Below are 57,671 nucleotides of genomic sequence, written 5' to 3' on the forward strand. Positions count from 1 at the left end.
TGATAGGACAAATCCCACCATGCTTTTCGTCGTAACACCTACATGTTACACGATTTATGGAAAAGGAAGCAGTCTTAAGGTAGGTATTCACAATGCATAATTACACTGTGAAAAAAGGCATACTTAATCCACTGACCAATCAGTGATTAAATACCTTATTCAACTAAATTAGTTGATACCTACTCCCGACATAAAACACCACACCTTTTCTTAGATTGGAATTAATATACCATATCAGTAAGAAAGAGTCAATTCATTTTTTTGCCGTCCTTCGAATCCATTCATGTAAAGCAAAAGGGGATATTGGCTTTAACAGCCATAATGCTTCAGTAACTCCCCTTTTCAGTGTCTGAATATTTACTTTAAAATTTGGGTATGTTATCCTTATATTAACATAAACTAAAAACAGCCCCATGCGCTAACATGAGGCTGACAACTAGCAAGAGTGGTTGGTCACAACTAATAACTCTTAATCAGAAGAATCAGAAGAAGAACCATTGCCATCTTGGGAGGATGAGTGGTTCTTTTTCATTTTCTTGGCGAACACAGACAGGATTAGACTGGTTGCTACAGCAACAATTATCTCTTTACCCATATCTGCAATTAAGTTCAATAAGAAATGAATCATGAGGTCACCTCCTTCCCCATCTATAATTAGATGGAAAAGCAAAACTGTGACCTTCCACTCTATCCTCAGTTGTCCCTCTATTTTATCATATCTTTCACATTATGGAAAATATATGTAAACAAATATTAGAGGATGTATTCTCCCCCTTCTACTCTAGAGTAGATTAATTCCCTTTATTTAAAAGTGCAGCTAACATTTGAACAATATCTCCTAAGTAACTAGACATATGATACGTAATGACGAAATGAGTCCGTCCTGTAAGTCATTAAGAATAGGGGATTATCCATTGGATAATCCCCTTTGCAGTTTAAGCTTCATCATTCATTATGAGAGGGACTATTTTCCCTTCATTCACGTTGATCAATCCATGGTCGGTTATTTTCAGGGCTGGGCTGACAGGAAGCGATAAGGTGCTTAATGACATGATGACATTATAATGTTCGTAGCCTAACGATTTAAGTGCATCTGTCAGGTGCTGAACCTGTTCGGATACGATGTCCATTGGCTCTTCGGAAAGGATGCCCCCTACAGGAAGAGGTATCATGGATAGGACCTTGCCATCTTCTACGCAACAGACTCCGCCTTGCTTCTTTATCACTTCGTTAGCGGCAAGCAGCATATCCTGCTTGTTATGGCCAATCACCAAAAGATTATGGTTATCATGCGAATAGGTTGTGGCAACCGCTCCCCGCTTCAAAACATCGCCGGCGATTAACCCGTGCGCCCTGTTGCCGTTTTTCCCGTATCGCTCGAATGTTGCGATTAAACCATAAGGGCTTTCTTCCCAGCATAATTCACCATTCTTCCCATCAATAAAATCATGGGTTTCCGTTGTGAAAGTGGAACCATTCTGCACGTTGATAATCCGGCACTTGCTGTGTCCATGCTTGTCTGAAATTGGGATGTTAAAATCGTTTTCAGTAAGTTCCGCTAGTTTCACACTTTGATAGAAATGCTCAGGAAATTGCCTTTCCTTCACTTCTTGCACATATGGCCGGGAAGATTCATAGACTAGCTCGCCTTTTTTGTATACTTGTTCAATATCAAATGTTTCCAAGTTGGATACAAGTAGAAAATCTGCCGCTTTTCCTGGCGCAATGGCGCCGCGGTCATACATCCTCATCCGCTGTGCAGGTGTATATGTGCATGCATAGATGGCTTTTTCCGGGGACATGCCCATTTGAATGGCTTTCTTCAAAAGGACATTCAGGTGTCCTCTTTTTTGGAAAGAGTCGGTCATGACGTCATCGGTGACAAAGCAGAAATGCTCATCCACCTGCTTTTCCTTCAAGTACTCGATCACTTCTTCAGTCATTGATTTTTCTTGAATCTCAATAAACATTCCGGCTGCGATCCTCGCATCCATCCCTTCCACGGTCTGGTGTGTATGATCTGAATTCACTCCGGCATAAATAATCTTTTGCAAGTCCAAGTCGAGCAGCTTTGGAACGTGCCCCTCTATGATCAGATTTGGATAGCGGGAACGGATATGGGACAAGATCCGGTTCGTCTTGCAATCCGGGTCGGATATGACCTCATAGTAATTCATGATCTCGCCGAGGCATATAATGTCCTCTGTTTGCATCAATTCATCTATGTCGCCTATTTCGATAGAACCGCCTGTCGTTTCCATCGATGTCGCAGGAACAGAACTCGGGATGGCATAAAACATATCCGCTACGCAATCTTTACTCGCTTTGATCATTTCCTTCACACCGGAAATTCCGAAAACATTGGCCATTTCATGCGGTTCCGGCACGATCGTCGTCACGCCGTTTTTAATTAACCCGTAGGAAAACGTGGCCGGCGTGACCATTGTACTTTCAATGTGGAGATGGATATCGATCAGACCTGGAACCATATACTTCCCCTGTCCATCGACGATTCTATCCGGCTCGAAGGCATCCAATTCCCGTTCTCCAATATAATAGAACTTTCCATCCTTGATGGCTGCATTCCCTTTAATGAATCTTTTAAAATAGCTGTTAAACACGTTGATATCTCTTACAAGCATATCCATTCGCATAACTTACCCTCCTAAGCTAGTCAACAAGCACCATCTGGTTTCTCGGAATTTCAAGGATGATTTCCTGACCCGTCCGGTAGGATTCCGTCATTTCCTTGTTCACAGTGAAATCCCCTATTGGCGTTTCAACGACATATTGATAGCTTCTTCCCAGATACGTACTTACCTTAACCCGGCCTGATAAACTATTTTCCAGAACCGCTCCAACATTGTCTTTTTCCCTAATCAACAGATCGTCCGGTCTGATGGCGCCTATTTTTCCAGTCGAATTGGTCATCTGTGCATCCTTGTGCAGCACAAATGAGTAGCCAGACTTATTCAGTTCAATTTTGCCTTCATGATCCGTCCGCTTATCAAACTCAATGAAGTTCTTAAAACCGATGAAGTCTGCGACAAATTTGGTTTCAGGATATTTGTAAATGGTGGCAGGGTCACTAAGCTGCTCGATGATCCCTTTATTCATGATCGCTACCTGATCGGATATCGAAAAGCATTCTTCCTGGTCATGGGAGACATACACAGTCGTAATACCCAGCTCTTGCTGGATACGACGAATCTCGACTCTCATATTCACCCTTAAGTTCGCATCAAGATTACTCAATGGCTCGTCGAATAATAGGATGTCCGGCTCAATCACCAATGCCCTGGCAATCGCAACCCGCTGCTTTTGGCCTCCGGAAAGCTCTTGGGGATATCTCTTTTCAAATCCTTTTAAATTAACGATTTCGAGCACATTCATCACTTTTTTTTCAATTTCACTTTTTGAATTCTTTCTAAGGCGGAGACCGAATGCAATATTATCGAATATCGACAAATGCGGGAATAATGCATAGTTTTGGAACACAAAGCCAAAATTCCGCTTGTTTACGGGCACTTTCGTATAGTCCTTTTCCTTAAATAAAAACTTCCCTTCGTTCGCCTGTAAAAACCCGGCAATTAAACGCAGGGTCGTCGTTTTCCCACAGCCGCTCGGGCCAAGAAGGGATACCAGTTTCCCTTTTTCTATCTCAAGATTGAAATCCTTTAATATATTCTGTTTGTTATAAGCTACAGATATATCTTGTAAAGTGAATAAAGCCATCCATCATTACCTCCTTTATCGTTTTGTGAAATAAGACAAGCCCATGAGCCGTTCTACTATAAACATGAAGAAAGCCGTTATGAACATGAGTAATACGGAAATGGCCGAAATGGTAGGATCGAAGTAGTTCTCTACATACGTCAGCATCTGGATCGGAAACGTACTTACCCCAGGGCCTGTCATATAAACTGAAATGTCTACATTATTGAAGGATTCCAAGAAGGCGATCATGACTGCCGCTAGAATTCCTGATTTTATATTCGGGAGGACGACTGTAAAGAATGTCCCCAATTTACTGGCTCCGAGACTCTCCGCCGCTTCTTCAATGGAAAAGTCAAAGTTTGATAAGCTTGAAGAAATCACACGGATGATGAACGGCAGCATGATAACAGTATGTCCAACAAACAGGGCCGCATATATCGGAAGCTGATAAGTTCCGACAATATAACGTAAAAATGCAAAGCCCAGCACAATTCCCGGAATTAATATTGGCGAAACGAAAAATGCATTAATCACGCTTTTCCCTTTAAAATCATATCGGCTCAATGCATAGGCAGCTGGCACTCCCAGTAACAGTGCCAAAAGATTGCCTCCGAGTGAAACAAGGATGGAAGTTTTAAAAGCGACCAAAAACATTTCCACATTAAAAATATTTTCGTACCACCTTAAAGAAAACTCTTCCGGCGGGAATTTCAAAATATTTCCGCCTTCAAATGACGTAACGGATATGATAAGCAAAGGCCCTAGTAAAAAGAGAAACACCAGGAGAGTAAACAGGGCCAATCCTCGATTTTTTTCCTGCATACACCTCTACCCCTTTGGATTTAATTTTTTTGCCAAACCATTCATGATCGATATGATTAGAACGGTCACGGCAATCATGATGGTGGCGACAATCGATGCCACTTGCCATTCGTTCAATGTAATGGCGTTTTGATAAAGAAATGTCGAAATGACCCGCTGTTTCCCACCTAGTAAAGCAGGCGTCGTATAGGCAGTGAAGCTCCCTACAAAAACAAGGATGCTGCCAATGACCAAACCTGGAACCGAAAGCGGAATGATCACTTTTGAGAATACTGCCAATCTTGACGCACCAAGGCTCTCCGCCGCTTTTAATAAATCCGTCTCGATGTTCTCCATCACTCCCACCAGCGTCACGATGATCAATGGCAGGAATAAATGGACCAATCCGATGATGATTGCAGTAGGTGTGTATAAAATATCAAGCGGCTTTTCAATCAGGCCCATGCCCATAAGCAATTTATTCACCACGCCGTTTTTACCGATAATCACCATCCAGCTGAATGAGCGAACCACAGGGCTTGTCAATAGCGGAAAGATCGTCAGTAAAAGCATGATCGCTTTTTTTCGTTGTTTCAGTTTTGAAATATAATAAGCTGCTGGAAATCCTAATAGAATGCAAATGATGGTCGTGAACAGACTCACCCTAAGTGTCGTGAGCAGTATTTCAATAAAGTATCGATCTTTGAAAAAATCGAGATATCCTTGTATGGAAAAGCCGCTTTCAGTAAAAAATGTCGTGCCAATCGTCAATAGGATTGGAATGATCATGAATATCGTTAAAAATAGAACCCCTGGCAACAGCAACAGGTATAGATAGCGTTTTTTCACCTCGGAACCCCCTGTTCGTATTATTTATGAATTGATTATGCGAATAAACAGGTCGAAAAACGCTTCCGCATTCACGTCAAGACAAACATGCGCATTTGGCGGCTTATTCAGCCTATTTTGAAAGTCGCAAACCATCTGTCCGTCACAAATTTCACTTTTTGTTTCTACATCCACATAATATTCTTCTCTAGTGACAAGATCATTTTGCAAAGCAATGGCTACAGCTAATGGATCATGCATCGCACAAGCCCATATACCGTTACGTTCAAAATACCTTTTCCGATAATCGGATGTACTTTCGCTTATATAGTCAGCAAGTGCATCGTTTTGGATCAATTGGATATGGTCTTCATCCAATAGAACCTTTCTCGTGACATCAAGACCAACTTGCGTGATCGATTCGAATCCCGCCTGTAAGACGATTTTGGCTGCTTCAGGATCGACATACGTGTTATATTCAGAAGTTGGCGTGACATTGCCAACCCCTTGTACAACACCGCCCATGAAAATGACTTCTTTAACAAGCTTGGTGATTTGCGGACATTTTTTCACCGCTAATGCCAAATTCGTAAGAGGTCCCGTCATGACAAGCGTCACTTCATCAGGAAAATTCAAAATGGAATTGATGATGAAATCAGAAGCAAATCCATCATCAGGCTGCTTTTTGACCGGCACATCCTTCAAGGCACCGCCAATCCCGTCTTCGCCATGGATCCGGTGTTCAAAAAAGGGTCTCCTGATAATTGGGCTATCTGCCCCCTTTATGACTGAAATGTCCTGTTCATTCAATAAATCCAATATTTTGCATGTATTCAGTGTGGCCGTATCAAGTGATACATTTCCGTTCACTGTCGTAATCGCCAATATGTCGAATTGACGGCTTTTAACAGCAAGAATGATCCCGATCGCATCATCTATTCCAGTATCCACATCAAGAATCATTTTTTTCTTCATCAAGCACACCTCTTTTTTTTCTTAGTGTGTAAGTTCACGATTCCAACGGTCGATCCATTGTTTAGATTCTTGATTTACAAACTTCATATCTAACACACGCAAGCTGCTAATGACGTCATCCCCATATGTTAAGCCTTTCGCTTCCGTTTTAGAGAGCTTGACTTCGGTATTGACAGGAGAATCCACTTTCGCTTTCGCTGATTTTTCCTGAACTTCCTTGCTTAAGATGTAATTCATGAATTCCCCGGCCAATTCTTTTTGATCACTGGCTTTTACAATATTCACCGTATTCATCACTGCGTAACCGCCTTCTTCAGGTGAAATGAACTTAGCTTGAGGAACAGCTTCCTGTAAATCGCCAAAATACATTTCCATGATCGGGCCTGCAGCAATTTCCCCTTGCGAGAACATGTTTACGAACTCAGAGGTTTGCCCATATTCCTTTACCGCATTCGGCATGATCTTTTTCATTTGATCAAAGGCTTTATCTTCATTAAACTCTTTACTTCCGCTGACTTTTGAAGCGGCATCCAAAAACATCGGTCCAGTTGTTGATGTGATTGACGGGATCGTTATCTTCCCTGCCAAATCCTTGCTCCAAAGATCTTTCCAAGACGTAATTGGCTTATTCACTTCATCGGGATTATAAGCAATGCCAAATTGTGCAATGGTATAGGCTGGTCCAAAGTCCTCTCCATTTGGTGCTTTTGCTTTGTCGTATATATTATCAATATTCGGAATTTTACTGTGGTCAATTTTTTCAAATAAGCCTTCATCGATGCCCTGCTGTGCATAGTAGTCGGATAAATAGATAACATCCACATCACTATTCGCTTGGCGTACCTTGTTCAGTCGATCAGCATTATTTCCTGAATCAACGACAATCTCGACATTATGCTTCTTTTCAAATGGTGCGTAGACTTCCGGCCGGAAGAAATCATCAGCGAATCCCCAAGTGGAAACGACTAATTTGGCTGGTTTTTTCTTGCCATCCTCCTTTGAAGAGCATGCAGCTAAAACAAATGTGAAAAGGGATAACACCATCAATACGCTAATCATTTTTTTCATCATTCAAACCTCCACTTTCATATTGTTTAAAATTTCCTTTTTACTGATATAAATGTAAAAAAAGACAATCTTAAATAGAATTGAAATTCTACCCAAGATTGTCTTTTCTTTGTAAACAAAGATAAAACTTATCATTTGGTTCTATTGTGGCGTTCCCTCCAGATAAATCCGAGTGGAAATCCATTTATATGATTATATTAATTTTCCTTCAATACAATATTGGTGAATGCCAGCTGCGTCGCTGAGTCATAATCCCTCAGGACGGCTTCAATATCCCAATCCGTTTGCGTTTCCAACTTTTGTCTCAGTTTCTTTTTATAAAGCAGTGACATATGGAAGTCAACTTCCTGCTTCAGGCTGGGAACTTCACCCTCTAAAGCTTCAGAGCGCGGGGCACGTCGATGTTTGGCCTGAAATGTAATCACATTCTTCTCAATGGTAACCTTTAGCAAAGTCGTACCAAAGCCGAACAATTCCTTCGATACCTCATTATACATATGAGAAAGCAATTTCTTCGTTTCGTTAGAGTTTATCGGTAAGATGACTATCACCTGCCAAACTATCATTTGAGGTAATTATATATACTTTTTCAAAATTGCACAAGATAATATTCGGATTTCGTACAAAAAAATCTTTTTTTTCATAAAAAACGTACATTTACTTACCAATACACGAATTATAAAAATAAACAAATGAGGATTTCAATATATTCATATAACTTTATATCCAAGCCAGCACTTCTATTAATGAAAACTTTTTCAGAGAAATAAGCGCAAGATTGAAAACCATTGATATAACCTTGCATCGCATTGAAAACGCTATCACAAGGATTTAATATAGCTAGTATAGAGCGATTAAAAATAGAGAGTATCAAAGGGCTCGTTAAATGAGGGAGGAATTAATATGAAGAAAGCTTTTGAGAAAGCGCAACAGTTCGGTAAATCTTTTATGCTCCCGATTGCCGTTTTGCCAGCGGCCGGTTTATTGCTGGGAATTGGCGGTGCTCTTTCTAATCCAAATACAGTTGAGGCCTATCCTTTTTTAGACTTTGCTTGGCTGCAGGCCATTTTCACGATCATGAGTTCTGCAGGAAGCATCGTATTCGGCAACTTGCCGGTTATTTTTGCCGTAGGTGTTGCAGTGGGCTTGGCACGCTCGGATAAAGGGACCGCTGCACTTGCAGCCATGATCGGCTACTTCGTCATGAACAGTACAATAAATGCACTGCTTCTAATAAACGGGGAACTTGCCAAAGAGAATCTGGCAGGTGCCGGACAGGGAATGGCGGTCGGGATCCAAACACTGGAGACTGGTGTGTTTGGCGGTATCGTAGTAGGTATCTCTGCTGCATTTCTGCACAATAAATATAATAAAATTCAGCTTCCGCAAGTTTTAGGGTTTTTCGGTGGTTCCCGTTTCATTCCAATCATCGTTTCCTTCGCGTCCATCTTGGTTGGAGCCGTGCTTTTTATCGTATGGCCTTATTTCCAACTTCTCATTAACCAATTAGGTGCGCTGGTAACGAGCACAGGTACGATCGGGACTTTCTTTTACGGATTCATATTACGGATGCTCGGGCCGTTAGGGTTGCATCATATTTTCTACCTTCCCTTCTGGCAAACAGCTTTAGGCGGGACGATGGAGATTAAAGGGCAGATTGTCAGCGGGACTCAGAATATCTTCTTTGCGCAATTGGCCGATCCAACTACTGTCAAGTACTATGAGGGTGTTTCCCGGTTCATGTCCGGGCGGTTCATCACGATGATGTTTGGTTTACCAGGCGCTGCACTGGCCATTTATCACTGCGCTAAACCTAAAAATAAGAAAGTCGTGGCCGGTTTGCTTCTTTCAGCTGCCTTAACATCTTTCTTAACAGGCATTACCGAACCGCTTGAATTCAGTTTCTTATTTGTCGCCCCAATCCTTTATGTTTTTCATGCCTTGTTTGACGGGCTTGCCTTCATGATGGCAGATATATTCAATATAACAATCGGTCAAACCTTCTCTGGAGGATTTATTGATTTCACTTTATTCGGGATTCTCCAGGGTATCAGTAAAACAAACTGGGTTTATGTACTTCTCGTCGGCATTCCATGGTTTTTCCTATACTACTTCACTTTTAAATTCTTGATCAGGAAGAAGAATTTAAAAGTGGTTGGCCGTGAAGATGATGAACAGGCCGCTGTTACACAAGTAACGGCATCAGAGAGAACCCAGACCATCGTTAATGGATTAGGCGGACAGGAAAATATCGATATAGTCGATTGCTGTGCAACCCGTCTCCGTGTCACGGTAAAGGATGAATCATTGGTGAAAGAGGACGTCATTAAACAAACCGGTTCAAAAGGCGTCGTAAAAAAGGGGAATGGCATTCAAATAGTTTACGGTCCCCAAGTAACGATCATCAAAAATGAAGTGGAAGAATTCTTGGGTCATTAAGAACATAGATAACGATAAGGAAGTGTTAAACATGCAACAGGTGCTGGATCAAATTCACAAAGGCTTAATTGTATCTTGTCAAGCATTGGAGAATGAGCCGCTGCACAGCTCTTTTATTATGGGACGCATGGCTATTGCTGCCAAAGAAGGCGGTGCGAAGTGCATTCGCGCAAACTCCGTAGCTGACATAATGGAAATCAAGAAAAATGTGAACCTTCCTGTCATAGGGATCATTAAACAGGTGTATGGACAGAATGATGTCTTTATCACTCCCACCATGGCCGAAATTGATGCATTGATGGAAACTAAAGCGGAAATCATTGCGACGGATGCTACAGCCCGGGTAAGACCGGACGGTAAAACGTTAAAACAGTTTTATTGCGAAATAAGAGCTAAATATCCGGATGTTTTACTAATGGCTGATGTATCCACCATAGAAGAAGCAGTATACGCCGAACAGTTAGGATTCGATATTGTAGCACCCACTTTATACGGCTATACGAACGAAACATTTGGCCAAAAAATATATCAGGATGATTATGCTGTGCTCAAAGAGATAGTAAAAGCAGTAAAAAAAGCGAAAGTGATCGCTGAAGGAAATGTCATAACACCAGAAATCGCCCGCTCTGTATTGGATATGAATGTCCATGCAGTAGTAGTGGGCGGTGCCATTACCAGACCGCAGCAAATCACTAAAAGATTCGTGGATGCTATCCAAGAATAGAAAATTGCACATAGTAATGAAATGACCCAGACTGGCAATAGTTTGGGTCTCTTTTTTGATTCATATTCCTGTAGCCATCCGTTCCGGTTATTGACGTCCCTAATGGATACATTAAACTATAAAAGGTATACATATAAGTAATTTGAAATGGGTGATCAGATGGAATATCTAGCAGAAAACCTCATATATGGCATTGAGTGCAGTATGGACAAATTCACCAAAACAGAAGAAGAATTGGCCAAATACATTCTGGAACGCCCTGAAGAAGTAAGTCAGTTAACCATTAGTCAAATAGCTAAAAAGCTTCATATTTCTCCTGCAACGATTACGCGTTTCTGCCAAAAATTAGCCTTTTCTGGGTTTAATGAGTTCAGGCATGAGTTAAAAAGGTTCGTGGATCTCCGAAAAACACCGAAAAATATGAAGGACATCAAGCAGGTGGATTATTTCGCTAAACTGTACCAAGATCACTTAGGTATCATAGATAATACCTTTCATATAACCACATATGACGATATCCAGAAAGCGGTATCTTTCCTTACACAGGCAAATAGGATACATGTATATGGAATAGGGAGTTCGGGTTTAGCCGCCCAGGAGTTCAAATCCAAGTTTTTCCGGATTGGCTTATCTGTTGAGGCTATTACAGATCCCCACCAGTCAATGATGGACGCAGCTTTAAGTGACCAGAATAGTGTTGTCATCGGCATTTCCATTTCCGGAACAACAAAAGAAGTGATTCGCGCAGTTAAAATCGCAAAGGCACAAGGCTCGCGCATCTTGGTTTTTACTGGTGATAAAAATTCCGAGCTCTCACAGCTTGGTGATATATCGCTATCGGTCACCAGCAAAAATAGCCTGCATATGGGACAAAACATCTCACCATTGCTTCCACTACTATTACTTTTCGATTTAATATATACAGAGTTGGTTGCTAAAGATTATAAAAACAGGATAAGCATCAGGGAAAAGACTTTAAAGGTATTAACCGAGACCGACTGACTTTCGGCCGATCCGTTAAAACCATACACGAATTATACAAGATCCATTGGGTATTTTTTGAGATTTCAATTACGACTACATACAGCTGCAATACCCAAAATTTGGATTCACCCTTATTATATTCTTATAAAACGACTCCCCCCCAGCGCCCGTACAACTACAGCTTTATGATTGGCAGAAAACGGGGCAAATCCATGGTAGGGCTGAAAGTTATCAGTTTGTTTGATTAGCAGAACCTGACCGAAAGTCATTTTCGTTATTCATCATATAAAAAAACTGCATCTCCAATTAGTTAGATGTTACTAACAATTGGGGTGCAGTTCACTTTAAAAGACATCTTTTTTTTTGTTACTTTTAAACTAAATTCCTTATTACTGGCATGGATTGTTCTTGGAGGCTCTCGGAAAGAAGACTATACGCAACTACTTTATTCTTGAACTGTTTGACCACATCCACGTGGTCGTTGTAAATGTACACAAATAATCTAACATCGTTTTTCCCTCTTCTAGTATCAATTATTATTGGAGTCCCACTGTTCTCTGGATGTAAAAACAATTTCTCGTTCCCTGGGAATATATGATTTTTTTTCAAAAACTTAGCTTCGTTAAAATAATTAATTACTTGAATTTTGTCTTCACCTTCCAAACGTTTTTCATCAAAGGTTACGATTGCATTCGCGTCACTAATTTCTGAATGCATTTTAAATTTACTCATAATCCAATTCACTGCATCGGTTGGAAGACAGGTAACTAATAATTTAAGCAAGCTTAAGATAATTGTCAAAATCAATACAGGCAATGTCATTTTTGATCATCTCCGCGACGTTATAATTTAATTATTAAATGAAAGAGGCGGTCAGTTTTTCTTTGAAGTGACTTCTATTAACGTTTCATTTTTGGTTTCACAAATAGAGTTTGTCTTGTAAATCACTCGTACAAAACATGACCTTTATATACAATTAAGCCTATATTTCTATGCATTTTGATATACTATTATAATAATCATTCACGTGGTATCTTAGGCTAATTTTATTACGAAGTAGATGATGCCCACAGTTAATACTAGGGCAAGACCAATATAAATATAACTAAGGTTCAACAAATTCCCTCTCGTTGCTGCAGAATAATCACTATCACTCTTCCCCGTTAATGAAAGGGTGCCAACCAGAGCAACTAAACTAATGGCTACTACTAATATTACACTTATCGTCATGATTCAACGCCTCCCAATATTATTATCTATTTCCTTGAACCATTTCAAATTATTCCGATTCTCATCGTATATCGTAGTGTAACTACCTAATTTGGATGTCAAAATTATATTGTCCAAGTAGTTCGCGATTCGTGTTTACTGAGTAAATAAATTAGAACAAGCCTACTTCTCTATAATAAAAGAACAGCAAATTTTCGGACCATCCAATCAAGTGAAATTTTCACCATCCACTTGTTGAATTCTTTCGTTCATATACATAGAAAAGTGCAAAGCGCCACTGAAGAAATGGCTAAGATACCACGTATTGCAGGAACTCAGACCTAACTTGCTTCCTCGAAAAAGACAAAAAAAGGGGTTCGGAAAACTAACTTTCATCAAATGATGTTCCTGAACCAACTGACCCAAAACAACACCTTCAACTCCTCGGGTATGGTTACAATTTAGATGTTGATTTCCACTCCAGGCACTCGCTTTCCGCGGGCGGTCCGGGAGCCTCCTCGGCGCAAGCGCCTGCGGGGTCTCCCTTTGACGCGCTTTTCCCGCAGGAGTCTCGTACCTTACGTTCCAATCAACTTTTTTTAAACATATAGATGGAACCTCTTTTGTCGACAACAGGAATGTGCCATGATCGGCACCTTACACACTGTAGATAAACTCGATAATAATGGAGTTGCCTACAGTTTTTTTAATCCGTACTCGGTGCAGCCTGCGGGGTCTCCCTTGGACGTGCTCATCCCGCAGGAGTCTCGTACCTTACGTTCCGATCAACTTTGTTTTAAAATCATGGTTCGTAATGGTCTCATCCTGAACCATGATTTTAAAGAAGACCGGGTTATCCTTCATGTTTTTTTACTTTTTATGGATGAAACCCCATCGCCATCAAGCTAACCTGCCAAGAGTTAATTTGAAAGTGCGTTCTCTTTATTTTGCTACAGTAATACTAAAATTGTGCATGACAAAAAAACCTATTAAATAGGTTTTTTTAAAAAGTATTAGGCAACTTTGAGTTTTTGTGACATCGAATAATCATAGACAACACCTAAGATATCGAAGACCGTTTTCTTGTTATAACGATGACATTTCCGTCCGTTTTTCTCCAAAAGGTAAAACAAGACGGAGAAAAGTCTTTGATAGTTCTTGGGTGTCCTTTTGTAATCCTTGATAAAACAATAAATAATAGTCTTTTATCATATAGATAGATTTATATTCACTTAACTCCTTCTTTTTCATGTCTAAAAGTAACTGACGCATTTTAAACATGGTAGAGGAACAGAGTAAAATGCTAATCAGTTGCCCATACAAGTGACACTCTAAGCGTTCCCTTTTGATCTCTTTGCACTTGTCAATTTGAAAGAAAGATTTCCAGGTCTTAAATAGAATTTCAATCTGCCAACGTAACGAATACAGGTCATGGATATGTTCCGTTGGAACGTCTTCTAAAGAAAGATTTGTAATATATACGTTCATTCCACTTAATCGTTTGCTTCGGTCTTTATAGGTAATGCCCTTCTTCTTTTCTTTTTTTGCTTGTTCTTTCAATCTTTTCTCTGTTTGTGCCTCAGTTAGTCGATGAATAACACTCGGGCGGGTAGTTTTTGATACAGTTCGATGTATGCTTCTGAAATTTCGAGTGTTTGACCAGGTTGTAATTGATTCATAAGCTCTTCCGTGTCTAACTGAATAAAGAGAGTACCTTTCTTCACAGTCCCATTTCGAAAAAACTCTGGTTTATCGTTCTTACGATAGATACGAGAATTTAACTTCAAACGTGAGACATAGTAAGCACCTTCATCATTCATTTTCTGTAAGTCATGTAAGTCGAAATACCCTAAATCCCTTATGTATAAGTCTTTCGGTTGAATGATTTGTAGACTCGTTGAACCGAAGGTTTTATCATTTTCTCTCCCTTCTCCTACATAAACGTGAAGGAACTTCCCACTCAATAAGTCATATTCAAGTTGGATTTTAACACCTGCGGTATGGCTGCTTCCGCCAGAACCTTGATAATGTGAGGCAAACTTATCTGGAAGTTGAAATGTTGTAGAATCTAGGATCCGAATACGATTAAAAGTCGTGGAGTATGGGTGAAGTATTTCTTGTGTTGAATGAATTCTTTGAGTGAGAAGATTAGCTAGAACTTGTTGAAGAAACTGTACGGCTGAACCATTAAATCGTTGATTAAGCCCTTCGGAGCTCATGAGGACACCTGTAGATGCTTCGAGATGGCTACAAAATTGTGTGAGTGGCGTACTCGCAACCTGTTGACTAAGCCATACACATAAAGCAATTAATTCTTGTGCTTGATATTTACTTTTACGTTGAACAAAACCAACTTCTTTAGCTAATTGTTGTAGAGAAGACGGAGATAAGTAGTTTTGAAGTTCTTGAGAAAAGAGATTCATTTCGTCTGAAACAGAAAAACTCATAGAAAACGCCATCCTTCCTGTATATTTCTACAAAAAGAATAGCGTTTTTTTCGTTATGATGATACAAATTCACCTTAGCTTAACGGCCATGCGGTGGGACCCCTAAAATAGTAAAATATCGACTAATGTCTCATTATGGATGATATACTATTATTTTAATAAATTTCCAAATTATGAGGAGGTTATTCAATGAAAAAGGTACGGAATGGAATATGGATGTTTGTTACACTCGTTCTCATGCTATCTTTACTTCCAGAAATGTCTGTTAAGGCGGCAGCCGATCCGATCATTAAGGTTAAATTAAAAGGCTATCTTGGTAATAAATCCGAGATTACCGTCGAACCGGAAGTCACGTACACTACGAATCTAGCAAATGTAAAACTAGAATCGAACAAGAAGTATACGTTGAGGGTCAGCGGTACGGACATTGTTGTTCTGACAGATTCAAAAGAAATAGGCAAAGCTTCTGAGATTGAAGTGAAACCTGAAACAGGGAACGGTCCACTTTCGATTAATGGGCGTACATACTTAGGTAGTTTACGTTTTATTATGGAAGATGGGAAATTCATCCGTCCATATAACTCAATTGGTCTTGAAGATTATTTAAAAGGGGTTGTTCCAGCTGAAATGCCGGCTTTATGGAATCAGGAAGCCTTAAAGGCACAGGCTGTTGCGGCAAGAACCTATGCGATGAGCTACATCAACAGAACGCCCGATGACACAATGAGTTACCAGGTATACGGTGGCTACACTTGGCACGAAAACTCAACAAAAGCTGTTAAAGCAACAGAAGGTCAGGTCATCGGTTATGGTGAAAAACAACATATAGGTTCAGATGCTCTTTTTTCCTCTAGCAATGGAGGGAAAACCGAGTCCAACAATAATGTTTGGATTGGTACAGAGCTACCATATTTAATGGTCAAAGACGATCCATATGATCCGCAAACTGTGTGGAGTTTTAGTGTAAAAAAGCAACAAATAGACCTTGCAAATTTAGATTTGACAAAAGCAGATACATGGTGGGCTAATACCAAGGAAGCTGAACAAACACCAGTAATTTCTAATATAAGAGCATGGCTACAGAAAAATGGATATACCGGCAAAGACATTAAAATAACGGCTGTCCCTCACCTATCCCTTCACGCACTAACAAGTGGCGGCAGGGTGAGTAAAGGAAGTATAAAGATTGAATTTATGGTGAAAGAAAAGGGGAAAGCGCTACAGCAAAGTGTAATATTAGAAGATGTAACGGCTTCGAAAATTAGAGACATTATCGGTCTGGGCATCATGAAAAGCTTTTTAGTAGACAAAGTGGATACTGCAAGGGATGCGATTAACGTTTCAGGCAAGGGATACGGCCATGGTGTCGGACTTAGTCAGTATGGCGCGAAAAAGGCTGGCGAAAAGGGAAATACGTATCGCGAGATTCTTGCTTTCTATTATGAAGGGACAAGCTTAAAACAAGCTTATAAGCCCGAGCCTGAAGAAGTAGAACCAGTCAAGCCAGAACCGGCACCTATCATTCCAACGCCAATTCCAACACCAGCTCCGGATCCCGCACCTAAAGATGAAACAGCACCAATGATTAATAGTTTAAAAGCCCATTACGATTCTAAAACAAACCAAGTCAAAATAACCTTTGATACAAATGAAAAAGCGAATGTGACAGTGGAAGTTAAGGATGAAAAAGAGCAAATCATCGCTTCTCTTGTCAAAGGGGATCAAAAGCCGTCAGGATCGCAATTAGCCATTTGGGATGCATCAGAGGTAAGTAACGGTTCATACACCTTTGAAGTTAAAGCGATTGATAGTAGTAATAATGCAAGTTCAGCATCTGTTCCATTTTCATTAACAAAGCCTGACACAGCGGCTCCAGTTATTAAAAATACAAATACCTCATATGACTCAAAAACAAATAAAGTTTTCCTGAAGTATGAGATCAATGAAAAATCAAAGGTTACCGTTCAAGTAAAAGACGCAAAAGGCAAAATCCAAGCTACTCCGATCAATAATGCAGAGAAAAATGCCGGTGTCCAATGGACATCGTGGAATGTATCGAAGGTTATGAACGGTAAGTACTCATTTGAAATTGCAACGATCGACAGCAATCAAAATAAAAGCTCAGCAACGGTTCCATTTACTTTAACGAAACCCGATATAACGGCACCTTCCATTAATAATATAAAAACCTCATATGATTCAAAAACGAGTAATGTTGCTTTGAAGTATGAGATTAATGAAAAGGCGAAGGTAACCGTTCAAGTAAAAGATGCAAAAGACAAAACCGTGGCGACACTAACCAATAATGCTACAAACAATGCCGGTATCCAAAGTGCATCATGGAATGTATCAAAGGTATCGAACGGAAAGTATACGTTTACCATTACAGCGATTGATCCAAGCCAGAACAAACGTACAACGACGACTTCCTACACTTTAAACAAACCGGCAGCGAAGAATATGACTGGTAAGGTCAATGCTACGAAGTTGAATGTCCGTTCCAAACCAACCACATCTGGGAAAGTTCTTGGCTCTTTGAAGAAAAACCAAATCGTTACCGTAATTAATAAGAGTAGCTCTTGGTACAAAATTCAGTACGGTAAGGGAACAGGTTATGTGCATGCAAAATACCTAACGAACGTCCGATAACGAAATCAATCAGTGAAAAGCCCTAATCAAAATTTGGTGAGCACTGAAAAAGACCATGATTTTTTAATAGTCATGGTCTTTTTCTATATATTTCATTTCCGATAGAAAATTCAGTCTGAAACAGCACCTTATTGGGGTCCCCACCGCATCGCCATCAAGATAAAAAATATAAAACACTCCAAAACGAAAAAAGAGCTACTTTTTCTGTAAAATTAATTAATAGAAAAAGAATTTTTTCGTTATGGGGATACAAATATATCTTAGCTTGATGGGTATGTGGATGAAACCCTCATTAGATTGAAGAAATTTGCGACACTCCTGCCGAATTACTGGCTAGCCGAGACACCACAGGCGCAAGCGCCGAGGAGGCTTGGCAGACAGTCGGCGGAAAGGGAGCGGATTTCTGAAATCAACGGAACTTTTTAATTAAAAAACTGCAGGCAAACCGAACAAGTTTGTCTACAGTCTGGAATCATCATGACTCTCTCTCGTGAATATCAAAGCATATGATTATAAACTTTTTACAGCCTCTGCAAACCTTTTGATGCCTTCGTGAATGGATTCCTCATTTTCCCTTGCAAAAGTAAAGCGTACGTATTCCTTATTTGTACCTAGTGTTGAACCCGGAACGTATATGACTCCTCTTTTGATGGATTCCTCCAGTAACTTTATTTCGTTCAATGGCACTTTCAGCTTACACCACAAATGAATTCCACCATTTGGCGAATTATAATCAACTTTTTTTTGCAGGAATTGTTGAAGACTCGAAACCATTGCATCCCTTCTTTTTTTCAGTTGGCCCCTTAAGTAGGCAATATGGGCAGGAAAATACTCTGAATCCAAAAAATCGTTTGCTATCCATTGAGTGAATGAGCCATGACCGAAGTCAACCTGCTGCTTAGCATCAGATAGTCTCTCTATAACTGGTTTCGGTCCTATAATCCACCCAATTCTTAAACCGGAAGCAACAATTTTTGACAAAGAGCTTATATACAAAACATTTCCGTTGTTGTCCATCGATTTAAGCGTGGAAATTTCTTCCCCAGTAAAGGAAGTTAAACTATAAGGATCGTCTTCTATGACCGGTATTCCATATTCGGATGAAAGTTCAAGAATTCTTTTACGACGGTTGATATGAAGGACAGTTCCTGTAGGGTTTTGAAATACAGGGTTCAAAAAGATCATCCTGATCCGATGTTTTTTATGGAGTTCCAGTAAATCCTCTGGGTTGATTCCATCTTTATCAACTGGTAAAGGAAAAATTCTTAGCCCCGCGGATTGAAAGATGGGAAGGTTGTAACTATATGATGGATCTTCCAATACAACGGCATCTCCTGGCTTTAACAAGCATTGGACCACCAGATGTATGGCTTGCTGTGCACCCGAAGTAATGAGTATAGAAGATGGATGCGTGTCAATTCTCCTATACTGTTTAACATGTTTGGTTATTGTTTCCCTTAAAACCGCATTGCCTTGAGGGTGATCATAACCTAAGCTACCAATGAAGGACCTATTAGAAATGATTTCACGTAAGGATTGGACTGGAAATAAGTCTTCTGAAAGTTCCCCACTAGCTAAGTTAATAAGGTTATGCCCTTCCGTCTCTTTACGAATTCTTTGGGTTACTGGCATATTGGGCAAAAAAGAACCCGCTTCGATATATCTATTCCAACTAGGTATACGTTTTCGGGTAATTCCCCAGATATCCTTGCTGATCATCGTTCCGCTTCCTTTTTTTCGTTCAACTAGCCCATTTGCTTCCAATTCATCATAAGCCGCAACAACTGTGCTTCTGTTAACTCCCAGTTCACTTGCCAAGAAGCGTTCAGACGGTAGCGGCTTATCCAATAAAAATGTTCCATCAGCAATGCCACTCTCGATGTAAGCTGCTATTTGTTTATATAAAGGCTTCTTGGATTTTCTGTCAGTTTTCCATTCCATAAGCTACATCCTTTAAAATGTTTAGTTAAAAGCGTACAAAATTATTAACTTTATATACTTATTCATTCCCAAAAGTAGTAAAATCTTTTATTTCAGTATAATCTTCAGTAGAGATTATTGCACTCTTAGGGATAGAAGCTGCACTACAAAATAAAAACGAAAGCCTCCATTTCTTAAATGAAATGGAGGCTTTCGTTTCATCTTTGTCAACAATGCAGACTCCCCTTCAGCCAAGGACGATTCCGATAGTGGCCGATTGGGACTTGGATAAGGCTCGTTTTTCCTTGAGGACCACCACCGATTTTGTAAAGTTCATCACACATATTCACATCAAAGCCGAGCAGCGGGTGCCCGTTCATTCCGAGGGCTGAGGCCGCTATCAGTAATTTCTGTACGAGCATACCTGCCTCCATTTGCTGGATGCGGTACCCTCTATATCCAAGCTGCTTTTTGGAATGATCTTGATCGCCAACTACATGTATGCAGATCGGCACTTGCTGAAAGTTCATGATATCCAGGGACATTCCGTATTGCAATTGGAGCCGATGATCTCCTGATTGTATCTGTCGTAATGAATGTGTCGTGCTGTCATAATGGTATGCACCATCTTGAATGTCTTCCACATTATACAAACAAACATATAAGGAAACGCGATGTTCGTTGTTCTCGTTTGTTCCATCCAAATCATTTCGATAGGAGAACGAGGCGGTTGCCTCCTGCAGGAGAGCCGCCAGTTGCAGTTGACTGACTTTCCCTAGAGCGAAGTCCATTTCAGGTGAAAACCGCTTTCGGCAAACCGCTGCCAAATCATGGGATAACCTTTTAACGATAGGTAGGGTTACTACATGCCCTTCGCATTCGGCCCCATTCTTTGGATCAATCGGCCGGAATGATTGGGTGGACTCGATCATGGATGCTTCATTCATTTTAGTTAACATCGGAAATTCCCTGATCCTCTTCGACCGAACATAGTGTTCAGGCTGAATCCCCGTCAATTCCCTGCATAATTCCGTCGAAGTGACATGTCCGTCACTGTAGCTTTCATCCGTACACCAAAATGCTGGTTCTGCCGATAAGGGAATCACCGCATACGTGCTCTCCTCCTCTTTCGAAAGCCCGAGCAGATGATTGATGGCCCGGTCAAGGAATTGGAAGCAAACCCCAGATGCGATTCCAAACCGTTTCGCCACTTCGAGTAACTGTCCAATGAGCACGCCCGCATCCAGACCTTGCAGGCGGTATGAAAAATTATTATATTTGTAGAAGTTTTTCCAAAACATCGTCGATATAAAAACCGTCCCAAAACATGAGGTCATATCAAAGGTTTCACCAAGAGCTTTTGTTACATATGAATCAAAATCCCCTTCCCGCAGCAATACCAACCGGTGGTGTGCCGCATCATAGTGGTATACGCCAGCAGGCACTTCCTCCATCTTCAAGTACACGTACAATTCACTTGGGTACAAACCTCCCCCTGATGGCGGAAAACGCCGGAATGACTGCATGAGGTCCTCGGATTCCGAGGATCTCGGTACCTGACTGACTTGGGTCAGGCCATATGCATACCAGAGGAAATGACCGATTCCTTCGAGGTCCAGCTTTGTAGGCCCATTGCCCCCCTCAAGCGTCAGCGGCACCTCCAGTGATAGTGGAAAAACAGGCAAGTCACGGTAAATCTTATACGTTAGCGGTGCATCATCCCAATCCACTTCCCAATCCGCCGGACTTGCCTTTTCGATGTCAAAATGCAAATTGTGCAGAAATGCCTCTAGACTCATCCTCCTACCTCCTAAGTCACCGCTTATGGAAAAGGATGCGGATGCGGATTGATCTGTTCGAATTCAAGCGGCCGTTTTGCATATCCAAGTTCCATCGGAACCCTCAGTATCCTCTCAAGCCCCGTTATGCGGGTAAGATGATGGCCGAATGTCATCGGCAGCATCCCCGGGATCAGCACTTTTACGCAATGTAATCCATTCCGTTCAATCTCCGGTGTCGTCTGATCCACCACGATCACCTCGAGTTTCAATCGGCGGAACTCCTGAAGGATATCCTGCAGATCTTCGGTCAAGTCCGAATGATTCACCTTTTTCCCGAATTCTTCATCGAATGTTCGCATCGGCCGGTCAGCATCCAGCAGAAATTGCAGTCGCTCCTCGGCTTGCGGTAAACCGTACAGCATGCCATGATCATCCATTTTCCGTACCAGTGAGGAATCATGCAGCATTTTCTCAATCTCCTCCTGGTTCTCTTCCAATTTATCGTCAAGGGTCAGCATCATACCTGCCAACTCGAAGACCGCGCTTTTCACCGCCCGGATCGGGTCCAGATGAGCCCCTGCCGCACATATGAGATTCAATCCTTTTTGTTTCCTGTTTTTTGCCAACGCCCATACGCTTGGTATACCGTGTTCCATGGTGGCATTAAACAAATGGATATCATACCCCGCTGCCGCCCTTGCCCTGTCAATCATCAATTCCAGTTCTTTGTCATTTGCAGAATAGGGGTCAAGACGTGCGAGGGGCAACTGCGCGTACCAGGTCAGCAGAAACGAATCACGTTCCACCACTTCCATGATTCCGTAGAAAATGGCCTCCTCCAAACTTCCCCCTAATGCACAGCCATTGGAAGTTTCATAGACGAATCCATCTCCGCAGCCCAAGCTGTAATAGGAAAGCAATTCCGGGACCAAGATCGGCCGCTCTTGCAAAAATGAATGGCCCCACACCCAATCTATCTTGCGGTCAGGATCAAACGGTCGAAAAGGGAAATCCTTCTGGGCATAATGTTCCTTCGAGTGCACCCCTATCTTGATGGGATCGAGCGCATGATCTTTCAGGTTACTGTAGCTGTCATGTATGACTGTCCGTTTGCCGCGGGGCTCCATTCCGCAATACCTTTCCAATCCCTCCAATATGGCAGTCATCTCACTGACGGCGTATGAGAGAGTCCGGCCTGCCGCCCCCTCATCTCCTATGAACAAAGGCAAATTAACACTTACATCGGCAAATGGCGGCACAAGGTCTATCATTTTATTATTCAAGAATCCTGTGCGGTGATCCAAGTAATCTTTGGCCAGAACTTCATTCAGATCATCCATTGAACGGGTCCGGTAACTGTCGGGACTTATTTTCGGACTTGGCTGTAACGAAATCCTTGCACGATCCTTCGAGTCATCAGGTAATTGGCTGCAAACAGGACACAAGGGATCAGGTAAAAACGAGTGCCACGAGCCGTTCAGCGTTTTCAGATTGATTAATGATACACGTCCTTCCGAATTGGCGTGTTCTCCCTTCATCACCTTCCTTACCTCTGCACCAATCAGGTGAGCCATCTGCAAAAGGCCTGTGCGTGATGCCGCCGCATCACGCTGTATCCCCCCATTTTCTTGCAGCTGTTTGCGGATTCCCCACATTTCTTTACGATCACGCCCGGCCATGAAATGTCTTTGGTCTGCACACTGTGAGCAACCTGTAATACCTGGGCGCACCAGCGGACCTACCACTCCCTCTCCAAATGATACGAACCCCCGCAGCCATGGAATGCCAGCTGTTCTTATCACCTCTTCCGCCTTTTGATGGACCGTGGGGTTCCAAGCATCTTGAAGCACAAGGACCAAAGCCGTCGTTTGCGGTATTCCTGCCTCGAAATCGGTTTGGCGATTGACCTGATATTGGCCGGACAGGTCCCCATGAACATGGTCGGCCAACACTCCTTCCCCGACAACCAATACGTCAGTTTTCACCCTGATTCCTCCTTTCGCAAAAATACCCCAAACACACCTGCCAGTTCTTCCTTAAAGAATGGTTCCAGTTCTAATTCGAAAACGAAAATCCGCTTCTTATTCTTCTTCAGGACTTGAATGGCGGACTGTACTATCTCGGAATTCCCTGTTATCTCGCACGAAGGAATCACAAGATTCACCTTTTTTTCCTTAAGAACAGACGATGCCACTAGATCTGGAGCTGTGAGGCAAACGGTCTGGTTCTGAACTTTCATGATTGCCTTTTGCAGCGCGTTCCGTAATGCGATCGTTACATTCAAACCGACAGCGCCAGACCAGCCGTCGCTCGTTCCTGCCCAAACAACTGGGAAACCGGACACTTCCTCACCCAACGCGATGATTGGATCTCCTTGCAGCCGGGTCAACGCTTGTAAATAATACCGGCAGCGTTCATCACCCACATCGGCCAACTGCACCGACACAAGTTTCTCCTGGTTGAACTCCTTATTTCCAAACTCTGTATCTAAACTGCTTTGCAGCCCACGGCAAACACATTCAGCAAATGTTTCCCCTGCTCCGACACCGATCGATTCCTTTATTTCGCCTGCTCCCTCAATCGGAGGAAGAGTCTGAATGAGCTGGATGAGTGTCCGCGATGCATATGCTTCAACCCCTGCCAGACCGCTTTCCCTCCGCGCTTCCTCATGCGTCAAATCTGAACGGATAATATCAGGCAGAAGTCCGGCTGGACCGGACGACAACGGATCAACAACCTGAACGCGGCATTGAGCCAACGGCAGCTGTTTTAAATCGCCCTCTTCCCAAGTATGAAAGATTCCGGATTCCGCCGATGTCAACCGGCTGAAATGCATGAACACTTTTCCCGGCTCACCCCGGCCCGATTTCTGTTCGAGCCGCTGATCAAAATCTTCAATCCATTTAGCAGCCCCTTTTCCCGTCACCCCCGGATGGGGAATGAATGGATGCCACTTTCCCTCCAATGTTTCCATATCCAACAGATAGAATTGATTGGCTTGTTCTGCAGTTGTAATACCTGTAGCCTCTTTGAACCACTCGAATACCATTATATTGGCTAACATCGCTCCGGCTGTGGAGGAAAAAGAAGTCGAAGCCTGATCCTTTTCCAGCACAGTTTGATGTAAACGGTGCCACGCTGACTCCCAACATCCTTTGGAATCCGGATGGACAAGCGGGCCAGCCATACCTATTTGATTGATGATCAATGCAGGAAACAGGACCTTTTTCCCTTGCCTGCAAACCGAATGAAGTTCTCTTAATTCCTTAATATCACCCTCCTGTGACACATATAATATCGAGTCGAATGGCCGCACGATCTCCTGCCATTCAATCCCTGCTCCCTTCTCAAGCACGACCTCCTCTATCGCTGCCTCTTCGTCCGACTTACGCGCATGTGCAACGATTTCCTTCAATCTTTCTCTATTGGTCGGTACCGTGTCCGTAATGAGGATATGGAATGTGGGCAGTCCGGATTCGATCAGCGCGGACACCAATGAAAGGAACAGTGGGCCAGAACCTATTGCCAGAGCCCTTCCCTTTCGATAAGCTTGAAAACGGTATGCCCCGGAATCGCTGTAGCTGTCGAGGAACTCGATTTGGGAAGCATACCTTTCAAGAACCTGATCCCCTAATTGATGGGGACTGTCCTGACTTACATCCCGAACGAACCCATTCGCGTACAAAACCTCGGCAATTTCCATGACACGGTTCCGATACGGGCCAGGCAATCCATCCATCAAATCGCTTAATGTATGGTCCCCGTTGAACATCGGCAATAACTTTTCAATCCATTGGACGATCGTGCTGCCCTCCATTCGGAACGAACTTATGTTATTCCTGAAATAAACACCTCTGTTTGGTTCCGGTAGAAAAAACGTATCCCTTTTCACTTTCAAACGCATAGAAGGGGTCAAATTCACCATTCCGCTCCTCCTAACCCGAAGCATTCTACGTTCTGCTTCAGCACTTCACTTTAATCCTATGTACGACAATTTGTCCCTTATGTCTAATAAAGAAAAGTCCCTGCTGCACCGCAGGGACTTTTCTTTATTAGACCTGAAACCTTAACGGCCGCAACGTCCGCAACGTCCACCGCATCCTCCACAACGTCCGCATCCACCACAACGACCACAACGACCGCCGCATCCTCCACATCCAAAGCAGCCAAAACACAAGAAACAGCCAAAACAACCTAAACCAAATTGACGAGAATCTTCCATGGAATACTGCTGAGGGACTTGTTCCCAAGAAACTGGCTGAGTCACCTGGAAATCATCGACATTCAGGTTTTGCAATTGATTTTGAAATTCATACATTTTATATAACCTCCGTGTATTATTTATAAGGTAGTGCTTGGAATAGATAAAAAAACCGGAACGAAATGGTCAGGGAATTAACACCACGTCAAGTATCCCTCCAACAAAATATGTAAGGGGAGTGGGTATTGCCACTGATTAAAAAGCCTATTTTTACTAAATCCCGTTCACGTCGAATGCCTGATCACCATTAAAAACCCAATGAAAAAGCAGAAAACCGGAAGGATAATATCCTTCCGGTTTTCATGCTCACCTCTTAAATTAAGTCCTTACAAGACACTTCAATGGAGGATCATTTATGTATAGGCCATATCGATCGGTCATCAGGATATGCATGAAAAGTCACCTTAGTTCTGCAGTTGTTCATAGCGATTCCAGTTTACCGATTTTTCCAGCACGATTGATATTAACACACCCATTATGAGCCCATTCGTCAAAAAGGGCTGTAAAAGCGTGGGAACGCCCGCAAATGCATTGGGCAGGATATTCATCAAACTCACTCCGATCAATACTGGTACGGCAAGCCTGAATATCGTGTCTGAAGTGAAATGCTGACCCTTGACGCTGTTGAAAGCCGTTCCAAACAGTTGAAGGTAAGCGACGAACAATACAGCGTTCCCGACTGTTATTGGCATGCTGGCCAGGAAAGAGATAAACGGAGGTATGAGACCAATCATGGTCAACAACATGCCTCCGAATAAGAAGGGCCTCCGCTCATAGATTTGCGTGCTTTGCAAAAATCCGATGGATGAAGTGAAAGGTGTATACGGCACAAGGCCAAGCACCGGAGCGAAAATGGTAAATCCGCCAGTCATGAATAAAGAATTTCGATACTGCTTGTGGTCAGCGTCATCCCCCATTAACTCGGATGCGGCTTGAATGGAAGCGAACGTGTTACACAAATTCAGTAAGCCTGCAAAAAAAGAAATCGCTATTATCCCGAATTCCAGGTTTGGTGTGCCTAATGGGAACAAGGAAAAAGAGGCACCCGTCGATCCCATTTCTCCCCCGTCCTCTGGAAATAGCAGCGAGTAAAAAATCCACCCCACAACAATCCCGATCAAAATGGAGAAATTGCTTATGGTCCTTGGTCCTTTTATTTTTAATATACTTACTAAAAAGACAATCCCCAATGATAGGAAACTGACCGGGATGTTAATTTCCCCATCCTCCGTAATCCCCAGCATCCCCTTAAAAAAGACAAAAATGAGCTGGAACGTCAGAAGGAATAAGTAAACGGTCATGACCATGGGCGTAAAAATCTTCTGGACATAAGAAATCAGGTTGAAGCCAGATATAATGAGGGTCACGACACCGGCTGCAATGAGACCAGTAGCTATTCCCCCTCCTATTTCAGCATAACCGAGCCCTATGGATGGTGCAGATAACCCTAAATTCAGCATCACTCCCCACAATAGACCGGAGTGCCCTTCCATAATGGGATACTTATGTCCCTTCCAACCCTGAATCACGCAAGCGATCCCGGTGAAAATGAGCGAGCTTCTCATGGTCATCTCCGTAACATTGGGAGGAAGATCAAAAGCTGCGCCAATCGATATGGGCACCACTACCGTATTTGCAAAAATAAAAAACAACCATTGAAAAGAAGAAAATAGAGTCACGGAAGATCTCCAACTTTTCATAGATTCCATCTCCTTTGAACATGATACTTTTTTAAGCTCATGGTGAATACATGGTTTAATCGCCCTTCATAGGACAACACCATGCTAATGGACGCGGTCCCCAGATTGCCATTTCTTGAACACATGGCAACACAGGGATCAAAGTCCTCTTACGCTTTGCGGTTCTGCTGCCATCATCATGCCAAAATAAAGATGCAGATTCGATGCAAAAATGACAGCGTTTACCATTAATAGTAACAAAGGCCGCGGCTTCTTGCTAATTTGTTGGCTGGACTCGATTACAAGGCAAATGGACTAGCGGAAGCCAAACCCTTTAATTTGATAGTAGAGATTATTGTTAACCAGCCCTTTTGGAATCGTAGTCCATTTTATCCTGTTTAAATCATATAGGGCAAAAACATAATGACATGGGAAGCAAGTCCTTAACCAATATAGCAAAAAAAATTACAGTAAGTAAAAGTATACGGGAGCGAACATGGCAGACTACCTGCATTCAGAGACTTTCAATCCCCAAAAGAAAAAGGAAATCCGGAAGTATCCAGAGATCCTTGGGTTAGCCCTACAAGTCTATTGACTGCTTTTGTTTATATAGTGAACCGGAAACCAAGTTACCCTTGTAAATGACCGCTTTACGTTCAGAACGCCTGGCAACTGCTTCTGCAGAACAGCTTGCGTCAATTAACACCAAGCTTGCTGCATCCCCCACTTTCGGCCATACCTGGTTACCCTTTTCGTCCAATGGGGTTTTTCCGCCCGTTATATACCCGAGTGTTCGGGAGAGGGAAACTTCATCAATCCATTTGAAGCGTTCTGCCAGCCTGCCGGCTCTCTCTAGAATGTCACCATTCCCTAGAGGTGACCATACATCAAAGATATTATCATTCCCTACTGATACTTCAACCCCTCTTTCATGTAATAAACCAACAGGGGGCATCTGTCTGTTAATAGGGACACTTGTGACGATGGAAATCCCCGCATCCTTAAGGATGTCAGCCAGCTCAAAGGCTTCTTCCCTGGATACGTCCCCTATGCCAAACGCATGGCTTAATGCTACCCTTCCTTCCCAGCCTGCTTGCTTGGTCAGGGCTGCCAAACGTTTCATGGTGAACGTGCCCAAGTGGCCGGGATCATGTAAATGCAGGTCCACATCAGCGTTCGCTTCCACTGCCAAATCCATCAATTGCACGAGCGAAGCTTCAATATTGTTATCGACTGTGGCTGGGTCGACTGCCCCGACGATTCCCGCTCCGTTTCGCAATGCCTCCCTGACAAGCTGGACAGACCCCGACCGCAACAATCCGTGCTGCGCAAATGCGACTATTTCTGAACTGAGTCTATTGGAATAGCCAGCAAGCGCCTCTTGGACTTGCTCTAAGTTCTGCAATCCCACTTCCGGGTAGATATCAACATGGGTCCGTACATGTGTAGAGCCAGAAGCTAAAAGTATTTCCAGTAAAGACTCTGCCCGTTTACATGTGCTTGTTGCAATGGAAGGCAGCACCCTCTTCTCATTTTCAAAGCGTTCAATGACACTTTTAGAAGGCGTGCATGCTCTCCATACATCCCCCATCAGTGTCTTATCAAGATGGACATGCTTTTCAATGAAGGAGGGTAACGCCAGCAATCCTTTTGCATCTTCCGCTGGCAGTTCATTAGGTATGGCCTCCCCATCTTTAACGATCTTCGTGATCCTTCCATCCTCCATCAACAGATGGAATAGACCGGTTATTGTTCCTGTAACTCTATCATTCTCTTTCCGGTAACCACATTCCATACGAACATTCTTTAACCAATAGATTGTATTCATGCCCTTCATTCCCTTCTTGAAATAGACATTCCCTTCACATTCAAGGCGGATTCACAGTCGAGTCCGCCGTAGACCAGATTCCCATTGACCATGACCGCAGAACGCGTGGATCTCCGGGCAACTGCCTCGGCAGCACAAGAGGCATCCACGAATACCATACTTGCTTCATTTCCCACGTTCGGCCATAAACGATTTCCTTCATGGTCCAGTGTCCTGACCCCGCCCGTAATGAATTGGAGCGATTGAGACAATCCATACTCGTCCTTCCAGTTGTACCTCTCTGCCAATCGACCTGCCTTTTCCAGCATATCCCCTGTACCGAATGGGGACCAGGAGTCATAAAAGCCATCACATCCGAGAGCAACGCGGACACCTTTTTCATGCAGTACATCAATTGGGGGAATGACCCGGTTGATCGGAACTGTGGACATGATGGCTATCTCTAGGTTTGATAATTCACTGGCCAATTCATTTGATTCCCCACTGGAAACATCCCCAAGGGCAAAGGCATGACTGACAGCCGCTTTGTTTTTCCAGCCTGCTTCATCGATTAAAGAAGCGAGTTTCTTAATCGTATAAAAACCAAGATGACCGGGATCATGTATATGAATATCAATGTCTGCATCAAATTCAACAGCTAAATCCATCATTTCATAGAGGGAAGCTTCTATATTATTATCCACTCCGCCAGGATCCAGTCCTCCCACCAAAGACGCCCCTTCTTTCATCGCTTGTCTCATCAACCCTTTTGAATTCGTTCTTAGCAGTCCATGCTGCGGGAAAGCCACAATCTCGTATGTCATTTTCCCTTTGAAACTGCTTAACGCCTTCTGAATTTCTTCCAAGTTCTTCATACCGATGTATGGGTCAATGTTAACATGCGTCCTTACATGCGTCGCACCGCCATTCAACAATAATTGAAGCATCCGTTCAGCCCGGAGCCGCCCAGTTTCAGCCAGTTCGGCAAGCTCTTCCGCTTCTAATTTCAAGCGTTCGATTAAACTCGGAACAGGAGTGCATGATTTCCATGGCAGTCCTAAATAGGTCTTGTCCAGATGGTTATGCATCTCTTTAAAAGGCGGAAGTGCAAGCAAGTTTCCCGCATCTTGGACGGGCATTTCCGTTTTCAAAGGCATACTTGAAGCCAATTGCAATTCCTCAATGATCCCGTCTTTTATATACATGTTGTATGAAGCTGTCTTTGTTCGATCGATTCTTTCATTCTCAAAAACAAATCCACTATCAAGTGTAACGTTTGTAAGCCAGTATGCTTCATTCATTGAATCACTCTCTTTAATAGAAGATTAAACACCTGTCGTCTCGAAAGATGAAATAGATCCGCTTACAACATTGCCCCTAAAAATGACAGCGGCACGCTTTGACCTTCTGGCCACCGCTTCCGCGGAACAGCTAGCTTCAAGCAAAACGATATTCGCCTCATCCCCGACATTGGGCCATGCCTTGACCCCGTCTTGGTTTAATGGGGTCTTCCCTCCTGTTATGAACTGCAGGCTTTTAGCTAAAGAAAGTTCCTCAATCATGCGAAACCTCTCAGCAAGGCGACCGGCCTTTTCCAGATTGTCACCGATGCCGAAGGGTGTCCAATGATCAGTGATGCTGTCATTGCCCAGTTCAACTTTCACCCCTTTTTCATGGAGCAGGGGAATGGGGATCGTTCTGAAGATAGGCACTGTGGATGTAATGGATATTCCTGTTTCCGAAAACCTTTCGGCTATACCCGTAGCCTCTGCAACGGAAAGATCTGCCAAACCGCTGGCGTGGCTAACCGTTACCCTTCCTTGCCACCCTGCGTCTTCCGTCATCGAAGCGAGGCGTTGCATGGTAAAGAGTCCAAGGTGATCCGGATCATGTAAATGGACATCAATATCGGAGTTCGATTCAACCGCGATATCCATGATCGTTTCAAGAGACCGCTCTATATTTTCATCAATGGTGGCTGGATCCACGCCTCCTACCAGATTCGCCCCATTTTTCATGGCCTCCCTTACTAGTCCTGCGGAATTGCTGCGTAATAGTCCATGCTGTGGGAATGCGACGATTTCATACGTCAATTTATCCTTATATCCTTCGAGCGCTTGAATGGTAGCCTCTAAATTTTTCAGACCTATAACGGGGTCAATGTTACAATGGGTGCGTATATGGGTAGATCCGAAGCTCAATAATAAATCCAGCATTTTTTCTGCTCTTGCTTTAGCGGTAGGCAATAACTCAGGAAGTAAAGCCTGCTCTTCCTCTATCCGGGTTTTCACGCCATTTATGGCAGGCATGCAGGCCTTCCACGGACCGCCATAGTACGTTTTATCAATGTGAATATGCATTTCCTTAAACGAAGGGACCATCAGGAGACCTTGAACATCATGCTGTGGATCCTGATCTGTTATCGATTCCTCCGCTAATAAAATCGAGGATATTTTTCCATTTTCAATCTTGATGTGGTAATTTCCGGTTTCAGTGCCGGTAACCGTTTCATTTTCATTATAAGTAAAACCATTTTCCAAGCGTACATTCGTCAACCAATATGATCGTGACATTAAACTCACCCTTCCACTCCAGATTGAACATGCATCCATTTCATTATAATTCTAAAGGTCATTTAATAATTTCAGAATTTTTACTCATTTTTATGTTATTTTTACTTATTCTGATTTAACCAAAGAAAAAGGCTCACCCTAAAATGGATGAACCCTTTCAGACTGGAGACAACTCTATGAAAACTAGTTTGCCTGCAGTTTTTTATTTAAAAAGTTCAATTGATTTCAGAGATCCGCTCCCTTTCCGCCGACTGCCTGCCAAGCATCCTCGGCGCAAGCGCCTGTGGGGTCTCGGCTAGCCAGTAATTCGGCAGGAGTGTCGCAAATCTCTTCGATCCAATGAGGATTACAGTAAAAAACCCTGAAGACCGGAGCACTTTATTCGACCCGCTGCACTGTCTTGGGCCGTTGACGCAGTTTATCGACCTAAACCACAAATTATTCGGCCGTTCACGCACAGCATTCGACCTACCCAGCACTTTATTCGACCGTTGAGGAACTATATTCGACCGTCATTTTATCGTTACGTCATTTATATCCAAATAGCCTGAAGGGCTGATCGAAAACCCTTTTACTTCTGTCGCGACTGCAGCAACATTTTCAATGACCCTTACAGGAATATACGGGGTGTCACCCATCTCGATTTCCTGTGCCTCTGCGTATAGTTCTTTGCGTTTCCCTTCTTCCTTTTCTTTTCTGGCAGCATCTATTAAACTGTCAACCTTTGGATTGCTGTAAAAGAATGTATTTCCAGCCGCCCCCTGTGAATCCGTATGAAAAAGATTATATTGATTATAATCAGCATCTCCGGTCGCGTTTCTCCAACTGATGATGAACATTTCCGATTGCCCTTTATTCACTTGTTCCACGAACGAACCGTACTCCATGACCTGTACCTTCAAGTTAATTCCAATCCCTTTTAGTTGGGATTGCAGGACTTCAGCCAAGTTCACTCTTTCCTTACTGTCCATCGTCAGGATGGTCGCATCCAAACCTTTTGAATATCCAGCTTCAGCCATCAGTTTCTTTGCTTCTTTCAGATTGTATTCATAGGCTTCCAGATCTTCGTTGTACCCGAATACTTTAGAGCCCATCAATGAGTTCGCCTTTACTCCCACATTATTGAAGACACCCTTGATGATCGAATCCATTTCTATGGCATGGGCAATGGCTTTTCTGACCCGGACATCATTGAACGGTTCATTATTGACATTGAACCCTAAATATTCGGTGCCATACCCTTCACTGCGGTAAACATCCATTGCCGGTGAAGATTCCACCTGGTCCATGACAGCTACAGGAAGAGGTTCAGCAATCTGCGCTTCACCGGTTTCAATCATCGATATCCTCGTGGAATCTTCAGGGACGACCTTGAAGATGACCTTGTCCAATTTTGGCTTGTCTCCCCAATAGCTTTTGTTTTTCATCAATGTGATTTCTTGCCCTGGGGACCATGAATCAAAAACGAAAGGACCGGTTCCATTCGGTTCCTGGATGATCTTTTTGCCAAACTTTTCAATTGTTTTCGGACTGATGATGCCGCCTTCGTGATTCGCCAATATGGAAAGGAGCGGGGAAAAAGGTTCCTTCAGAATGAATTGCACAGTAAATTCATCAATCGGTTTCACCTCTTTTACCATATCGAATACTACCGCTCTAGGAGAAGCGACCTTTGGATCCAATAGTCGATCAAACGTCTTTTTTACTGCATCTGCATTAAAAGGCGTGCCATCATGAAACGTTACGTCTTCCCTAAGCTTGAATTCCCAGGTCGTGTCATTTATTTGCTTCCATTTTTCTGCTAGCATTGGCTGTATCTCACTATTCTCATCCCGTTGTACAAGACCTTCATAGATTTTATGGTGAGTGACACTAGCGGCGTTAATCGTGGACATGAACTGCTGATCCAAATTCTCAGCGTCGGACAAACGGGCAATGACCAATGTACCCCCTTCGTTTGATGCTTTGCTTTGATCATTTGCCGTTTTGCTTACATCATTGTTAGAAGAACAGCCCGTAATTATGATAACCATGATCATGACTAGAAAAAGCTTTCCTGTTCCACGTTTTAACCCCATCGACTTCGACCTCCCGATTTCATTTAATTGAGAATTTATCTAATTATAGGAAATATTCTGACTATTTATTTTGAAAATCTTTACTATGTTTTTCATTTTCTTTACTTGTTTTCGCAAATGGTTTTCACTTCTGTATCGCTTATCGATTCGACGACCTTAAATGATGGCTTAAACAATTCTTTCTCAGGAAGCTTCTGATAATCTCTTTCCATATATCCTCTTCTCATCTTATCGAAATACTTTTGCCCCTTATATTTGATTTCCATTAAATCAAGATTGGGGATTTTTTGATCCTTCATGACTACTTTTCCATTTATGATGGATAATTTAACGTCTCTTCCTGATCCGCTTACGAACATGGTTCGAATGGGATCATCGATTACACCCATATGATAACTGTCCAAATCAATCGCAATGATATCCGCCTTGGCCCCTGCTGCAATGCGGCCTAGATCGTTCCTGCCAAGAAAAGCCGCCGCATCAAGAGTGGCTGACCGAAAGAAATCGGCAAATGCAGAGCCTTCCGCTTCTCTTTCCACCATCCGTGAGAGCATGCTGCCTGTCCTGACGTTCTGAAACATATCCGGAGGGAAGGTGTCCGTTCCAAGCGCGATATTTATCCCTGCCCTTTTATATTTAGCGAATGATTCCAACGCCTCCCCATGCCTCCCGATAATCAGAGGGCAATGAATCACTGTTGTATTCGTTTCTCTTAGCAGCGCCAAGTCATCCCCCTGTCCATATTTCGCTCCACTGTATCCTGAAACAAAATGGGCATGCGGTATCCCTGTTCTTGGACCCAGAAAGCCAAGGTCGTACAAATATCTGATCGGTGTGACACGATAAGCTTCCCATATGGTATTGAATTCAAAACTTCCTTGTGCAGCATGGAGCTTTATCGGTACATCCAATTTTTCACTGTAATATTTGATCTGTTTTAATTGCTCTGCAGTTTGAGACTCTATACGTTCTGGAGCGAGCATCCCTCTGACCATGCCTCCATGGGCTCCATCGAATTTTTCTACAAACTCCACCGCTTTCCGCAATCCCGCTTCCCCGGCCTTTTCATCCCAATGCAGTTTTATATTTCCGTTAGGCTCGACGACTCTCATTCCTGATTGGAAACTTGGTCCCAGGTAAATCCTTAACCCCAATTCAGCTGCATGTTTTGCCGCAGCTGCCAATTCTTCATAGGTTTCGGCCCAGCTTTTATAAAAAACGGAAGTGATGGGCATGGCCGTCGTCACACCATGAAGAATGAGTTGTGAATAAGCATATAAAGATTTAAAGGATTCTTCTTCCTCGGTCATTAATTCGGGATGTCCGCTTTGTATATGATTCTCTGACCAGAGAAGGTTTTTCTGTCTGTTGGAACCGGCTTCAAAATGTAAAATATCATGGTCAATGTCCCCTAATGCATTTAAATCGATGAACCCGGGACTGATAATGGCGTTACCGGCATCCATTACCTCGTCCACTTCTTCCGGATAATTTTTTCCGACATACAGAATCGTGTCTTTTTCATAAACGATCTCTGCATTTTCCAAAATGACATGATCGCACCCGTCATACCCAATTACATATCTTCCTTTAAGCTTGGTTTTCATCTTATTCCCCTTTCCTCATTGAGGCAGCGCCTTCTCGTTCGTCATATCTTTTTTCATCTACATATGCCCTGGCATGTCCCCAGAAATATTTCGTCGGCTGCATATACTTTTCGAGCCCGGCACGCTTTATCGTTGAAAAGGCCTCTTCATTCGCTTCGTTCAGCACTGTACTTTCATGAACCGTCCGTACATTCCTCCCTTCCATGATCAATTTCCCATCCACGATGACATGCTCCACATCATTCGCCACTGCTTGGAAAACAAGCCGGTGAACATGCATGAATTCAGGGGTCAGATGAGGCTGATGCATGTTCACCGTAATGACATCCGCTTTTTTCCCGATCTCCAGGGAGCCTATTTCATCATCCCAGCCAATGCATTTCGCAGCATCTATCGTGATCATTTCCAACAGTTTACCTGGGGGTAAATAATAGTAGTCCCTAAGGGCTGCCTGGTGAACGAACTGCGTTTTCCTCATTGCCTGAAACATATCGAAACTTGTGGAAGGGGAAGTCCCATCCGTGGAGATCGCCACAGTTGCACCCATCTCCAATAATTCAGTTATCGGGGTGCGTGCATGAACCTGTCCAAATCCAGGTGATGCACTGACGTTGGTACCTGTTTCTGCCAGTATTCTTGCTTCATCGAAGGAAATGCCCCGACAATGCTGTAAATGGACATCCGGACCCAATAGGGCATTTTCCTTATCCTGTATCGCTAAATGAATCATCCCGCCAAAGGCATCGGAGTGTATCCTTGTGTTATATTTCCTGGCAATCTCCCTTATTTTCTTCGCTTGATAAAGATCATGATCATTCAGCCCATAAAGCCTGTCAGGTGATGTGGGATTGGAAGGATCAACGGATGTCACAATGACAAATGGTGTAATGAAGGCTCTCGTGCGGTCTTCATTCGCATGGTTCAGTGCCTCGATCACCGCTTCCGCCCCCTTCAATACTTCTTCATAGGAAACTTCCTTCACCACTCTCTTTCCGTCAATCCACCGGCTGAATGAATGGGGCCATGGAGGGTTGCAAGGACCCGTACAAACCACTTCCCTGATTCCCACTTCGGCGTATGCTTTTGCATGATTGATGGCGAAAATCGGTTCATCGGATCGTGGCATGGATCCTAAAACGCTCACCCCGGTTGTCACTCCCGCCTTTAATCTCTCAAGGGAGGACAGCTTTCCTTCGTAATACCAAAAGTCATCCGTAACAAAATGCTTGTACGTATTTGTCATGATGGGCATCCAAAAATCAATATTCTCCATTGCAATCGTTTTGAACATGGAATGTCCACCATGACCATGAACATCTATTAATCCGGGCAATATACACTGATGGCTGCAATCAATGACTTTTACAGCCTCATACTTCAATTTCAGTTTTTCGGTTGAATCAACGGCTAAAATCCTTCCTTGATTAATGGCGATGGCGCCATCCTGCAGAATTCTCCTGTTTTGATCCATGGTTATCACGGTTCCATGGATTAGCAGTAAATCTATCATATTTCTCCTCCTAATTGAGAAGACAGCATAACATCCTTATGCTGCCTCCCTTTTTTGATGATTTCCCTACTTCACGGTTACGTCATCAAGCATTAAATAATTTGCCGGATTCAGCCAAAGCCCTTTAACCGTCCCACCATATACCGCCAAATGTTCATAGTTACGGATAGGAACATATGGAACTTCTTCCCTCTCAATTTCCTGTGCCTTCGAATATAGTTCCTTACGTTTATCTCCATCCGATTCTTTACGTGCACTTTCAATCAATTTGTCCACTTCCGGGTTGCTATAGAATGAACTGTTTCCAGCAGCACCTTGGGATTTGCTATCAAAAAGATTGAATTGGTTATAATCTCCATCCCCGGTAGCATTGCCCCAGCCGCCTATCGATACCTGGTGCTCGCCTTTAGCGGTCGCATCAATGTAAGCCCCATACTCAAGGACTTGAATCTTGACCTTGATTCCAATTCCTTTTAACTGGGATTGAATCACCTCGGCCATATTAATCCTTTCCTTACGGTCACTCGTCGTCAATGTAAACTCCAAGCCATCCTTGACCCCTGCCTCAGTCAAGAGCTTCTTCGATTCATTAATATCATAGTCGTAGCCTTTTATATCCGGATCATAGCCAAACACTTTTGGGCTCATTGTCGAATTTGCCCTCGTACCGACATCGTTATAAACCCCTTTAATAATCGAATCGACCTCGATGGCATGAGCGACCGCTTTACGGACACGTACATCATCGAAAGGTTTTTTCTTAACATTGAAGCTTAGGTATTCAACCGCAAGTCCCTCCGTGCGATATAAATTCATCGTGTCCGATGCTTCGATCCTATCAATCTCAGTCACTGGCACTTGATCGGTCACATGTGCTTCACCGGTTTCAATCATCGCAATCCTCGTGGCATCTTCAGGGACAACCTTGAATACTACGCCATCAATCTTCGGTTCATTCCCCCAGTATTCCTCGTTTTTCGAAAGTGCGATCTCTTCACCTGGCTTCCACGATTTAAAAACGAATGGCCCTGTCCCAACCGGGTTTTGACCTAGCTTGTCACTATGTTCCTTAATCGCTTTAGGGCTGATGATGCTTCCTTCATTACTCACTAAAATCGATAACAGCGGTGCATAAGGATATTTCAGCTTGAATTGTACGGTCGTTTCGTCAACCACTTTAATTTCTTTGATCATTTCCAATTTACCAGCCTGCGGAGAAGCTGTTGCCGGATCAAGTATCCTGTCGAAATTGGTTTTCACCGCTTCGGCATTGAATGGAGCTCCATCATGGAATTTGACTCCCTCTTGCAATTTAAATTCCCAAGTGACATCATCCAGTTGTTTCCACTCTTTTGCCAGCAGCGGTTTAGGATCCATGTTTTTATCAGGAACGACCAACGTTTGATAAACCTTTTCATAAACGACGTTTGCTGATGGAATGTCTGTTATGAAATGAGGATCCAGGATGGTCGCGTCAGATAATCTCGCGACGATCAGTGTACCTCCTTCTTTCGCTTTTCCTTCCGGTTCCTTGCTGCCGGTTTGATCTGCTGCACACCCAGATAAAACCGATGAGATGCCTAATAACGATGCAAACAGTAACCCCATCATACTTTTTCTCATTCTATTTCCTCCCTTTTCAACCTGCCTTTGTTTTCTCCAAGTAACTTTCAGCTATGAGTACATCGGGCTTACTTCAAATTATAAAAAAAAACCGAATTTTATATTTTCAGAATCTTTACACATTTTTTAATTATCTTTACTGCTTTTCCGCATCATATTTACTTCAATACCTATTTTGAATAAATTTAATGAAAGAAAAGGAGGAAGTGCAATGAAGCCAGAGATTGTCATTAATAATACCGAATTGAAGGTAAACGAAAAAAAATCTCCAAAACTAAGCCACTGGAAAGCCTTTTATAAAAAATTCAAGAGAAATAAACTGGCATTGATAGGCGGGTATATCGTACTTTTTTATATTTTATTGGCTATCTTTGCACCTTTGATTTCACCGCAGGATCCCTATGAAATTGATTTAGTCAACAAACTCCAGCCTCCGTCGGCCGAACATTGGATGGGTACGGATGATAAAGGAAGGGATATTTTAAGCAGATTATTATATGGAACCCGGCTTTCATTAACCGTTGGATTTGTCTCTGTATTCTTCGGGGCTTTCATTGGCATTCTGCTTGGGTTAACGGCTGGTTATTACGGAAAATGGATCGATACCGTCATTATGAGGATTGTCGATGTTCTGCTGGCTTTCCCGGGAATATTGCTCGCACTTGCCATCATTAGTGCCCTTGGCCCAAGTTTAATCAATGTAATGGTAGCGGTCGGTGTCTTTTCCATACCCATGTTTGCCCGAATTGTCCGCGGCTCCACACTGTCAGTCAGGAAGCTTGAATATATCGATGCCATCCGTGCATTGGGAGCCACTGACTTCACGATCATAACCAAGCACATTTTTCCAAATATTCTATCACCTGTCATCGTTCAAGCTACATTACGTCTGGCAACAGCCATTCTATCGGCAGCAGGATTATCATTCCTGGGGCTGGGAGCCCAGCCTCCCTCACCGGAATGGGGAGCCATGTTGAGCAGCGGTCGGGATTATTTGTTCAGCGCCCCTCACATCGCTTTGTTTCCGGGATTAGCCATATCAACACTGGTACTCGGTTTCAATGTCTTCGGGGATGGACTTAGAGATGCCCTGGATCCAAGAATGAAAAAATAAGGAGGAGAGAAAATGTTCGTATTTATAATCCGACGGGTCTTTCAAACCATACCGGTTTTACTAGGAGTAAGTCTTGTTGTTTTCCTTATCATGCAAATGGTCCCTGGAGATCCGGCAACACTGCTTGCAGGTGAAGGAGCGACTAAAGAAACGATTCAATCACTGCGACATGAGCTTGGCTTGGATCGCCCAATCCTTTATCAATACGTCGACTATATCATTCATGCCGTTCAAGGAGACTTTGGGGAATCACTCCGCAGCAGCCGGCCTGTTTTGGATGAAATCATGGTCCGCTTGCCAATCACCCTTGAACTGGCACTCGCCAGCATTTTCATAACCGTTGTCCTTGGTATGCTTGCAGGGATCATCTCGGCAACCAAGCAATACTCGGCAGCTGACATTTCCATCATGATCGTTGCTTTACTGGGAATCTCTTTACCTAGTTTTTGGCTGGGTCTGATGCTTATCTACTTCTTTTCCGTAAACCTTCATTGGTTTCCGGTTTCAGGTTGGGGAACCATCAGGCACATGATTCTGCCAGCGATAACCCTTGGGGCCGGCGGAGCGGCCATAGTTGCCAGGATGACCAGGTCGAGCATGCTCGAAGTCGTTCGCCAGGACTACATCCGGACAGCAAGAGCCAAGGGATTAAAAGAATATGTCATCATTTATAAACATGGCCTGAAAAATGCGCTTATCCCCGTCATTACAGTCGTTGGCCTCCAGTTCGGTGCACTCCTCGGCGGTACTGTATTGACAGAGTCCGTTTTTGCCATCAATGGACTTGGGAGATTGATAGTCGATGCAATCAGAACGAGGGATTTACCAATGGTTCAGGGCGGGGTCCTTATCGCTTCCGTTATCTTCGTATTCATGAATTTGGCAGTGGATGTCCTCTATCGATACTTTAACAAAAGAATAGATTTGAATTAAGGAGGTATGATGATGAAACAGGTTGATGATAAAATACTGGAGGTAAAAAAGCTGCAGACCCACTTTTTCACTGACGAAGGCACGAGTAAAGCGGTCGACGGAATCAGTTTCTCCCTAAATAAAGGGGAAACCCTTGGAATCGTCGGGGAGTCGGGAAGCGGCAAAAGTATAACATCCTTATCATTGTTAAGGCTTATTCCATCGCCACCCGGAAAGATTGCCGGGGGCAGCATCCTGTTTAAAGGGGAAGATCTGCTTACGAAGACTGAAAAACAGATGCGGTCCATACGCGGCAATGAAATTTCGATGATATTCCAGGAACCGATGACATCATTGAATCCCGTATATTCAGCAGGTGAGCAAATAGCAGAAGCGATCCGGCTCCATCAAAATCTCGGAAAAAAAGAAGCATGGGACAAAGCGGTCGACATGCTTCGGCTCGTCGGAATCCCCTCACCTGAAAAAAGGGCAAAACAGGAGCCGCATGAGCTAAGCGGCGGAATGAGGCAAAGGGTCATGATTGCCATGGCACTTGCCTGTCACCCTGAGGTTTTAATAGCCGATGAACCTACTACAGCATTGGATGTGACGATCCAGGCCCAAATCCTGGAACTGATTAAGACGCTGCAAAAGGATTTCGGGACGGCTGTCATTTTGATCACTCATGATTTGGGTGTCGTATATGAAACCTGTGATCGGGTTGCTGTTATGTACGCAGGAAAAATCGTTGAATACACATTGGCCAAGGAAATATTCACAAATCCTAAACATCCTTACACCATCGGTTTATTAAACTCCCTTCCGCGTCTGGACATGGACCAGGAAGAATTGACTACAATTCCCGGGACTGTTCCGAGTCCTTACAATATGCCTAAGGGCTGCAGCTTTGCTCCCCGCTGTGCACATGCGAAGAGCATTTGTGAACAAGCCGTACCGGATCTACAAGCGACCGGCCCAAGCACCCAGGTCAGCTGTTGGATGTTCACCCCCCAATGGGAGAAGGAATATGACACTCAAGAGAAGGTAGGGGTTTAATGATGGGTGTACCAGTTGCAGAGAAAAAGGTTCTGCTTAAAGTGGATCAATTGAAACAATATTTTCCGATCAAGGGTGGGTTTTTCGGAAGAACCGTCAATCATGTAAAAGCCGTTGATGATATCAGCTTCCATATCTATCAGGGTGAAACATTAAGCATAGTTGGCGAATCCGGCTGCGGAAAATCGACTACCGGAAGGGCGATCCTTCGATTGGATGAACCTACAAGCGGGAGTATACATTTTCAGGATAGGGATTTACTGAGTTTAGGAAAAAAGGAAATGAGGAGCACCAGGAAGGACTTGCAAGTTATTTTCCAAGATCCATTTGCCTCTCTTAACCCCAGACAGACCATAGGGAAAATTCTCGGAGAAGCCTTAGCCATACAAAATGTAGTGCCTAAAGAAAAACGAAAGAGCAGGATTGAAGAATTATTGGGACATGTCGGGCTGAGACCTGAATCCATGGAAAGATATCCGCACGAATTCAGCGGCGGCCAGAGACAGCGGATCGGCATTGCACGGGCCCTTGCAGTGGACCCAAAATTGATCATATGCGACGAAGCCGTATCTGCACTCGATGTCTCCATTCAAGCGCAAGTACTGAATTTATTAAAATCGTTACAGCGACAGTTCGATCTTACCTTTCTTTTCATATCACATGATTTGGGTGTGGTCAGACATATCTCGGATCGTGTAATGGTCATGTATCTCGGAAAGATAGTCGAAATAGCCGATAAAAAGTCCATTTTCGAGCAGCCGCAGCATCCATATACGAGAGCATTGCTATCTGCCATCCCAGTACCGAATCCAGTGCATGAAAGGGAACGGATCCTATTGACGGGTGATGTCCCCTCACCCATCGATCCTCCAAGCGGCTGCCGCTTCCATACACGATGTCCTTTTGCATTGGACATCTGTAAAACAGAGGCACCCGAACTAAAATTATCTGAACAGAATCATCAGGTGGCTTGTCACATTGTGTCATAAGTTGTAGATTTCCCAAGGGGTCTTTAGTATGATACTAATAAACAGAATAATTAAAGTTATATAAAAATATAACCAGCAGAGGTTCTCCATGCTTAGTTACGAGGGATTCACGTTAATTATCATGCTCTTCATATTAGCTCCCATCATGGGAGCTATCGCTCTTTTATTTCTATTCATATTCGAGAAGCGGATCGATCTCCTTGAAAATAAAAACAAAGAGATACGTCTGGAGCAAGCACTTCAAGAAGCACAATATAATAAATTGAACCAGCAAATCCAGCCTCACTTTTTGTTTAATACACTAAATGTCATTTTGGGCTTGGCCCGCCTGAACAGGACGGCTGAACTAATAAGGGCCTTAGAGGCATTTTCGCAATTCTTGAAATTCAAATATAAAGCAACTGAACCATTAATCCCCCTTTCCCAGGAAATTCAGTATACTCAGCATTATCTTGACATCCAAACCCTTCGCTTTGGCGATCGCCTTAAGATCGATATGGAGTGCCCAGACCCATTATCAATTGCAATGGTACCCCCTTTCATTCTCCAGACTTTAGTGGAGAATTCGTTTAAACACGGCTTGGAAAAAAAAGTGGGGGAAGCCCTTCTGCATATCCGGTTCCATCAGGATTCACAGATGGTGTATCTCGAAGTGATGGATAATGGATTAATGGGACATTCCGTTACAAACGAAGGCGGCCATGGACTGGATAATATCCAAAAGCGTTTATATTTGTATTTCAATGACCGTGCACAATTGAATATATCTTCTAATGAATCTGGAACAAAGGTAGAGGTATCATGGCCACTGGTTCATGATAAGAAAATGGAGGAGGCGGCGCCGGAATGAATGTATTATTAGTTGATGACGAACCATTGGTCCTTGAACAAATGGAATATATGATTCAGTCCATATACCCTTTTTGGAAGTTTCATAAAGCTGCTGATGCCTGTCAGGCACTGACCCTCACCCAAAACTTTAAAATAAACCTCGCTTTCCTGGATATCAATCTCCCGGGGCGATCGGGTCTTGAATTTGGTGAAGACCTAAGGGCACTGAACAAAGAAGTGGAAATCATCATGGTAACCGCACATCAAAGTTTCGATTATGCCCAGCAATCCATTAGGATAGGCGTAGTTGATTATTTAACGAAACCTGTAATTGAAAGCGATTTGCATAAAGTGCTATCCAGGTATGATAAAAGGGAGTCTTCTCATAACTACTCAACCCTGATTCACCATTCCCTTTCATTCATTCATGAAAATTATGCTGAAAAACTCTCCCTTTCGGACATCGCCCGTGAAGTGCATACAAACCCGACTTATTTAAGCAGGAAATTCCATGAAGAAGTCGGCACTTCCTTTTCGGAATATTTAATGCAATATAGAATAAAGGCAGCTAAAAGGGCCTTAACCAATAACACCAGTTGGAGCATATCAGACGTCGCTGAAAACTCGGGTTTCAATAGCCAGCATTATTTCAGCACTTTATTCCGGAAGATAGAGGGAATCACGCCCAAGGAGTTCCGCGAGAAAGGAAAATGAACATTGCGACCACGTACATTTCAAGAATACGTACAAGGCCCCATTCAAATTGGGATGGGTTTAGGGATCATCTCCCTCCTGGCACGCTGGGTGACGGGAACAACGATATTATCCTCCCCTGAATCGATGGTGAAGTATGGAGTTTTCGGAGGGATCGGCTATGCCCTGATGGGAGCGATCGCCCTGTTCATGTTCAGTTTCATCGGGAAGAGGGTCAGGCAGGATTTTCCCGTCGGTTTGACCATCGGGGACTATTTAAAAACCCGGCTTCATCCATTGGGATATTGGATATTGATCGTGATTCTGGTCATGACCAGCTTACACATTTTATTCATTCAGGGAATGGCCGCGTCCACCCTATTGCAGTTTCTTTTCGACACGCCGCTCTATGTCGGGCTGTTCTTCTTTTACGGTTTTTGTGTTCTTTTTGCTGGTTTCGGCGGGTTAAAGCTCATTCATCGATTCGCAGCTTTTCAAGTCGTCTTCATGTTTGCCGCCGTTATCTTAATTCCTTTATACTTTTTCGTCAAGGAAGGCATTCAGCCTGTTTATGATGGGATTCGTTTATACCATCCTTACATGCTGGTGATCAATAAGTATGATCTATGGAGTTTTCTATTTGCAGGACTTCTTGTTGGATTCGGCCAGTTTTTCTTTGACCTGACATCATGGCAGCGATTATTTATGATGGAAATGAAAAAGGTTCGATTGACATTTTCTTTATCCGGCCTTATATGGATCATATTCCCGCTCTCGTTTTCATCCCTGTTCATAATGGTTATCTTTACGGGCGGATTCACTGATATACACTCGATTTTGGCTGGATTGGCAAACAAGATAACGACTCCATTCTTTTTCGTCCTTTTTGTGCTCTGTGCTTTCAGTGCAATCACCTCGACATTCGGTGCCTGCCTGCATTCATTGGTAAGCCTGATCGTCGCCAATATTCTTGAACCCTTCCAAACCCAAAAAAGCGACCAGCAAAAAATAAGGATGGCCTGCCTGCTTTCAGTCTGTATTGGTGGATTGATTTTCGTAGCTACGCTCTTCTATTCCCCAAACCTGTTAGAGCTCTTATTTTATTCAGGCAATGTATACTCAGCATTGCTGGCACCCATTCTGGTAATCGTATTCAGTAAAGGGAAAATCGCTGATTTCATACCGATAAGCGCGGTCTTGGCCATTGCCGCTTCATACATCATCCAGCCTTATGTAAGTGAATTCCAAAGCATATGGTTTAGCGGATTGGCTTCATTGACCATCATAGTGATTTGTACGATCCTTACGTTCATCAAGAACAAATGGAGATCCGTAATAACAAAACGGCATGTATGACGAAGGCCGACTCATTGTAGCAGGTGCACTGACCAAGTGAATATCACCAACCCCATTCAGTGTGAAGATCCTCATGAATGGGGTCCTCTATTAATCTCGTAAAAACTTAGCTATCCACCTTTTTGAAGTACCGATAAACCTTTTCTAGTTTTTGGGTTTGTTTCCCCTTCGGACTTTCCATATTACCGAATTCGAAAAACTTCACTTTTTTGATTCCGACAAAATTGAATAACGCTCTCTTCATCAATATTTTATGGGCATCATTCAACCAGAAAAGTGGATACTTTGCAGGGCCCTTCATCGTGGACACACATACGACCGACTTTCCTTTTAGAAGACCTTCTGGTAACAGTCCCTTCTTATCCCTGTAGGCAAAATTCGCAGAAAATAATTGATCAATGTATCCCATGAGCATGGCAGGAGGCCTCCCCCACCAAATCGGATAGACAAAGACAATCTTGTCGGCCCAAGTAATCTGGTTTCTATATTTTTCAAGCTGAGGATCACGATGCATATCACGCCTTCGTTTATGCTCATTGAACTCCAAGAGTGGATTAAAGCCCTCAGCATATAAATCCAACACCTGCAGCCCCTTTATGTTGGTGTTCTCCTTACTACCTATGATGACTTTTTGTAAAAAGGCATAGCTTAAACTCTTATGATTTGGATATGTGTAAATGACCAAAATGTTCATGAGGCCCCCCTATTTACTTATCATTTGATAACAATAATATAGCACTCCCTGTTTTTTGTTGTCAAATGATAATTGTATTTTGATAACACTTTTGTTATCTTCTCTGTAGAGGTGAAAGTTATGGACAACAAAGCTCTTTTTGATAAATGGGTCTCATTTACAACTTCCGTACATCAAGTGACGCATGAATTAACACAACATGCTAAATCTACTTCGATCACGCCAGTTCAATATAATATTCTTGAATACATCACAGTCAGTCAGCCTGTCACTCCAAGTGAAATCAGTGACTGTCAGCATATTTCCATGCCTAACACGAGCCGTGAACTGAAAAAATTAAGCGAAAAGAATCTAATTGAAAAATTAAGTGATTCGGAGGATCGAAGGAAACAATACATCCGTCTCTCGAAAGAAGGGGAAAGGATGATGAACGAAGCCTTTGCAATCGTGGAATCCCGTTTCCAAAGCCGATTGCAGCATGCATCGAAGGAAGACTTAGAGGATATTGAGCGTGCCATGGATATTCTTCACACAAAACTTTTTTACTAATGGCATGAATACACAAAATAAGGCTCCCGCGATTGAAGTTGACAACTGGTCAACTTCAATCGCGGGAGCCTCTTTGTTATTTTGACAAAAAAACAACGCTAATATTATGGATGAAATGAATAGAAGCCATACAAACCCATTAAATGTATATAGGAATTCCCACTGGGAACAATATGTTGAAACTATAAGGTTAAAAACATTTCGCAAAGTTGGAAAAATTACATCCTAAATTAATAAGGGGTTACATTAAATTGAGACTGAGAAAGAATATTGAATTTTACATGAGTGACCAAATTAAATCACAGGATTTAGAAATGCAACATTTAACAAACGGTCAGTTCAAAGTCGACATTTACTTCCTAAAGTCACTTTGTGATATAGCGTTAATCCGCACTTGCATTTCTGAGCCATTGTTTAAGAGTCAATCTGCTGGGGAGTTTGCGAATCATTTAGATTCTTCCATTGATTGTAAAAGGCTGGAGAATGTGGACGAAATTCAGTCAAAACTCCTTAAGGGTGAGGTCATCATTCAATTTGATAGTCAAGTATGGGTCCTTCAAGCAGCCAACACTATAAACAATACACCAGCCGAGACTTCCATCGAGACATCCTTACAAGGACCTTCATTGGCTCTTGCGGAAAATATGACAGCAAGCATTAATCTCATTCGGCAAAGATATTCTTCATCAGGGCTATTGGTAATGGAAAAGTCGATCGGCAAAATTTCTGAAACTAAATTGTCCATCCTTTATGATCAAGAGCACGTAAACAATCGGGTATTACAGAAACTGCTTCAACAACTTAGCCATGTTAATGCTGACATCGTTCAATCCATAGGGCAGCTTGATGCCTTGATTTCAACTAAGAAAATCCGGCTGTTTCCCACCATGTTAATAACAGAAAGACCAGATCGCATTGCCCTTAATCTTGCTACAGGAAAGATTATCATCTTAATGGAGGGAACCCCATTTGCTCTGATAGCCCCGGCTGTTTTTTTCGACTTCATGTCTGCCATGGATGATGTCTATCAACCCTATTTGATCAGTAAGTCTTTAGTACTCATGCGTTATATTGCTCTGCTATTATCCATTATTCTTCCGGCCTTATATGTTGCCATCGTTTCCTACAATCCAGAAATATTTCGAATCCAATTAACAGTATCCATTGCAGGTACCAGGGCGGCTGTTCCCTATCCTTCATTTATTGAAGTGTTTATCATGCTTTTTTTATTTGAAGCATTGGTGGAGGCAAGTATTAGACTGCCGAAAGCAATTGGACCAACAGCAACAACTGTCGGTGGATTGATTTTGGGACAGGCCGCACAACAAGCTGGCTTAATCAGCAGTATCATGATTATCGTTACATCGAGTGTTGCGATATCAAACTTTGTTATACCGGTGAATGCAATGAGTTTTGCCATACGTTTTCTTAAATATCCTCTAGTCTTATTAGCTATGTTTTTTGGAATAACAGGGGTCATCGCTGGTGCTTACTGTATTTTATTATATTTAGCCAATTTGAAATGCTTTGGAGAACCTTATTTTAGAATTTTCACAAGAGAACACTCTCCCACTGGTTATAAGGAAGGGGATATAGCTTGAATCGTTTTTTCTACTATCCAATCATTCTTTTCATGCTGATAAACACGGTTATTTACGTTCCTAGAATTTTAATTGAAGCCCGGTTTCATGGAGCAATTTCCGCTATGCTTATTGCCATTCCATTAGGCTCACTTCTTATTTACATGTTCTACAAAGGCATGCTCAATTTTCCTGGCATGGGGATAACGGATATTTTCAAACAATATATCCCTGGTTTCATTCGAATCCCCAGCCTCATTTTTCTAGGGATGATGTGGTTTACAGCCGGTTCCATCGTACTTGTAGCTATTTCACACATTACAATAAGGTTCTTGAATCCAAACGTTTCATTACAAACGATGGTACTTTGCTTTGTTCTTGTAGGATGCTGGACTGCAACCTTCTCTTCCTTGGCCATTCTTTCTGGGTTGGAGATCATTTTATTGGTTGCCCTTCCCGTTCAAGCGTTCATTATTTATAAGGCATACATAACCCAATCCTTTGAGTGGGATGCGGTACGATCCATGTCGGAATATTCATTTGGCATTCCCTCTTGGGGTACTCTTGCTGCTGCAACTTTCATATTTTCAGGATATATATCCTTCTCATTGTTCAACAAATTTTTTGAGCCGAAAAAGAAGCTCCGCTATTTTTGGATCATCCCCATTGCTGGAATCATCTTTTGTTTCAACACTTTTTTCATCCCAATTGGCATTCATGGTACACAGGCTGTCAATGAATATTTGGAAGTTTGGCTAGATACTGCTGATTCTCTTCGAATGAAGTATGGAATAATCGAAAGAGTACTATTCTTGTATCTTTTTCTTTATATCGGATTGGCCCTTATCTTCATTACCATGTGTTGGCATTTGGGGACTGAACTAGTAACAAGTGTGTTTTCGAGACAACCTGTTTTTCTAAAATGGTGGATTGTCGGGATCATTGGTGCGGCAACCATTTTGTATACGTATTTTTTTGACCAAAAGCAGATTTATCATTATGCACAGCATTGGTTAAACTTACGCTTTGGCGTGGAATTATTATTGGCAATAGTGATTTTTGCTCTTGGATGGAGGAAAAAACATGCTTAGGACTATCGGGATCATGGTTATTATATCTTTGCTGTTTACATCCGGATGCGGGTTCAAGGATATTGATAAAAGATTTTTTGTAGTTGCGATTGGTGTAGATAAAGGGAAGGAAAAAAATTACGAGGTATCGATAAAACTAGTTATTCCTTCATCTGCCATTGAACCAGGTAAATCTAAATTTCAGGTAGTAAGCCGAGAGGCTGATAGTATATCCGAAGCCCTACAAACATTGAATTCTGAAGTCGATAAGGAATTGGACATGGGGCACACCAAAATGATCATCATAAGCCGGGAATTAGGGAATGAAAAAGTGCCAGAAGTATTAAATGGTTTTATGAGACGTCGCGATATTCAACGGATCGAATATTTGGCCTTGGGAGAACCTTCAGCGAAGGCTATATTGGAAACAAATCCAAAGTCAGAACGTTTGGCCTCAAATTCTTTATTTTTAATTTTTGGAGATGAAGGAACGGAATCCCCCTTTATCGTTACAGAGTATTTATATGATTTTTACAAAAGAATGTTGGAACATGGAAAAGATCCCTTTTTACCGATTATTAATATCAGGGAAGATAGATTTGAAATTAATCGTGTATCAATTTTCAATAAAGAAAAAATGGTAATGACACTATCAAGTGAGGAAACGGCGATTTTTAGTCAATTGGCCCATAAGCATTCAAATATAGAAATTGAAGCAAGTGAAGGTGATAAAAGATACGCATTATCCGTCGATGATTATGATTATTCATACAATTTCTCGGATTCCAATCTGGAAAATCCAAAAATTAATATGGATGTAACGATTAAAACAATAGCAGTGGAATCCAATCAGCCTTTGTTTGATAAGGATTGGAGTGAGTTGGAGGTTATAGTAGAGAAACAGATAAAAGATCGTTACATGAGCCTGTTAGAGGAAATGAAAATGAACAAAGTTGATCCCATCGGGTTTGGTCTCAGGTATTTGGCAACACATCAAAATGGCGATCAGGATTGGGAGAAATGGAAAAAAATATATCCAAAGGTGGAATTCAATATAAATGTCAATGTCACTCTAAAAGGAACAGGGGCAATCAAATAGATAGGCTCTTAGAGCATCCCCATAACCGCCCGCCTTGGAAACTTACAACTGAAATAATGCTGCCCATGATTTGGGTAGCATTATTTTAAATTGAAAATTAAAACTGTCAAAGTGTCGAATCAGTAAGTATGGGGGCCTAATCCTACTATCAGGTACCGCAAAAGGTCCGGTAAGGTGTTGTTGTCGCAGGCAGTGTGGAGTATTCGGCTTGGTCTCCGGAGTGTGCATAAGGATTTGAAAGAACCGCCAAAAGCCGTTCCATCACGCTGTAGTCCCTTTGCTCCACTGCCGCTTCCAATGCCTCTTCCACCCGGTGGTTCCTTGGGATAACCGCAGGATTGCTGTTCTGCATCAACTGATTCGAAGATTCCTTCGATTCCTTCTGCCTGCCTAGTCTCGCCTGCCAGAGCTCTTGCCACTGAGCGAATTCAGGTGTCCCGAAAAGGACCGTTTCCTCCATCGTATTAAAGGTCAAAGCACGGAAGGTATTGGTATAGTCGGCACCATGCTTTTTCATCATGCTGAGGATGCCATTAATAAGGGCTTCATCCTGTGTCTCTTCGTTGAATATCCCCAGTTTTGCTCTCATTCCCGCTACCCAATTAGCGTGATAAAGATCATTAAAAACGGAAATCTTATCTTGGGCCAGCGTAACCGCCTGATCCTCATCATCATGCAGCAGCGGCAATAGGGATTCAGCGAATCGCGCAAGATTCCATCCCCCGATAACCGGCTGGTTGCCATAGGCATAGCGGCCTTGAGTATCAATTGAACTGAATACTGTTGCAGGATCATAAGCATCCATGAAGGCGCAAGGGCCATAATCGATGGTTTCCCCGCTAATCGTCATGTTATCGGTATTCATCACCCCATGAATGAAGCCTACCAGCTGCCATTGGGCAATAAGCTTGGCCTGACGCTTGATCACTTCCTGAAGGAGCGCAAGATAACGGCCTTCATCGGCTTCAATGTCTGGAAAATGACGCTTTATTGCATAGTCGGCAAGGGTCCGGAGTTCCTCGACCGTACCCCATTTTGCACCGAATTGAAAGGTTCCGACACGAAGATGACTCGAAGCCACACGGGTCATGATGGCACCAGGCAGCCCGGTTTCACGGATTACCGTTTCACCGGTCGTCACCACTGCCAGACTTCGGGTGGTAGGAATGCCGAGCCCGTGCATCGCTTCGCTGATGATGTATTCGCGCAGCATCGGTCCAAGTGCAGCCCGGCCATCGCCACCGCGGGAGTATGGCGTTCTTCCCGGACCCTTCAACTGGATATCATACCGCTCGCCTTGAGGCAAAACCTGCTCGCCAAGCAGTATCGCCCTGCCGTCGCCTAACATGTTAAAATGCCCGAATTGATGCCCCGCATAGGCTTGGGCAAGAGGCGAAGCACCTTCTGGAACCTCGTTGCCGGCAAACACCGCTACGCCATCATCGCTTTTCAGTTTTTGAACGTCCAAACCAAGGGATGCAGCCACACGATCATTGAGAATGATCAACTCCGGTGAACGTACAGGAGTCGGGTTCGTGCTCGTGAAAAATTTTTCCGGAAGACGGGCATAACTATTATCTAAATTCCATCCAGTTTCATTTGTCATGGTTTCTCCTTTTCTTGTTTTGACTTTATTGTATAAAAGTCTTTCTCTCATGATTCAATTAATAAACATCATAAAACACAGGTGCAGTCCATTTTAATGTCTACTTCTGCCAATTAATTATACCGTCTCAGGATAAAAATGGCTCTTTTAAAGTCATGTAAAATCAATGGCGCCTTCCGGGATTTCATAAAACGATTGTGTAAAGCGCCAATAACCTCCCTGTCCCTTAGAAATAATGAAAGCAGGTACCCTTACTGGGTTCCTGCTTAAGAATATCTTAGTCTATTCCCGTTTAAAATTGTGAAACGGTTCAGCGTGATTATATGGATGAAACCCTCATTGGATTGAAGAAATTTGCGACACTCCTGCCGAATAACTGGCTAGACGAGACCCCACAGACGGTTGCTTTGATGCGGCTTGGCAGACAGCCGGCGGAAAGGGAGCTGAAATCAACTGGACCGTTTTTTAAAGAAAAAAACTGTAGGCAAACTCGCTTTCTTCGAATTTGTCTACAGTCTGATACCTGCCGTTAAATCGGCAGGCTTTTTTATAGCATCTATGATTTTCACAAACAGGTGAACAGAAACTTGCCAATCGGGTGGAGGATTCATGTTTTCACCATGCCTCCCCCACCTTTTTCTATCTTCTTCCTTCCCGTTTCGTCTCCAACATCCCTCTTTAATCCAGGATATGCTTAATTCAGTAAAGTCAGGCTGATAAAGGCAATGCCAAATATACAGTACAGAATGAGGGTAAAGGGCTGGGGAAAAATAATATATACCATCATACTAATGATCATCAGCAGGATGCTGAAGGCATTTATCCTATCTCTCCACATACTCACCTTTGGTCAACTCCTTTTCCATTGCGTTCAAGCGTAAGGTACATTTTCATCGCATACTTCTTCCGGTGCTGCCTGGTCGGCTTTGAGGAAATGCCATAAAAATACTCCTCCCACAGTCAAAGCGAATATCAGCAAAAATAGAGTTACTTTCTTCATCCATCATTTCTATTTGTTATAATGGCTGTGTGCCTAATTTGTATTTTTTCATTTTTCGTTAGTAAGTAAGCGACTGATAATTTATAATTATAAGATTGAACCCACTAAACAGCCATGTAGCCAAAATGATAAATCCATGAAAATAATTTAAATATTCAGACTTTTAAGGGGTATGAAGTGAATGATCTATAAAACTTTCAAGGTTGTATTGAGGGCCTTGCACAAAGGTCAAACCGAGGAATTCGCCTATGTTTTTGAAGGGAAAAGCCTGCTGATTGGCCGTGCAAGCCAGCACTCCAAAGCTGATTTCAAGCTTTACAATGACTTCGTTTCCAGGGAACATTGCCGGATTTATATGGAGGAAGGACAGCTCTTCATTGAGGATTTGGCAAGCAAACACGGTACCTCGGTGAACGAGATGCCGCTCGTACCGGGCAATCCCTGTCTCATTGAACCGGGGGATTCCATTACTTTGATTAATGGATTGATTGAATTCATGATCTCCATCGACAATGATTTAACACGGGATTTCACGCCGTTGAACCCCGATATCATGCAAACCGTGGCTATCAATGAGCACCTTCAGACTGTGATCATCAATGAAGAAGCACCCATTAAAATGCCTACAAAGGAATTCAATTGCTTTAAGTTGCTTTATGAGAATTTGGACAACCTTATTTCGAAGGAAGAGATTGTCCAGCATGTATGGCCAGAGAGAATCGGTGATCCCGAGCAAATCGTGACGGCAGAAGAAATCGCTTCACTCCTGTACCGGGTACGGAAACGGTTAAATGGGCACTTCGCCATAAAAGCCGTCATTCAAAAGGGATATTATATGGAATCCATCCTTACATTCAATCTATCGGACTTATAATGACAATCATTCGAAGACATGAAAAAAAGCATTGCTGATTACAATGCTTTTTTTCATGCTTTAATAATTGGTTTAGTGTTTCATATATTGGAGATGGCCAGCCTGTAGCCTGAATCCACCCGTTTCATCGTAATACTTTTATTTCTTTGGTAAGTCCAGATTAGTGAATTGATCGACTGGAACGACATCTTCTTCCATATCCATCACCTTCAGTACAACCCGGTCTCCTACATTCGTCAATACAACATCGGATAGCGCATTGACCCCAGGGTCCACTGAGAATCTCTTGGCATTACCCTCAACGATTAAATGAAATACATATCCATTTGGGAGATTGGCGTCGTTGATCCTTGTTACTTTCCCCTTTATTTCTTTCATCTCAAATCCTTTTTGTGGCGTTATACCGCTGACTTTCCCTAAAGATGCAATCAGTTTTTTATAATTCCGGAAAGCTTCGTCTTTCGTTTTCCCGAAGACCACTTGGGGATTATCGCTATTGGCGTAAACGATCGCCACACCTTGAAACTTGCTGCCCTTTGTAACTGGAATGACATAAGTGGGAGCACCGTATATCGTATAGAAAATTCCATTAGTGGCTTTCCAGCCTGGATATTTAGACAAAAATTCACTCGCATTGGCGTTGGATTTTGCTTCCTTTCCAGTTAGAACGGACGTGACACCTTTGTAGTACGTCATTTCACCGGTTTTGGCATTGAAAACACCGTAACCTACCAAGGTTTTGGAGTTTCCTTTTGATTTAGCCCTGGTAAAGTCCACTACATAAATCAATTCGCCTTTTTCGTTAAACGTGACCTGCATATTATCCTCATTAGGTATCAAGACATCTTTCTTCGGCCCAATCAGGGATTGGTTTTTCCACCCGTGAACATATTTCCCCCAGTAGGTCCAATATTCCAGGGCTGTTTCCAGCGTGAATGTTCGATCCACCCATTCAGGTTCTTTTCCTTTTGGGTAGTATTTCGTATCCCCCGTTTCCGGATTCACCAATACCACCCCGTCCACTACGGACCCGCTGCGGTATTTCAAATAATGTCCCACAGAAGCTACAAAGTAGGGCTTTCCATCTTCGTTCGGTTCCAAATATGAATCATGGATGATTTTATTCGGATAGGCCTTGCGGATGGTCCTTTCCAAATCATGATCGAGATACTGTGAGGGAGCATACAGCATCTTCCCTTTTACAGTACTTGCCCCTTTATCCGTCGATACGGCGGAAATCAGATTATAACCTGGCGTGTACTCCGCTTTCCCGGCTTTCAAAAATCCGTCCATTTCAATGGGTGAAGTATAAGCCAATTGATCATTTATATTCGTTAGACGGTATTCGCCTTCAGTGAAATATGATGCATTTTCTATTTTATTAATCGCGGCATCGCCTTTTGCGTCTGCCATTTTCACTGTAACAAGCGGCATGGTTTTAATATCTTGAACTTCTTCCAGCTCATTTTTCTTATCGACCTTTGCCAAGCCATGCAGACCTGAGGCAAGAGTGATGGGGTAAAACAACATGATAACCCATGCTGCAATCAAAATGCCCCCTAACAAACTGTTGAAATGTACGTTCCATGGTGTTTTTGGTTTCTTCGCAGCTTCATTTTCCCTCCGATTTCGTCGGGTCATTAAAGATTCCCTGGCACTGTACACATACATTCTTGAATCAATGATGAGAATGAGCCCAAGAATGATGGCAAAACTCGAAAAGAATGCTGCAGCAGTAAGATCCACTAACATAATATCGATAACGAAAAATAATACGGCAGCAGAAACTAAAAGTCTCAGCACCTGTTCAATGAAAAAGGGTATATCCTTTTTGGTGATTGCGTTTGTCCATCTCTGCGGAATCAAGGAAAGTCCCAATATGGCAAATGGTATTTTCATTAAAATTCCTTTTAAGATGAAAACGAGTAGTGAAAGTATCATGGTTTTAAAAATCTCTCCTTGTCATATATGTTTCCATTTACCCAGTTTATCACTTTTGTGCAACAAATTTACTGTTTTCGAAATATATCGAAATAACATTTCTACCAAATCATAAAACTTATTTTTTCAGCGATGCTACTTTTTCCGATTCATTGTTTATATAGACGGTGAAGTTCGTTCTTTTCGATGTAGATATACCAGATATTCGATAGGATCGAACCAAACCATTCGGGAGGGATGTAAATGAAAATGGAATTGGAAACGATACTCGATCAGATATATGAGATGGGGCTCAACCCCCATTTGGCAAAAGCGATTGGCTTGCAAAAAGCTCTGATGCTGGTACATCTTCATTCATTGATTGAAGCTTATGGAGTGGAACGGGACGGGAGTGATTGGATTTGCCAGACTTATGAACAGTTGCAAAGGCAGATGCCCTTTTGGTCGAGGGGTACAGTCAAACGGACGATCCTTAATCTTGAAAAGGCTGGATGCCTTGTTTCATGGAACTATAACAAATGGAAAATGAATAAAACGAAATGGTATAGCATTCGTTACGAATTAGCCATTGATATGTGTGATGACACAGATAGAACATCGCATTATCTTTGAAAAGTGACACTGCGTCATAGAAAAACCAAAGGGGACAAAACCGTATGATTTATGAAGAAACCTACCAATACCTATTAAGAAATGTATCTTCCACTGAATTCGATACGTGTTTGTACGCCTTGCTTCACAGTGATTGGGATGGGGTCATCCAGAGCCCGCTTCATATGATGGCCCGAGGAGTCGGGACAACAGAAAAGTACTTAAGGCAGATCATCAATAAATTCACCGCCCCTCAAGGATCACTAAAAGAAGTGTTTGTGCCTGTTCATCAGGGCGAAGACATTTTATATAAGTTTAACCTGGGGCCTGCAAGCAATCTTGGTTTTAACAGGAAGACGGACCGTTACTGCAAGAAATACCGTTTCTTTTATAGCGATGCTTTCAAAATCTTAACGATTCATGGAAAACGGCTGCTGCTGATGGGCGCTTTTCGAATGTCTGTTTTGAAGTCTGAAGAAGTACTATTCGATTATAGTGAAATTGTTCCTGATTCCAGCTCTCTCTTTACTAGGCAGCGCTTATTGGATGCAATCGATGCAGTCCATGACGCTTTAGGCCATTTAGTGAGGATTTCTTTTGCAAGCAGGGCTTTTTCAAAGAAAGAAGTTCTGGTATTCACCTTTACCGAAGGCGTCTTGGAGCAGTATAAGGAAAATCGGGCGGAAAGGACATTGTTGCGGAGAACGATTTTCAACTCTGGCTTCCTTGGGCATATCAATGATTCTGTATGCAGGGAATTGGAACGGATCGGCAAATATATTTTCCGTTCATTTCTACAAGAAGCGACAAATCCAGGGGTTTCCAATGATACCCAACAGGAACTTCTGAAATTAGCCCGTTTCGTCTATTCTCATTCCCTTAAGAAATTTGGCACGGCCCTTCCTGCCAATAAGCAGTTACTTCTGGCACCAAAACAAGCTTCTGCCTATTTAAGCAAGATCATTTATAACGAAACCCTGGAACAGATGGTGAAATTTTCCCACCAGGCGGAATCCATCAAAAGCTTGCTTGAACG

Annotated in this window: 45 protein-coding genes and 1 pseudogene (1 of these 46 only partly in view); 18 read left to right on the plus strand and 28 right to left on the minus strand. The window is 42.7% G+C overall.

Translation table 11 applies throughout. The annotated features are described in order from the left end of the window. Positions 1–469: 469 nt before the first annotated feature. The 8 genes from ACDZ29_RS05365 to ACDZ29_RS05400 all read right to left on the minus strand — a co-directional run bounded on the left by ACDZ29_RS05365 (position 470) and on the right by ACDZ29_RS05400 (position 7,955). On the minus strand, positions 470–628 hold the full coding sequence (locus ACDZ29_RS05365) for a hypothetical protein (RefSeq protein ID WP_375090235.1): 159 nt from the start codon (positions 626–628) through the stop codon (positions 470–472). Between the two features lie 307 nt (positions 629–935). Then, entirely contained in the window at positions 936–2,654 is a 1,719-nt protein-coding gene (locus ACDZ29_RS05370; protein WP_375090237.1) for an adenine deaminase, read from the minus strand. 16 nt (positions 2,655–2,670) lie between these two features. After that, positions 2,671–3,735 (minus strand): ABC transporter ATP-binding protein, encoded by a 1,065-nt coding sequence (locus tag ACDZ29_RS05375; RefSeq protein WP_289314963.1) that lies wholly within the window; start codon positions 3,733–3,735, stop codon positions 2,671–2,673. A gap of 15 nt (positions 3,736–3,750) precedes the next feature. Then, entirely contained in the window at positions 3,751–4,539 is a 789-nt protein-coding gene (locus ACDZ29_RS05380) for an ABC transporter permease (protein WP_289326414.1), read from the minus strand. Between the two features lie 6 nt (positions 4,540–4,545). Then, a complete protein-coding gene (locus ACDZ29_RS05385; protein WP_289314961.1) occupies positions 4,546–5,367 on the minus strand; it encodes an ABC transporter permease in 822 nt (273 codons plus the stop codon). 24 nt (positions 5,368–5,391) lie between these two features. Then, positions 5,392–6,321 (minus strand): nucleoside hydrolase, encoded by a 930-nt coding sequence (locus tag ACDZ29_RS05390; RefSeq protein WP_375090239.1) that lies wholly within the window; start codon positions 6,319–6,321, stop codon positions 5,392–5,394. 21 nt (positions 6,322–6,342) lie between these two features. After that, positions 6,343–7,389, minus strand: coding sequence for an ABC transporter substrate-binding protein (locus ACDZ29_RS05395; RefSeq protein WP_289314959.1), 1,047 nt, complete (start codon positions 7,387–7,389; stop codon positions 6,343–6,345). 197 nt (positions 7,390–7,586) lie between these two features. Next, positions 7,587–7,955 carry a DUF2294 domain-containing protein gene (locus tag ACDZ29_RS05400; protein ID WP_370016368.1) on the minus strand — a complete coding sequence of 123 codons (369 nt, stop codon included), beginning with the start codon at positions 7,953–7,955 and terminating at the stop codon, positions 7,587–7,589. 337 nt (positions 7,956–8,292) lie between these two features. On the opposite strand from ACDZ29_RS05400, the gene ACDZ29_RS05405 reads away from it, so the two are divergent. From ACDZ29_RS05405 to ACDZ29_RS05415, 3 genes are all read left to right on the plus strand, one after another. Beyond that, entirely contained in the window at positions 8,293–9,828 is a 1,536-nt protein-coding gene (locus ACDZ29_RS05405; protein ID WP_289334303.1) for a maltose/glucose-specific PTS transporter subunit IIC, read from the plus strand. Between the two features lie 31 nt (positions 9,829–9,859). Continuing rightward, the gene (locus ACDZ29_RS05410; RefSeq protein ID WP_375091105.1) at positions 9,860–10,552 is read left to right on the plus strand and encodes an N-acetylmannosamine-6-phosphate 2-epimerase; all 693 of its coding nucleotides are present in this window, start codon (positions 9,860–9,862) and stop codon (positions 10,550–10,552) included. A gap of 147 nt (positions 10,553–10,699) precedes the next feature. Continuing rightward, positions 10,700–11,554: a MurR/RpiR family transcriptional regulator gene (locus tag ACDZ29_RS05415; RefSeq protein ID WP_375090241.1), complete on the plus strand. Its 855-nt coding sequence runs from the start codon at positions 10,700–10,702 to the stop codon at positions 11,552–11,554. A 354-nt stretch (positions 11,555–11,908) separates the two neighbouring features. Here ACDZ29_RS05415 and ACDZ29_RS05420 read toward each other — a convergent pair whose 3' ends face one another. The 3 genes and pseudogenes from ACDZ29_RS05420 to ACDZ29_RS05430 form a co-directional block, all read right to left on the minus strand. Then, positions 11,909–12,358, minus strand: a complete 450-nt coding sequence (locus ACDZ29_RS05420; protein ID WP_375090242.1) for a YfmQ family protein — start codon at positions 12,356–12,358, stop codon at positions 11,909–11,911. A gap of 213 nt (positions 12,359–12,571) precedes the next feature. Further along, positions 12,572–12,766, minus strand: a complete 195-nt coding sequence (locus ACDZ29_RS05425; protein ID WP_061464872.1) for a hypothetical protein — start codon at positions 12,764–12,766, stop codon at positions 12,572–12,574. Positions 12,767–13,758: 992 nt separating this feature from the next. After that, positions 13,759–15,192 (minus strand): annotated as a pseudogene (locus ACDZ29_RS05430) (IS4 family transposase). A gap of 189 nt (positions 15,193–15,381) precedes the next feature. Here ACDZ29_RS05430 and ACDZ29_RS05435 point away from each other — a divergent pair. Beyond that, positions 15,382–17,841: a SpoIID/LytB domain-containing protein gene (locus tag ACDZ29_RS05435; RefSeq protein WP_375090244.1), complete on the plus strand. Its 2,460-nt coding sequence runs from the start codon at positions 15,382–15,384 to the stop codon at positions 17,839–17,841. Positions 17,842–18,351: 510 nt separating this feature from the next. Here ACDZ29_RS05435 and ACDZ29_RS05440 read toward each other — a convergent pair. From ACDZ29_RS05440 to ACDZ29_RS05500, 13 genes are all read right to left on the minus strand, one after another. Then, entirely contained in the window at positions 18,352–19,782 is a 1,431-nt protein-coding gene (locus ACDZ29_RS05440) for a PLP-dependent aminotransferase family protein (RefSeq protein ID WP_375090246.1), read from the minus strand. A gap of 206 nt (positions 19,783–19,988) precedes the next feature. After that, positions 19,989–21,560 carry a SagB family peptide dehydrogenase gene (locus tag ACDZ29_RS05445; RefSeq protein ID WP_375090247.1) on the minus strand — a complete coding sequence of 524 codons (1,572 nt, stop codon included), beginning with the start codon at positions 21,558–21,560 and terminating at the stop codon, positions 19,989–19,991. 23 nt (positions 21,561–21,583) lie between these two features. Continuing rightward, entirely contained in the window at positions 21,584–23,527 is a 1,944-nt protein-coding gene (locus tag ACDZ29_RS05450) for a TOMM precursor leader peptide-binding protein (RefSeq protein WP_375090249.1), read from the minus strand. Further along, on the minus strand, positions 23,524–25,467 hold the full coding sequence (locus ACDZ29_RS05455; protein ID WP_375090251.1) for a putative thiazole-containing bacteriocin maturation protein: 1,944 nt from the start codon (positions 25,465–25,467) through the stop codon (positions 23,524–23,526). Before ACDZ29_RS05455 ends, ACDZ29_RS05450 begins: the two co-directional genes overlap by 4 nt. Positions 25,468–25,550: 83 nt before the next feature. Then, positions 25,551–25,730, minus strand: coding sequence for a hypothetical protein (locus ACDZ29_RS05460; protein ID WP_375090253.1), 180 nt, complete (start codon positions 25,728–25,730; stop codon positions 25,551–25,553). A 477-nt stretch (positions 25,731–26,207) separates the two neighbouring features. Next, positions 26,208–27,503, minus strand: a complete 1,296-nt coding sequence (locus ACDZ29_RS05465) for a uracil/xanthine transporter (RefSeq protein WP_289334294.1) — start codon at positions 27,501–27,503, stop codon at positions 26,208–26,210. A 559-nt stretch (positions 27,504–28,062) separates the two neighbouring features. Next, positions 28,063–29,310: an amidohydrolase gene (locus tag ACDZ29_RS05470; protein ID WP_375090254.1), complete on the minus strand. Its 1,248-nt coding sequence runs from the start codon at positions 29,308–29,310 to the stop codon at positions 28,063–28,065. 5 nt (positions 29,311–29,315) lie between these two features. Further along, positions 29,316–30,590, minus strand: coding sequence for an amidohydrolase (locus tag ACDZ29_RS05475; RefSeq protein WP_375090255.1), 1,275 nt, complete (start codon positions 30,588–30,590; stop codon positions 29,316–29,318). A gap of 24 nt (positions 30,591–30,614) precedes the next feature. Then, positions 30,615–31,862: an amidohydrolase family protein gene (locus ACDZ29_RS05480; RefSeq protein ID WP_375090256.1), complete on the minus strand. Its 1,248-nt coding sequence runs from the start codon at positions 31,860–31,862 to the stop codon at positions 30,615–30,617. Positions 31,863–32,374: 512 nt separating this feature from the next. Further along, positions 32,375–33,940, minus strand: a complete 1,566-nt coding sequence (locus ACDZ29_RS05485; RefSeq protein ID WP_289314944.1) for a glutathione ABC transporter substrate-binding protein — start codon at positions 33,938–33,940, stop codon at positions 32,375–32,377. A gap of 101 nt (positions 33,941–34,041) precedes the next feature. Further along, on the minus strand, positions 34,042–35,547 hold the full coding sequence (locus ACDZ29_RS05490; protein ID WP_375090257.1) for an amidohydrolase family protein: 1,506 nt from the start codon (positions 35,545–35,547) through the stop codon (positions 34,042–34,044). Position 35,548: 1 nt separating this feature from the next. Beyond that, positions 35,549–37,057 carry an amidohydrolase family protein gene (locus tag ACDZ29_RS05495; RefSeq protein ID WP_375090258.1) on the minus strand — a complete coding sequence of 503 codons (1,509 nt, stop codon included), beginning with the start codon at positions 37,055–37,057 and terminating at the stop codon, positions 35,549–35,551. A gap of 66 nt (positions 37,058–37,123) precedes the next feature. Next, positions 37,124–38,680 (minus strand): glutathione ABC transporter substrate-binding protein, encoded by a 1,557-nt coding sequence (locus tag ACDZ29_RS05500; RefSeq protein ID WP_375090259.1) that lies wholly within the window; start codon positions 38,678–38,680, stop codon positions 37,124–37,126. 211 nt (positions 38,681–38,891) lie between these two features. Between ACDZ29_RS05500 and nikC the strand changes: the two genes are divergently transcribed. The 7 genes from nikC (at position 38,892) to ACDZ29_RS05535 (ending at position 45,631) form a co-directional block, all read left to right on the plus strand. Beyond that, positions 38,892–39,794 carry a nickel transporter permease gene (gene nikC, locus ACDZ29_RS05505; protein WP_289326435.1) on the plus strand — a complete coding sequence of 301 codons (903 nt, stop codon included), beginning with the start codon at positions 38,892–38,894 and terminating at the stop codon, positions 39,792–39,794. A gap of 12 nt (positions 39,795–39,806) precedes the next feature. Next, positions 39,807–40,727, plus strand: a complete 921-nt coding sequence (nikB, locus tag ACDZ29_RS05510; RefSeq protein ID WP_375090260.1) for a nickel ABC transporter permease — start codon at positions 39,807–39,809, stop codon at positions 40,725–40,727. Between the two features lie 12 nt (positions 40,728–40,739). Next, positions 40,740–41,762: an ABC transporter ATP-binding protein gene (locus tag ACDZ29_RS05515; RefSeq protein ID WP_375090261.1), complete on the plus strand. Its 1,023-nt coding sequence runs from the start codon at positions 40,740–40,742 to the stop codon at positions 41,760–41,762. A 2-nt stretch (positions 41,763–41,764) separates the two neighbouring features. Continuing rightward, positions 41,765–42,751 (plus strand): ABC transporter ATP-binding protein, encoded by a 987-nt coding sequence (locus ACDZ29_RS05520; protein ID WP_375090263.1) that lies wholly within the window; start codon positions 41,765–41,767, stop codon positions 42,749–42,751. A gap of 88 nt (positions 42,752–42,839) precedes the next feature. Continuing rightward, complete coding sequence (locus ACDZ29_RS05525; protein ID WP_289314936.1) at positions 42,840–43,601, plus strand: sensor histidine kinase; 762 nt, start codon at positions 42,840–42,842, stop codon at positions 43,599–43,601. Then, positions 43,598–44,296 carry an AraC family transcriptional regulator gene (locus tag ACDZ29_RS05530; protein ID WP_289314935.1) on the plus strand — a complete coding sequence of 233 codons (699 nt, stop codon included), beginning with the start codon at positions 43,598–43,600 and terminating at the stop codon, positions 44,294–44,296. The genes ACDZ29_RS05525 and ACDZ29_RS05530 overlap by 4 nt, the downstream gene beginning before the upstream one ends. A gap of 3 nt (positions 44,297–44,299) precedes the next feature. After that, on the plus strand, positions 44,300–45,631 hold the full coding sequence (locus ACDZ29_RS05535) for a transporter (protein WP_289326440.1): 1,332 nt from the start codon (positions 44,300–44,302) through the stop codon (positions 45,629–45,631). Positions 45,632–45,737: 106 nt separating this feature from the next. On the opposite strand, the gene ACDZ29_RS05540 is transcribed toward ACDZ29_RS05535, so the two are convergent. Continuing rightward, complete coding sequence (locus ACDZ29_RS05540) at positions 45,738–46,325, minus strand: NAD(P)H-dependent oxidoreductase (protein ID WP_289326442.1); 588 nt, start codon at positions 46,323–46,325, stop codon at positions 45,738–45,740. Positions 46,326–46,445: 120 nt separating this feature from the next. On the opposite strand from ACDZ29_RS05540, the gene ACDZ29_RS05545 reads away from it, so the two are divergent. The 4 genes from ACDZ29_RS05545 (at position 46,446) to ACDZ29_RS05560 (ending at position 50,623) form a co-directional block, all read left to right on the plus strand. After that, the gene (locus ACDZ29_RS05545) at positions 46,446–46,874 is read left to right on the plus strand and encodes a MarR family winged helix-turn-helix transcriptional regulator (protein WP_375090265.1); all 429 of its coding nucleotides are present in this window, start codon (positions 46,446–46,448) and stop codon (positions 46,872–46,874) included. A gap of 251 nt (positions 46,875–47,125) precedes the next feature. Next, positions 47,126–48,475, plus strand: coding sequence for a spore germination protein (locus tag ACDZ29_RS05550; RefSeq protein WP_375090266.1), 1,350 nt, complete (start codon positions 47,126–47,128; stop codon positions 48,473–48,475). Continuing rightward, the gene (locus ACDZ29_RS05555) at positions 48,472–49,545 is read left to right on the plus strand and encodes a hypothetical protein (RefSeq protein WP_375090267.1); all 1,074 of its coding nucleotides are present in this window, start codon (positions 48,472–48,474) and stop codon (positions 49,543–49,545) included. The genes ACDZ29_RS05550 and ACDZ29_RS05555 overlap by 4 nt, the downstream gene beginning before the upstream one ends. Continuing rightward, complete coding sequence (locus ACDZ29_RS05560; protein ID WP_375090269.1) at positions 49,538–50,623, plus strand: Ger(x)C family spore germination protein; 1,086 nt, start codon at positions 49,538–49,540, stop codon at positions 50,621–50,623. The genes ACDZ29_RS05555 and ACDZ29_RS05560 overlap by 8 nt, the downstream gene beginning before the upstream one ends. Before the next feature lie 148 nt (positions 50,624–50,771). Here the strand turns inward: ACDZ29_RS05560 and ACDZ29_RS05565 are convergent, their stop codons facing one another. Beyond that, the gene (locus ACDZ29_RS05565; RefSeq protein ID WP_375090270.1) at positions 50,772–52,280 is read right to left on the minus strand and encodes a YdiU family protein; all 1,509 of its coding nucleotides are present in this window, start codon (positions 52,278–52,280) and stop codon (positions 50,772–50,774) included. Positions 52,281–53,100: 820 nt separating this feature from the next. Continuing rightward, positions 53,101–53,229, minus strand: a complete 129-nt coding sequence (locus ACDZ29_RS05570; protein WP_375090271.1) for a hypothetical protein — start codon at positions 53,227–53,229, stop codon at positions 53,101–53,103. Positions 53,230–53,410: 181 nt separating this feature from the next. Between ACDZ29_RS05570 and ACDZ29_RS05575 the strand changes: the two genes are divergently transcribed. After that, positions 53,411–54,103, plus strand: coding sequence for an FHA domain-containing protein (locus ACDZ29_RS05575; RefSeq protein WP_289326446.1), 693 nt, complete (start codon positions 53,411–53,413; stop codon positions 54,101–54,103). Between the two features lie 138 nt (positions 54,104–54,241). Here ACDZ29_RS05575 and ACDZ29_RS05580 read toward each other — a convergent pair whose 3' ends face one another. Continuing rightward, positions 54,242–56,044, minus strand: a complete 1,803-nt coding sequence (locus tag ACDZ29_RS05580) for a hypothetical protein (RefSeq protein ID WP_375090273.1) — start codon at positions 56,042–56,044, stop codon at positions 54,242–54,244. A 243-nt stretch (positions 56,045–56,287) separates the two neighbouring features. Between ACDZ29_RS05580 and ACDZ29_RS05585 the strand changes: the two genes are divergently transcribed. Together ACDZ29_RS05585 and ACDZ29_RS05590 are read left to right on the plus strand one after the other, a co-directional pair. Continuing rightward, on the plus strand, positions 56,288–56,656 hold the full coding sequence (locus ACDZ29_RS05585; RefSeq protein ID WP_375090274.1) for a hypothetical protein: 369 nt from the start codon (positions 56,288–56,290) through the stop codon (positions 56,654–56,656). A 44-nt stretch (positions 56,657–56,700) separates the two neighbouring features. Further along, a protein-coding gene (locus ACDZ29_RS05590; RefSeq protein WP_375090275.1) for a hypothetical protein crosses the window boundary here: on the plus strand, positions 56,701–57,671 show its 5' portion. Its footprint extends 430 nt past the window's final position; the window shows 971 of its 1,401 coding nt (coding positions 1–971); it begins with the start codon at positions 56,701–56,703; its stop codon lies beyond the right edge, outside the window.

The sequence above is a fragment of the Peribacillus sp. RS7 genome (assembly GCF_041956845.1).
Classification (GTDB): Bacteria; Bacillota; Bacilli; order Bacillales; family DSM-1321; genus Peribacillus.

Coding starts and splice junctions, on each gene's coding strand:
- ACDZ29_RS05365 (WP_375090235.1), bottom strand. CDS start 628: ATGATTCATTTCTTATTGAACTTAATTGCAGATATGGGTAAAGAGATA.
- ACDZ29_RS05370 (WP_375090237.1), bottom strand. CDS start 2,654: ATGCGAATGGATATGCTTGTAAGAGATATCAACGTGTTTAACAGCTAT.
- ACDZ29_RS05375 (WP_289314963.1), bottom strand. CDS start 3,735: ATGGCTTTATTCACTTTACAAGATATATCTGTAGCTTATAACAAACAG.
- ACDZ29_RS05380 (WP_289326414.1), bottom strand. CDS start 4,539: ATGCAGGAAAAAAATCGAGGATTGGCCCTGTTTACTCTCCTGGTGTTT.
- ACDZ29_RS05390 (WP_375090239.1), bottom strand. CDS start 6,321: ATGAAGAAAAAAATGATTCTTGATGTGGATACTGGAATAGATGATGCG.
- ACDZ29_RS05395 (WP_289314959.1), bottom strand. CDS start 7,389: ATGAAAAAAATGATTAGCGTATTGATGGTGTTATCCCTTTTCACATTT.
- ACDZ29_RS05400 (WP_370016368.1), bottom strand. CDS start 7,955: ATGATAGTTTGGCAGGTGATAGTCATCTTACCGATAAACTCTAACGAA.
- ACDZ29_RS05405 (WP_289334303.1), top strand. CDS start 8,293: ATGAAGAAAGCTTTTGAGAAAGCGCAACAGTTCGGTAAATCTTTTATG.
- ACDZ29_RS05410 (WP_375091105.1), top strand. CDS start 9,860: ATGCAACAGGTGCTGGATCAAATTCACAAAGGCTTAATTGTATCTTGT.
- ACDZ29_RS05415 (WP_375090241.1), top strand. CDS start 10,700: ATGGGTGATCAGATGGAATATCTAGCAGAAAACCTCATATATGGCATT.
- ACDZ29_RS05420 (WP_375090242.1), bottom strand. CDS start 12,358: ATGACATTGCCTGTATTGATTTTGACAATTATCTTAAGCTTGCTTAAA.
- ACDZ29_RS05425 (WP_061464872.1), bottom strand. CDS start 12,766: ATGACGATAAGTGTAATATTAGTAGTAGCCATTAGTTTAGTTGCTCTG.
- ACDZ29_RS05435 (WP_375090244.1), top strand. CDS start 15,382: ATGAAAAAGGTACGGAATGGAATATGGATGTTTGTTACACTCGTTCTC.
- ACDZ29_RS05440 (WP_375090246.1), bottom strand. CDS start 19,782: ATGGAATGGAAAACTGACAGAAAATCCAAGAAGCCTTTATATAAACAA.
- ACDZ29_RS05445 (WP_375090247.1), bottom strand. CDS start 21,560: ATGAGTCTAGAGGCATTTCTGCACAATTTGCATTTTGACATCGAAAAG.
- ACDZ29_RS05455 (WP_375090251.1), bottom strand. CDS start 25,467: ATGGTGAATTTGACCCCTTCTATGCGTTTGAAAGTGAAAAGGGATACG.
- ACDZ29_RS05465 (WP_289334294.1), bottom strand. CDS start 27,503: ATGAAAAGTTGGAGATCTTCCGTGACTCTATTTTCTTCTTTTCAATGG.
- ACDZ29_RS05470 (WP_375090254.1), bottom strand. CDS start 29,310: ATGAATACAATCTATTGGTTAAAGAATGTTCGTATGGAATGTGGTTAC.
- ACDZ29_RS05475 (WP_375090255.1), bottom strand. CDS start 30,590: ATGAATGAAGCATACTGGCTTACAAACGTTACACTTGATAGTGGATTT.
- ACDZ29_RS05480 (WP_375090256.1), bottom strand. CDS start 31,862: ATGTCACGATCATATTGGTTGACGAATGTACGCTTGGAAAATGGTTTT.
- ACDZ29_RS05485 (WP_289314944.1), bottom strand. CDS start 33,940: ATGGGGTTAAAACGTGGAACAGGAAAGCTTTTTCTAGTCATGATCATG.
- ACDZ29_RS05490 (WP_375090257.1), bottom strand. CDS start 35,547: ATGAAAACCAAGCTTAAAGGAAGATATGTAATTGGGTATGACGGGTGC.
- ACDZ29_RS05495 (WP_375090258.1), bottom strand. CDS start 37,057: ATGATAGATTTACTGCTAATCCATGGAACCGTGATAACCATGGATCAA.
- ACDZ29_RS05500 (WP_375090259.1), bottom strand. CDS start 38,680: ATGAGAAAAAGTATGATGGGGTTACTGTTTGCATCGTTATTAGGCATC.
- nikC (WP_289326435.1), top strand. CDS start 38,892: ATGAAGCCAGAGATTGTCATTAATAATACCGAATTGAAGGTAAACGAA.
- nikB (WP_375090260.1), top strand. CDS start 39,807: ATGTTCGTATTTATAATCCGACGGGTCTTTCAAACCATACCGGTTTTA.
- ACDZ29_RS05515 (WP_375090261.1), top strand. CDS start 40,740: ATGAAACAGGTTGATGATAAAATACTGGAGGTAAAAAAGCTGCAGACC.
- ACDZ29_RS05520 (WP_375090263.1), top strand. CDS start 41,765: ATGGGTGTACCAGTTGCAGAGAAAAAGGTTCTGCTTAAAGTGGATCAA.
- ACDZ29_RS05525 (WP_289314936.1), top strand. CDS start 42,840: ATGCTTAGTTACGAGGGATTCACGTTAATTATCATGCTCTTCATATTA.
- ACDZ29_RS05530 (WP_289314935.1), top strand. CDS start 43,598: ATGAATGTATTATTAGTTGATGACGAACCATTGGTCCTTGAACAAATG.
- ACDZ29_RS05540 (WP_289326442.1), bottom strand. CDS start 46,325: ATGAACATTTTGGTCATTTACACATATCCAAATCATAAGAGTTTAAGC.
- ACDZ29_RS05545 (WP_375090265.1), top strand. CDS start 46,446: ATGGACAACAAAGCTCTTTTTGATAAATGGGTCTCATTTACAACTTCC.
- ACDZ29_RS05560 (WP_375090269.1), top strand. CDS start 49,538: ATGCTTAGGACTATCGGGATCATGGTTATTATATCTTTGCTGTTTACA.
- ACDZ29_RS05565 (WP_375090270.1), bottom strand. CDS start 52,280: ATGAGAGAAAGACTTTTATACAATAAAGTCAAAACAAGAAAAGGAGAA.
- ACDZ29_RS05570 (WP_375090271.1), bottom strand. CDS start 53,229: ATGAAGAAAGTAACTCTATTTTTGCTGATATTCGCTTTGACTGTGGGA.
- ACDZ29_RS05575 (WP_289326446.1), top strand. CDS start 53,411: ATGATCTATAAAACTTTCAAGGTTGTATTGAGGGCCTTGCACAAAGGT.
- ACDZ29_RS05580 (WP_375090273.1), bottom strand. CDS start 56,044: ATGATACTTTCACTACTCGTTTTCATCTTAAAAGGAATTTTAATGAAA.
- ACDZ29_RS05585 (WP_375090274.1), top strand. CDS start 56,288: ATGAAAATGGAATTGGAAACGATACTCGATCAGATATATGAGATGGGG.